The sequence below is a fragment of the Vogesella urethralis genome (assembly GCF_007644045.2).
GTDB lineage: Bacteria > Pseudomonadota > Gammaproteobacteria > Burkholderiales > Chromobacteriaceae > Vogesella > Vogesella urethralis.
The window spans coordinates 55,788-110,323 of the sequence record NZ_VMDW02000068.1 but is presented as its reverse complement, the minus strand read 5'-3'; the positions used below and the strand labels follow the sequence as shown (position 1 = coordinate 110,323).

The following is a 54,536-nucleotide window of genomic DNA, read 5'->3' as shown; positions in this document are numbered from 1 at the left end:
CTCAGCTCATGCTATCGCCACGCACCCGCGCCATGAAGGTGGCGACAGACTCGGAGACAAGCAACGCCACCAAGTCGAGCTTGGCTTGCCGTCAGGAGAGCGTCGATGCAAAGTCGCAATGGGATTGACTCACAAAGGTATGACCGAATTTGGCGTTGGTGATTGACTGCTGCACCCGCGAATTGCTGGGCTGGCATCTGTCACGCAGTGGCAAGTCCAAAACGGCCGAATCAGCGCTGGAGCATGGCTAATCAACCGCGTTGGCTGCTTGGTGCGTCTGCCGCAACGCTTCCTGCTGCGCAGCGACAACGGCTTGGTATTTACCAGCCGCAGCTACACCACGCGAGTGAAAAGCTACGGTTTGCAGCAGGAGTTCATCACGCCGTACACGCCGGAGCAGAACGGGATGGTGGAGCGGGTGATCCGCACCTTGAAAGAACAGTGTGCGCGCCAGCACCGCTTTGAAAGCCTGGCGCACGCTAACCGGGTGATTGCAGACTGGATTGGGTTCTACAACCACCTACGCCCGCATCAGGCTTTGGGGATGAAGACGCCGGCGATGGCGTATCAATTAGCAGCCTGACCTGTGCAGAAAGGGCTGGGTCATTACAGAACTCTACTAATGTTGCATTTCAGCATAGAGCTTCTCTACATCTAGGGAGGCACAGTGACTCAAAAACTCAGTCACAGCCAAGCGAACCCCCAAACGTACCCCCATAACGAGAAAACAAAACAGCAAGCAATTGATTTTTATGTAAAAACATAAAAAACTTGCTTCCCGCACTGGGACGCGAAAGACATCAGCAAGCTGCTGTAAGCCTCACCCGGCACCCGCAACAACAAAGCCCCGTACGCGAGTACGGGGCTTTTGCATGGCGGCCGCCGCAGGGCGCGTGCGGCCAACCCGGGTAATCAGTCCGCTGGCCGCGACTTCAGCTTTTTCATGAACGCGCCAAACTGCGGGCCCATTTCTTCAAACAGCGGATGATCGCGGTGGGTGAGCATCACTTCGCCGAACAGTTTCAGGCCCAGTGCGAAGCTGGCCGCGGTATCGGCATCGAAATCGCCACGCTGGCGAATGCGTTCGACGATGCCAAGCAGCTCGTCGTGGTTGCCGGTTTCAAATTGCAGGCTGGTCGGCGTGGCCGGCGGCGTGCCGTCCTTATCCGCCAGGTAATCCACGGTAATGCGGTAACGGTGCTGTTTCATCGCAAACTCCGGTAAACCGGCCTGTGCTTTGTCGCAGACGCCGGGCGCATGATCGAGAGAGGCCGTGCGGCAGCGCCGCAGGCCGTATGGCCGTGGCGACGCAGCGCATTGCGGCCAGAGCGGTATTATCCACAACGCTGGCTAGCAGCGGTATGCCCTGCCAGCGGCCAGGTTTACAGCCGGCTCAGTTGCCGTGTCTGGCTGGGCGTTTCGCCAAACTGGCGGCGGTAGTCGTAGCTGAAATGGCTGGGGCTGACAAAGCCCCACGCGGCGGCCAGGTCGTTGATGGGGGTGTCGTCAGCGGGCGTAGTACGCAAGGCCTGACGCACGTGGTGCAGGCGCAGCGCGCGCAGCCATTGCAAGGGGCTGGTGGCCACCACTTCCTGAAAACCGTTTTGCAGCGTGCGCCGGGTAACGTGCAGGCGGGCGCACAGCTCGTCCACCGTTGGCAGCGCATCGGCCGGGCTGGCCGCCAGCGCACAGGCCGCCTCCACCCAGGCCAGATGGCGCTGCTGGATACTGCTGCGGCACAGCCCGTCACTGCCTTGCGCCTGCAGCAGTGCCTGTATCAGCGCGGTAATGCTGGCCTGCGCCAGCCGCGACGGCGCGGCACTGGCGGCGGGGGTATCCAGGATGCTATCCAGCGTCTGACACAGCTGGGCGTAGGCGGTAGCGGGCAGCGTCAGCATGCCGCTGTGCCGCCAGCTTGCCGGCGCATGGCTGCCGGTGAGCAGCTGGGCGTGCAGGTCCAGCAAGGCCAGCGGCAGCACCATGCCGTAAATCAGGAAGCCCGGCGGGGTACGCAGCGTGAAGTCGCTACCACCGGGAGATAGCAACACGGTGTAGGCCGGTACGCTACGGCCACAGTAGCGTAACTGGCCACCGGCGCCCGGGCGCGGGATGCCGAACCACACGGCGTCCGGCCAGGCCTGGCAGTGCTGCCAGGTTTCACAAGACGAAAACTCGCGGAACAGCTGCAAACGCGGCAGGCACAGCTCGTCCAGCCGGCCCTGGTAGCGGCCGCAGGACAGCTGCGCGTAGTGCTGCTGCCAGCCGGTGATGAAGGCGGCGTGATCGGCCGCGTCTTCGGCCATGCGGGTGGTCAGCTGCATGCTGGCCATGCCGGTCAGTACGTGCATGGCGTCCTCCGTTCGTCAAAAACCACACGCCAAGCAAGCAAAAGCCACACCAGCGGCCTGGCATGACATTGGCTATCCAAAACCGGCAAATTCGCCAGCCTTGTGCACGCGTTGGCCGCCGGTTGCGCAAGCGGGGTGCGCCTTGCCGTGCCTGCCGGCGCGCAGCGCACCATCGCGGTGCGAAGTGTCGGCACGGCATTTGCTGCACTGCGGCAAATCATGGCCTGCGCCGCGCCGGTGCGGCTTGCAATTTCCGTTTTGCGATACCGGCCGCCGACGGCCGCTTCCTACCATGGTTGCCAGGGCCTGACAGCGGGTGCTGCAGGCGGGGAGCAAAACAAGCATGGAGCCATCACAATGAGTACAAGCAACCATGGCCTGGCACGCAAGCTGGGCGGCTGGCAGCTCTGGGGCATCGCCGTCGGGCTGGTGATCTCGGGCGAATACTTCGGCTGGAGTTATGGCTGGGCGCAGGCGGGCACGCTGGGCTTTCTGGTGACCACGCTATTCGTGGCACTGATGTATACCGCGTTCATTTTCAGCTTTACCGAACTCACCACCGCCATCCCGCACGCCGGCGGCCCGTTTGCGTACGCCCGGCGTGCCTTTGGCCCGGTGGGTGGCTTTGTGGCCGGTTTTGCCACGCTGTGCGAGTTCGTGTTTGCACCACCGGCCATTGCGCTGGCGATCGGGGCGTACCTGAATGTGCAGTTTCCGGCGCTGGACGCCAAGTGGATCGCCTGCGGCGCCTACCTGGTGTTCATGACACTGAACATCGTAGGGGTGAGCATTGCTGCCACCTTCGAGCTGTGCGTGACCTTGCTGGCCATCTTCGAGCTGCTGGTATTCATGGGCGTGGTGGCACCGGGCTTTGACTGGGCCAACTTCACCGCTCACGGCTGGGCCGGCAGCGACGTGTTCAGTGCCACCGCCATCGGCGGTATCTTTGCCGCCATCCCGTTTGCCATCTGGTTCTTCCTGGCTATCGAAGGTGCCGCCATGGCCGCCGAAGAAGCACGCGACCCGGTGCGCACCATCCCGCGCGCTTACATTGCCGGCATCCTGACACTGGTAGCGCTGGCGCTGGGGGTGATGGTGATGGCCGGCGGCGTGGGCGACTGGCGCACGCTGTCGAATATCAACGACCCGCTGCCGCAGGCAATGAAGGTAATCGTGGGCGGTGACAGCGGCTGGCTGCACATGCTGGTATGGCTGGGCCTGTTTGGTCTGATCGCCAGCTTCCACGGCATCATCATGGGCTACTCGCGCCAGATCTTTGCGCTGGCACGTGCCGGCTACCTGCCGCCGGCGCTGGCCGTGGTGCACCCGCGCTTCAAGACCCCGCACCGCGCCATCCTGGCCGGCGGCGTGATCGGTATCGCGGCCATCTTCAGCGACAGCTTCATCCAGATCGGCGGCCTGCCGCTCACCGCCAACATCGTCACGCTGTCGGTGTTCGGCGCCATCGTGATGTACATCGTGTCCATGCTGTCGCTGTTCAAGCTGCGCCGCAGCGAACCGGGCCTCGCCCGCCCCTACGCCGCGCCGCTGTTCCCGCTGCTGCCGGCACTGGCACTGGGCTGCGCGCTGGTATGCCTGGCCGCACTGGTGTACTACAACCAGCTGCTGACCGGCCTGTTCCTCGCCATCCTGGCCGCCGGCTTTGCCTACTACCTGGCCACCCACCGCCAGCGTGCCGCCGCCGCGCACGACGCGCTGCTGCACGGCGAGGCCGCCGGCGCCGACGTGAAACCGACCTTGGCTACCGAAGCATCCTGATACCCCGTGGAGGCAGGGCCGGCGGCGCCGGCCCTGAAGCAGCATGTACCAGATCACCATCGGCCCGCGCCGTTACCCGTTTGCCGATCTCAAAACCCTGCTCGCCCGCGCCTCGCCACTACGCTCCGGCGACTTGCTGGCCGGCGTGGCCGCTGCCAGCGCCGAAGAGCGCGTGGCGGCGCGCTACTGCCTGGCGGACGTACCGCTGCGCGACTTTCTGCAGCACGCCATCATCCCGTACGAGGAAGACGAGGTCACCCGGCTGATCATCGACAGCCACGACGCCGCCGCCTTTGCCACGGTGGCCCACCTCACCGTGGGCGGCTTTCGCGACTGGTTACTGTCGGATGCGGCCAACCCTGCCACCTTGGCCGCCCTGGCGCCCGGGCTCACCCCGGAAATGGTGGCCGCCGTCAGCAAGCTGATGCGCAATCAGGACCTGATCCTGGTGGCGCGCAAATGCCGCGTGGTGACCGCCTTCCGCAATACCCAGGGCCTGCCCGGCCACATGGGCGTGAGGCTGCAGCCCAACCATCCCACCGACGACGCGCGCGGCATTGCCGCCGCCATGCTGGACGGCCTGTTGTACGGCGCCGGCGACGCGGTGATCGGCATCAATCCGGCCACCGACAGCCCCCAGGCCATCCACACCATGCTGGCGATGATGGACGAGGTGCGCCTGCGTTACGCCATCCCCACGCAAAGCTGCGTGCTGACCCACGTCACCACCACGCTGGAACTGATAAACCGCGGCGCGCCGGTGGATTTGGTGTTCCAGTCGGTAGCCGGCACCGAACGCGCCAACAGCGGCTTCGGCATCAACCTGGCCGTACTGCAAGAAGCCCACGACGCCGCCCGCAGCCTGCAGCGCGGTACGGTGGGCGATAACGTGATGTACTTCGAAACCGGCCAGGGCAGCGCACTGTCGGCCGGCGCGCACTGGGGTGCAGACCAGCAAACCTGCGAGGCCCGCGCCTACGCGGTGGCACGCCACTTCAGCCCGCTACTGGTCAACACCGTGGTGGGCTTCATCGGGCCGGAGTACCTGTACGACGGCAAGCAGATCATCCGCGCCGGGCTGGAAGACCACTTCTGCGGCAAGCTGCTGGGGCTACCGATGGGCTGCGACATCTGCTACACCAACCACGCCGAAGCCGATCAGGACGATATGGATACCCTGCTGACGCTGCTGGGCACCGCCGGCATCCACTTCATCATCGGCGTGCCCGGCGCCGACGACATCATGCTGGGCTACCAGAGCACCTCGTTCCACGACGCGCTATACCTGCGCGAGCTGCTGGGGCTGAAACGGGCGCCGGAATTCGAAGACTGGCTGGAAACCATGGCCATCACCCGCGGTGGCCGTCTGCAGGCGCACGGGCAGCAACCACCACTGCTGGGCCTGATGGAGACCGTAGCATGAGCGTGATTCCTTTCCCCGGCCCGGCGGCCAACCCCGACACCATTACCGAAGACAGCTGGCAGGCGCTTGGCCAGCACACGGTGGCGCGCATCGCGCTGGGCCGTGCCGGCGCCAGCCTGCCCACCCGCGAAACGCTCCGCTTTGCGCTGGCCCACGCCCAGGCACGCGACGCAGTGCATACCCCGCTGGATGGCGATGCACTGGCCGCCACGCTGCAACAGGGCGGCCACGGCGTGCTGCAGGTGCAATCGGCGGCGGCCAACCGGGCGCAGTACCTGCAGCGCCCCGACCTCGGCCGCCGGCTGCACGCCGACAGCCGCGCGCAGCTGCTGGCACAGCAATCGGACGGCTGCGATGTGCTGTTCGTGGTGGGCGACGGCCTGTCGTCGCTGGCCACCGCCAGCCACGCCGCGCCGCTGCTGGCGGCCACGCTGCCTTATCTGGCCGAAGCCGGGCTCAGCGTCGGCCCGGTCGTCATCGCCAGCCAGGCCCGTGTGGCGCTGGCCGACGAAGCCGGCGAGTGCCTGCGCGCCCGGCTGGTGGTGATGCTGATCGGCGAACGCCCGGGCCTGAGCTCGCCGGACAGCCTGGGCGTGTACCTTACCAGCGCGCCCAAGGTTGGCCGCATGGACTCGGAACGCAACTGCATCTCCAATGTGCGCCCCGCCGGCCTGCCCTACCCGCTGGCCGCCTTCAAGCTGGCGTGGCTGATCCGCGCAGCCTTGCAACAGGGCAGCGGCGTGGCGCTGAAAGACGGCAGCGCCGCCGACCCCGGCTGGGCCGCGCTACTGTCCGCTACCCAAGCCAGCGCGCTGCCAGCCTGACATCTGCCCACCACCCACACACGGCACCGTATTCGTACACGGTGCCGTTTTGCTTGGCATATCAGCTGTTTACATTCCGCAACAGCACGGGGAAAGCCCCGATAGCCCTGCTAGCGGCAGATGCTGGTAAACTGCCGCGCTTCCGGTTACCCCTGACAGAGCAAACCATAAAGGACGACGCATCCGGCGCCGGAACGGGCAGCGTCACCGACAACACAGGATTCACCATGAACCTCTCCCGTCTGCCGCACTTGCTGGCCGGCGCCCTGCTGTTGCTGCCTGCGCTTGCGCAGGCCAGCATCAACGGCGGCGAGCTGGCCATTGCCTGGGCACTGCCGTTTGCCGGCATGCTGCTGTCCATCGCCTTGTTACCGCTGTTGGCGGCCAACCTCTGGCACCACCACTTTGGCAAGATTGCCGCCATGTGGTCGCTGTTGTTCATCGTGCCGTTCGCCGCCAGCCACGGCCTGGGCGCAACGGCCTACGAGATGGCCCACACCCTGGTGCTGGAATACGTGCCGTTCATCATCCTGCTGGTGTCGCTGTTTACCGTGGCCGGCGGCATCTACCTGCGCGGCAACCTGCACGGCTCGCCGCTGCTGAATACCGGTTTTCTGGGCGTGGGCACCTTGCTGGCCAGCTTTACCGGCACCACCGGCGCCGCCATGCTGCTGATCCGCCCGCTGCTGCGCGCCAACGACAACCGCCGCTACAAGACGCACGTGTTCGTGTTCTTCATCTTTCTGGTGGCCAATATCGGCGGCTCGCTGACGCCGCTGGGCGACCCGCCGCTGTTTCTGGGCTTCCTGAAAGGCGTGGGCTTTGGCTGGACCATGGTACACATGCTGGCCCCGATGGCGCTGGCCAGTGCCATCCTGCTGGCAGTGTTCTACCTGCTGGACCGCCATTACTACCACAAGGAAGAAGACCTGCCGCCGCTGCCGGACCCAACGCCGGACTCGCGCGTCAGCATCGAAGGCAAGGTGAACTTCGCGCTGCTGGGCGGCATTGTCGGCGCCGTGCTGCTGTCCGGCTTGTGGAAGCCCGGCATCAGCTGGCAGATTGCCGGCCTCGACATCACGCTGCAAAACGTGGTGCGCGACATCCTGCTGCTGCTGGTGACCGTGCTGTCGCTGAAGCTGACACCGGGCCGCTGCCGCCAGGCCAACGCCTTCAACTGGGGGCCGATGCTGGAAGTAGCCAAGCTGTTCGCCGCCATCTTCATCACCATGATTCCGGTGCTGGCCATGCTGAAAGCCGGCAAAGCCGGCGCCTTTGCCGAGCTGGTGGCGATGGTGAGCAAGCCGGACGGCACCCCGGTGGACGCGGCCTATTTCTGGCTGACCGGCGCCCTGTCCAGCTTCCTGGATAATGCCCCGACCTACCTGGTGTTCTTCAACCTGGCCGGTGGCGACGCCGCCCACCTGATGCACGACGGTGCCAGCACGCTAATGGCCATTTCGATGGGCGCCGTGTTCATGGGTGCCAACAGCTACATCGGTAACGCGCCGAACTTCATGGTGAAAGCCATTGTGGAAGAGCGCGGCGTGGCCATGCCCAGCTTCTTTGCCTACATCGGCTGGGCGTGCGCCTTCCTGATTCCTACCTTTGTGCTGCTGACCTTTGTGTTCTTCTAAGCCCGTGCGGCCAACCTGTCAGGTTGGCCGCATAGTTGGCCGCAACAAAAAAGCCCGCGATTGCGGGCTTTTTTTGCGGTGGTAGCCAGGGCAACTACACGCGGTAGCTGGTAGCCGTCATCACCTTGGCGGTGAGCTTCATCAGCCCCTTTACCGGCAGCGGCAGCGGTGCGGCGCCGAAGTCGTGCGCCATGTCGGCGTGCTTCAGCTCGTCGTCGCGCATCTGCGCCACGATGGCGCGGCTCTTGGCGTCCTGATCCGGCAGCTGCTGCAGGTGGCTGTCGAGGTGGGCGCCCACCTGCTTTTCGGTCTCCTCCAGAAAGCCCAGGTTCCACTTGTCCCCCAGCAGGCCGGCGGTCACCCCGATGGCCAGCGAGCCGGTATACCATACCGGGCCCAGCAGGCTGGGGCGGCCGCCCAGCTCGCGGATGCGCTGCTCGGTCCAGGCCAGGTGTTCAACCTCCTCGAAGGCGGCATGACGCAGCGCATCGCGCGCCGCCGGGTTACGCGCGGTCAACGCCTGGCCCTGGTACAGCGCCTGGGCGCACACCTCGCCACAGTGGTTGACGCGCATCAGGCCGATGGCGTGCTGCTTTTCGGCGGCAGACAGCTCGGCTTCGGCCACTTCCTTGTCCGGTCGCGGGCGGCTGCTGACGGCGGGCGCAAACAGCGTGCGCAGGCCACGGTCGAATTCGGTGATCAGTCTGTCTAGCATCATGCAAGCTTATGGCGGTCATCAATAGTGGCGATTATACCTTGCCGGCGCTGCTGGTATAATCCCGTGGTTTTTCCCATTGACCGTACCGACACAAGGATACCGAGCATGAATATCGACCTGATCAGCCCGGGCAAGGACATGCCCAACGACATCAACGTCGTGATCGAAATCTCCGCCAACAGCGCCCCGATCAAATACGAGTTCGACAAAGAAACCGGCGCCCTGTGCGTAGACCGCTTCATGGGTACCTCCATGTTCTACCCGGCCAACTACGGTTTCGTGCCGCAAACCATCGCTGGCGACGGCGACCCGGTTGACGTGCTGGTAGTCACCCCGTTCCCGCTGCCGCCGGGCGTGCTGATCCGCGTACGCGCACTGGGCCTGATCAAGATGGAAGACGACGGCGGCGTGGATGCCAAGCTGATCGCCGTACCGGTGGAAAAACTGTGTCCGATGTACAAGGACATCCAGAAACTGGAAGACCTGCCGCAACTGCTGCGCGACCAGATGGTGCACTTCTTCGAGCACTACAAGGATCTGGAAAAAGGCAAATGGGTCAAGATCCAGGGCTGGGGCACGCTGGAAGACGCCACCCGCGAACTGAACGAAGGCATCGAGCGCGCCAAGCAAGGCTAAGCCTGCTGCCGACGCAAAAAAAGCCGGGGTAACCCGGCTTTTTTATTGCCTGCGCCACGGTTGGCCGCATCAGGCGCCGCATTTGAACTGCGCCGCTTTCTGCGCCAGACGGGCACCGAACAGGCGGGAAGTTTCCAGGTCGGCCGCATCCGGCGTCACCTCTGCCGGTGCATTGTCGGTACGGGTCATCAGGCCTAGCGAGCTGCCGTAACGGTTGATATCGCTGCCGATGGTACCACCCGGCATCAGCCCGGTGCCCACCCAGATCATGCCGTGCTGGGCAGCAAACACCGACAGCTGTTGCAGCGTGTTCAGTTTGTCGCCGCTGGGGCTGTTGGACACGGTAAAGCCGCCGGCGATCTTGTCTTTCCAGCCCTGGCTGTACCACACCTTGGCGCTGGCATCCATGAAGGCCTTGAACTGGGCCGATACGCTGCCCATGTAGGTAGGGGCACCGAACACGATGGCGTCGCAAACGGCCAGCTCGTCGATACGGGCGGTGGCTTCTTCGGCGTTGAGCAGCAACACCTCGGCGTGCTCGCGCGCGCCGGCAGCCACAAACTCGGCTACTTTGGCGGTATGGCCGTAGCCGCTGTGGTACACCACGGCAAGTTTGGTAGTCATGACATTTTCCCTCTATGGTTAGAACGGGGGCATAGCATGGACTGCACGTGCCGGGCCCGGCTGACAGCAACGCTAATTCAGAAAATCTGCCCGAACCCGGGCCACAGGAAAGCGCATAATGCGTTTCAAAACCAGTGACTTGGGCTGCAACAGACGGTCAAACACAGTATATTGTCGTGACCAGTACGGATATAGCGTTACTTTTTGACTCTTTTTTTCAGATATTCTGAAGATGAAACTTTCTCTCGATGCCTTGATGGTGCTGGATGCCATCGACCGCCGTGGTAGCTTTGCCGCCGCAGCCGAAGAGCTGTACCGCGTCCCGTCGGCCATCACCTACAGCGTGCAAAAGCTGGAGCAAGACCTCAACGTGCAGCTGTTCGACCGCAGCGGGCACAAGGCCAGGCTAACCTCCACCGGCGAACTGCTGCTGAAGGAAGGCCGTTCGCTGCTGGATTCGGCCGCCATGATTGAAAGCCGCGTCAAGACGCACGCCACCGGCTGGGAAGGCGAGCTGCGCATTGCCATGTCCGACCTGCTGTTTTTCGACGACGTGCTGCAGTTACTGGAAGAGTTCAACCAGCTGGGCGCCGACACCGAACTGCGCATCAGCCGTGAAGTGTTTGGCGGCACCTGGGACGCGCTGGTCGATGGCCGTGCCGACCTGGCAATTGGTGCCACCGAAAACAGCCAGGGCGGGCACGCCTTCCAGACACGCAGTATGGGCAAAACCCGCTTTGTGTTCTGCGTGTCGCCCGACCACCCGCTGGCCAGCGCCGAAGAGCCCATCCCGCAGCACCTGATCCGCCGCTACCGCGTGGCAGTGGCCGCCGACACGTCACGCAGCCTGCCTCCACGCAGCGTTTCGATACAAGAAGGTCAAAGCCGTCTGACCGTCGCCACAGTAGAAGACAAAATCGCTGTTCAGCGTGCCGGACTTGGGGTAGGTTTTCTACCGCTATGCCGCATTCACGATGATGTTGCAGCCGGCCGCCTGGTCATCAAGGAAGTAGAAGAGAAGCGCACACCGGTCCAGCTGCACTACGCCTGGAAAGAAGCGCAGCCAGGCCAGGCGCTGAGTTGGTTCATCAAGCGGCTGCAGACCTTTGAATGGAAACTCAGCTAAATCGTCACCATGCCAGCTTGCCGTCCGGAACGCGATGCCCTGATTCATCGCCTGCAATCCAGTTACCCGGACATTGCCGCGGACGGCGATGATGACATCATCCTTTGGCAGGGCTGGCGCATTCATTGCGCCCCGCTGCCCAGCGCCCTAGCACCCGTCACCGATATTACCCGGCTGGAACTCTGCCAGCTGTGGCCCCACTCCCCGCTCAACCCCGGCCTGCTGTTGGCCGGTAGCCCTGCGACTGTCGCGGCCTGTGATCCGCTATGGCACAGCCTGACCGGGACGCCACAAACCTGGCTGTATTGCGGCCCGCTGGGGGCTGCCGGCTTCTGCAAGCGCGTGTTCGACAGCCTGTTCTATCTGGCTAGCCCGGCGCTGATACAACACACGCTGCAGCGCCACGGTGCCGCCCAGCAAGCCGACTGGGCCGCGCTGCTACAACAACATCAGCAGCTGGCGGAACGCCTGCAGGCATTGTGCTGGCAATACCTGCACCATCACGGGCTGACAACGCTACCGCAAGATGCCGGCGCGTTGCTGGCGCTGTTCCGTGTGCCACCGCAGCAACAAGACCATTACGCCCTCACGCTCGCCCAACTGCTGGCAACGGCCCTGACGCTGAGCGAGCCTGCCAGGCGACTGCTGGCGGAGTGGAACCCGCTTGCAGCCACCACGCCACCCGCGCGCTAACAAAAGAAAAAGCCCCTGCAAGCAGGGGCTTTTTAGCTTCAGCAGCGGGCAAGTGCCACGCTGCTGGTACATCAAGCAGCCGGAGCAGCCGGAGCTTTGCGAGCGCGGCTTACGGCAGCACTGGCGGCTTTGGCGGAAGTTTCTGCGGCTTCAACGCTGGCTTCGGCGAACTCGGAACCCACTTTCTTGGCGGTCTTCGAGGCATTTTCGAAAGCGGCGCTGCTGGTGCTCACCAGGTTTTTCAGGGCCTGAACAGCCGGCTCGGAACCCACCGGGGCGGTTTTAGCCAGACGGTCGATGGCTTCCAGTACTTGCTTGTTGGTTTCGGCAACTTGCTCTTCCACGAAGGAAGTCAGCTCGGTCTGGGTTACCAGCGTGGCATCGTACACTTCACGTGCGGTGCTCAGGGCTTTGTCCAGGCTGGGCTGGGCCAGACCGGCTTGGAATTCGGCGAACGCTTTCGGGTCCTTGATGCTGGACAGCTGCTTCAGGGTTTCCGCGTTGGACGCCAGCACTTTGCGGGCGATTTCCAGTTGCAGGTTGGTCAGACGCTCGGCGCTGGACAGGAAGATGGAGGACAGGCGTACGGCTTTGTCGAACTGTGCCTGACCGAAAGCGGAAAATTCTTGTGCATTGGTAAACATGGAGATGATCCTTTTCGAATGAGAGAACTCAGCAGCAAAACCGTGGTTAGTCCTGTTGCTGCATTGCAGCAATTCGGATTTTATATTGCACCGCAGCAATGTCAAGCAGATTTCGGTGCCATGCTGCGGTAAGCACCTATTTTTGCAACACCTTTTGCCGGATCTTGCCCGCCGAACATGACATGACGGTTAAATTTATGGCGATCCAGCGCGGTGCCCGCACCGGCCTGTCACGGAAAAACACCACACCCGCGCTTGCGTTTTGTCACCGTATGCCGCGAAAGCCGTATCCGCGCGTTGAAAGGCATACGCCAAAGCTTTACACTCCGGTGATAAATTTAATCTATCCGGTAGCGAAGCCATACAATGAGCCCTGCGGCCAACCTGTTTGAAATCAAATCCGCCAGCCTGGACTTGCTGGCCGTGCTGCTGCGCAGTGCAGACTGCGCACAGCTGGAAGCGGCGCTGGATGCACGCTTCGGCAACAAGATCGACGCCTCGCAGAGCGAGGCATTCCTGCTTGACCTGGACGCCATCGAACAACCGGCGCAACTGGATCTGGACCAGATCCGCGCCCTGTTCCTGGCCAAGGGCATCCGCATCATTGCGCTACGCCACCGCGACATGGCGGTGGCCGAACTGGCCCGCCAGTATGGCCTGGCCTACGTCAACGCCAGTGCCGCGCCACGCAGCGACCTGCCGGCAGTAGAAGCCAGCCCGGCACCGGCACCCGCCGCAGCGGTAGCGCCAGTCGCCGCCAGTACGCTGGTGATTGACCGCCCGGTACGCGCCGGCCAGCAGATCTACGCCAAGGGCGGTGATCTGGTGGTGCTGGCCACGGTCAACGTGGGTGCCGAGCTGATCGCCGACGGCAGCATCCATGTGTACGCACCGATGCGCGGCCGCGCGCTGGCCGGTGCCCGCGGCAATACCCAGGCGCGCATCTTCGTGAAAGCGATGGAGGCCGAGCTGGTATCGATTGCCGGTGTCTACCGCACCATCGAGCAAGCGCTGCCCGACAGCATCCAGGGCAAGCCTACTCAGATTTATCTAGAAAACGAGCGCCTCGTGATGACGGCGCTTGGCGAATAACACGAATCACGACGAAGCAAGGAAGACCATCGTGGCAAAAATCATTGTTGTTACCTCCGGCAAAGGCGGCGTAGGCAAGACCACCACCAGCGCCAGTTTCGCATCCGGCCTCGCCCTGCGCGGCCACAAGACCGCGGTGATCGACTTCGACGTTGGCCTGCGTAACCTCGACCTGATCATGGGCTGCGAACGCCGCGTGGTATACGACCTGATCAACGTGATCAACGGCGAAGCCACGCTGAACCAGACGCTGATCAAGGACAAGCACTGCGACAACCTGTACGTGATGCCGGCGTCGCAGACCCGCGACAAGGACTCGCTGAGCGAAGAAGGCGTAGAGAAAGTACTGAAGGACATGGCTGACATGGGCTTCGAGTACATCGTGTGCGACTCGCCGGCCGGTATCGAAAAAGGCGCGCTGCTGGCGCTGCTGTTTGCCGACGAAGCCATCGTGGTCACCAACCCGGAAGTGTCGTCGGTACGTGACTCCGACCGCATCCTGGGCATTCTGGCATCCAAGTCGCGCCGCGCCATCGAAGGCCGCGAGCCGGTAAAAGAGCACCTGCTGATCACCCGCTACTCGCCGTCGCGCGTAGACAAGGGCGAGATGCTGTCGGTAGACGACGTGAAGGAAATCCTGCGCGTCAACCTGATCGGCGTGATTCCGGAATCGCAAGCCATCCTGCAGGCGTCCAACTCCGGCACCCCGGCCATTCACCTGAAGGGCAGCGACGCCGCCGAAGCCTACGGTGACGTTGTGGGCCGTTTCCTGGGCGAAAACCGCCCGATGCGTTTCCTGGAAGCCGAAAAAGTAGGCTTCCTCAAGCGCCTGTTCGGAGGCTAAGCCATGTCCCTCATCGATATGATCTTCGGCAAACGCCAGAAAACGGCCTCCATTGCGCGCGAGCGCTTGCAGATCATTCTGGCGCACGAACGCAACGGCCGCAGCGCCCCCGACTACCTGCCCGCGCTGCAACGCGAGCTGATGGAAGTGATTTCCAAATACGTGTCGGTCAACCTGGACGACATCAAGGTACAGGTAGAGCGCCAGGACGATTTCGAGGTACTGGAAGTCAACATCGTCCTGCCGGAACACCAGCGCTGACATCATGACCCTGACCGAACTGCGTTACATCGTGGCCGTGGCGCGCGAGCGCCACTTTGGCCGCGCGGCTCAAAGCTGCTTTGTCAGCCAGCCCACGCTGTCCATCGCCATCAAGAAGCTGGAAGACGAGCTGGGCGTTACCCTGTTCGAGCGTGGCGGCCAGGAAGTGAGCGTCACCGAGATCGGCGAGCGCATCATCGAGCAGTCGCAGCGGGTGCTGGAAGAAGCCGAGACGGTCAAACGCCTGGCCGGCGAACACCAGAACGAGCTGGCCGGGCCGCTGAAGCTGGGGGTAATCTTCACCATCAGCCCCTACCTGCTGCCACGGCTCATCCCGGCCCTGCGCATTCTGGCGCCGGACATGCCGCTGATCCTGGAAGAAAACTACACCTCGCGGCTGGCAGAAATGCTGAAGCGCGGTGAAGTGGACGCCATCATCGTGGCCGACCCGTTCGACGAGCCCGGTACCGAAGCCTACCCGCTGTACGACGAGCCGTTTATGGTAGCCACGCCCAAGGGCCACCCGTGGGAAAAACGCGACTACCTGTTTGCGCAAGACCTGCGCGACGAGAGCGTGCTGCTGCTGTCGCAAGGCAACTGCTTCCGCGACCAGGTGCTGCAGGCGTGCAGCGAAGTGGCCAGCAAGCAATACCAGGGCAACAGCCTGGCGTCGATGGTGCAAGGCAGCTCGCTGAACACCATCCGCCACATGGTGGCCAGCGGCATGGGCGTCACTGTGCTGCCCGCCACCTCGGTATCGCCGGCGGACGAAGGCCTGCTGTCGGTCATTCCGTTCCATCCGCCGGTGCCGCAACGCCGCGTGATGCTGGTGACCCGCCGCCAGTTCTTCCGCAAGAAAGCCATCCAGACGCTGCAGCAGGCGGTGTTCCGCTCCGGCCTGCCCGACGTGTGCATGCTGGAAGACGAAGCCGCCCGCGTCTGAGTGCTTTGCCGTACGACGCAACAAGGCCGCCAGGCATGCCTGGCGGCCTTGTTCTTTTGCAAGACCAGGTTGGCCGCGGCCAACCCTGCCTGCCTTACTGCGCGGCGCGGATCACGCCGGCCAGGCGCTTGATGCCTTCCTCGATGCGCGCCGGCGAGGCGTGGCTGAAGTTCAGACGCAGGTGGCCGATGCCCTCTTCCGGCTTGGCGTAGAACGCCTCGCCCGGCATGAAAGCCACGTTGTTTTCTTCCAATGCCACTTTCAGCAGCGGGCGGGTGTCGCGCGGCTGCTTCAGCTTCAGCCAGAAGAACAGGCCACCCTGCGGCACCAGCCAGTCGGCCAGGTCGGCAAAGTGCGTTTCCAGCGCCTGCTGCATGGCGTCGCGGCCAACCTTGTAGCTTTGCTGCAGCTGCTGCAGATGGTCTACATAGTCGCCGCTGTTCAGCCACTGGGTATTGAACCACTGGCCCAGACGGTTGGTGTGCAGGTCGGCGGCCTGCTTCAGCTTCAGCAGGTAGGGCATCAGCTCCGGCGAGGCCACCAGGTAGCCCACGCGCAGGCCCGGTGCCAGCGTCTTGGAGAACGAACCGCAGTAAATCCACGGCGCGGTTTTCAGGTGCGTTACCAGCGGGCGCGGCGCTTCGCCGTCGTACGCCAGTGCGCGGTACGGGTCGTCCTCGATCACCGGCAAGTTGGCTGCGTCGATCACCTCGGCCAGGCCACGGCGGGTGGTCTCGCTGTAACAGGCGCCGGACGGGTTCTGGAACGACGGAATCAGGTAGGCCAGCTTGGCTTTGCTGCTGGCAATGGCGTCGGCCAGGCGCGCCGGTGGCAATTGGCCCTGCTCTTGCTGCACGGTGGTGATGTCGGCGCCGAACAGCTTGAACACCTGCAACGCGGCCAGGTAGGTGGGGCCTTCGGTAATCACCGGGGTATGCGGGTCGATGAACAGCTTGGCGGCCAGGTCCAGCGCCTGCTGGCTACCGGACAGCACCAGTACTTGCGATGCGTCCACATTCAGGCCGATACGCGCCAGCTCGGCCACGATGGCGGCGCGGAATTCCGGCTCGCCTTCGCTGGTGCCGTACTGGGCCAGTTGCGGCGGTACGCCGCTGAAATCCAGCTCGGGCAGACAGTCCGCCGCGGGCAGGCCACCGGCAAACGAAATCACCTCCGGGCGCTGTGCAGCAGCGAGGATCTCGCGGATCAGCGAGCCGGACAGGCGTTCGATGCGTTCTGAAAACATGTTACTCTCCTTGGCAGACACGTCTTTTATTAGTCAAATTGTTTGACCAAATTAACGCTTTGTGACGAGCACGTCAACATGAAATCCGCAGCCAACCACACATTGTTACGCGATGCGATGAAGGCGTTTTTCCATGCCTATCAGGCTTTTACCGACAAGCCGGACGAAATGCTGGCCAAACGGGGGCTGGCGCGGGTACACCACCGCATCCTGTTCTTCGTGGCGCTGCATCCGGGGCTGTCGGTGAAGGACCTGCTGGCCTGCCTGGGCGTCACCAAACAGGCCATCAACATCCCGCTGCGCCAGCTGGTGGAAATGGACCTGATCGAAGCCGGCACCGCCGAGCACGACAAGCGCGTCAAGGCGCTGCGCCTGACCGAAGAAGGCCGCAAGCTGGAAGAAGCGCTACACCGCGAGCAGGCGCGCCTGCTGCTGCAAGCGTTCGGCGAAGCCGGCCAGGACGCCACCGAAGGCTGGTTGAAGGTGAACCAGATGATGGCCCGCGCCCAAGCCTGAGCACCCAGCCCGCTGCGGCCAACCTTCCCCGGCCGCCGGCACGGCGCGCTGCCTGCTGTTGCATACAATAGACAGCCAAGCCAGTACCCAACCTTCACCACGACTTCCCGCGCACCACCAGGTGCACACCCGTCGCTGGCCACTTACCAACGAGTCGCCCCCACCAGGCAGCAGCCTTTACTCGCCGATACGCTGGTAACGCACCGCCAGAATCTCGATCTCTTCTTCGCCGTCCGGGCCACGGAAATACACGGTATCCCCTTCACGCGCTTTCAGCAGCACGCGGGCGATCGGCGAAATCCAGCTGATGTGGCCGCGCGACAGGTCGATCTCGTCCACGCCGACAATGCTCAGCGTCTGCTCGCTGCCGTTGCCGCGCAGGATGTCTACCGTGGCGGCAAAAAACACCTGGTCGCAGGCTTCGCGCCGCTCCGGGTCCACCACTTCGGCGATTTCCAGCCGCTTGGTCAGAAAGCGGATGCGGCGGTCGATTTCGCGCAGCCGGCGCTTGCCGTACAGGTAATCGCCGTTTTCCGAACGGTCGCCATTGCTGGCCGCCCAGTTCACTACCTGGGTCATGTGCGGGCGCTCGTGCTTCACCAGCTGGTTCAGTTCCTGACGCAGCCGCTCCCAGCCAGCGGGTGTGATGTAGTTCTTGGTGGCGGCCGGTAGCCGCTGCTCGGCGGGCAGATCGTCGTCGCCGTCTTCGTCCTGCTCTCGGGTAAATGCCTTGCTCATCTTGCTCTCGTCACGGATACCGTCACCCGGGCGGCCGCCATCGCGGGGGCCGCCCGACTGACACACTGACAAAACAAACCCTGTCTGCATGGCAGACAGGGTTGCGGATAACAGCGGCTGTCAGCGGGTGACAGCACAGCCCGGCTTAGCCGTTCTTGCCCGGCTTGGCCTGGCCGGTCACGGTCAGACCGGCCCACTTCATCACGGCCGCTACTTCAGCTTCGTTCAGCTCGTAGTACTGGCCGCGCTTCAGGCGCGGGGGCAGACCGATATTACCAAAACGCACGCGGATCAGGCGGCTGACGGTCAGGCCGAAGTGCTCGAACATGCGGCGCACTTCGCGGTTACGGCCTTCGCGGATCACCACGTTGTACCAGCGGTTGGCGCCCTCTTCGGCACCGCCCTTTTCGCTGACGCGCTGGAACACCGCCGGGCCGTCTTCCAGCTCCACGCCCTTGGTCATTTCCTGCATCTGCTCGCGGGTCAGCTCGCCCAGCACGCGCACCGAGTACTCGCGGTCGAACTCGAAGCTGGGGTGCATCATGCGGTTGGCCAGCTCGCCGCTAGTGGTAATCAGCAGCAGGCCGGAGGTGTTCACGTCCAGACGGCCGATGGCCACCCAACGGCTGGATTTGGCTTGCGGCAGGCGGTCGAACACGGTGACGCGGCCTTCCGGGTCGTCACGGGTCACGATCTCGCCTTCCTGCTTGTGGTACATGATCACGCGCGGCAGGCGGTCGGCCCACTTCAGCTTGATCGGGTTGCCCTTGGCGGTCACGCGGTCGTGCGGGCCCACCTTGTCACCCAGCGCGGCTTTCTTGCCGTTGATGGTGATGAAGCCGGCCTCGATCCATTCTTCCATTTCGCGACGCGAACCCACACCCGACGCGGCCAACGCTTTTTGCAGGCGGATCGGCTCGATCTTGCTGTAATCCAGGCGGGTTTCGCGCAGGCGGGCGGCGCGGTCGACGATTTCCTGTTTCGGTGCGCGCAGCGCCAGTTTCTTGGCACGCTGTACTTTCGGTGCCGGGCCTTCGCGGCGCGCCTTGCCGAATTCCGGCTGCGGCGCGTCGGTAGCCGGCATGGCGGCGTTCTTGTTGCCGTAGCGGCGTTCGTGCTGCAGGGCGGCCTCGCTGCCAGGGGCGGCGCGGCGGGTATCGTAGTTCACCGGGGCGCGACGGCCTTCCGAGTTGATCGGGGCGGCGTCGCGGCGGGCAGCCGGTGCCGGCTTGCCTTGCGGCGCAGCCGGGGCGTTACGCGGGGTCAGAAAGCTGCCGCCGGTTTTGCCACGGCCACTGGGCTTGCGGCCACCGCCGCTACGGCCCATATCGGGCTGACGGGGTTGGCCGCTTTCCTGGCCGCGTACGCGGGCTACCGGTTGGCGGGAGGTATTGCGTTGTCCTTTAGACATGGTGTTTCCTGTTCTACGGTGCGGAAGGCAGCTGCATGCGCAGGCTGAATACTGCCTTCCCGGCATGGCCTTGCCCGGCGGGGCCGGTGTGGGCGATGCGCTTACTGGGGCGCCTCATCAGCGAGGGGCTCTTCGTCCGGTGTGGCCGGCTCGCCCACCACCAGGGTGGACAGCTCGGCCAGCGGCGGCAGGTCACGCAGGGTATGGAACCCGAGGTCATCGAGAAACTTGTGCGTGGTGGCGTACAGCCCCGGACGTCCGGGCACATCCTTGTGCCCGATCACTTCGATCCAGCCCCGCTCCAGCAGGGTCTGCATCACACTGGTGGACACCGATACCCCGCGGATGGCTTCGATATCGCCACGGGTAACCGGCTGTTTATAGGCGATGATGGCCAGCGTTTCCATCACCGCGCGCGAGTAGCGCGGCGGCTTTTCCGGCGCCAGACGCGCCAGGTAAGGGGTGAACTCGGCGCGAGCGCGAAAGCGCCAGCCGGAAGCCAGCTTCACCAGCTCCACCCCCCTGCCTTTCCAGTTCTGCTGGATCTCGTCCAGGATGTCGTTGATCAGTGCCGCTTTCACGTCTTCGGTAAACAGCTTTTTCAGCTGGTTCACGGTCAGCGGTTCCTGCGCGGTCAATAGCGCGGTTTCCAGCACGATCTTCAGGTAATTGAGGTCGGTAATGGTCGACATGACAGCCACAAAACGGGCACAACAGAACGGAAGGCGCGGATTTTACACGATTTTTCCGCCGCATGTGCCGCTTTGACGCCCCGCCGCCCGTGCGGCCAACCGTGGCCAGCCGCCATCGCCGCATGCCGCCGTTAGCAGCGCCGCGCCGGCAGGTGATAAAAACGCAGCCACGGCTCGCCCGGTCCCTGCGCGGTGGCGGTCAGCAACACGCCGCCGGCGCGGCTGATCACGCGTTGCGAGGCGGCGTTATCGTCGTCGCAGGTCATCAGCCAGCCGCCGTCCAGCTGCGGCGCACCGTGGCGCTGCACGTGCGCCAGCAGGCCACCGGCCACGCCCCGCCCGCGCGCCGCCGGGTGCACCTCGTAACCGATATGACCACTGTGATCGAGGATGAACGGCGTGCAGCCGTGACGCAGGCGGATAGCGCCCAGTATGACGCCGTGCGCGTCCAGCGCAAACCAGGTCTGGGTAGGCAGCTGGCCTGGTGGCAGCTGGCGGCCGGCGGCGCGGTCCAGCACGCGCTGGTAAAACACCGCCGCGCTGTCATCGCTATCGCGGTAATGGCTGCAACCGGCAGCGCGGCATTGCTGGAAATAATCGGTATAGGCGTGGCTGTGCAGCACGCTGGCAGCTTCGATACGCATGACGGACATCCGCTGGGCATTTATCGATATCGTAGCCGCACCCCGCCAGCAGCGACAAGTCAGCCCCGCGGCGCCAGCATGATCACCAACATGCCGGCCAGACACAGCGCCACCCCGGCCGCGTCCCATAAGGTTGGCCGCACACCGTCCACCGCCCACAGCCACAACAACGCCACGCTGACGTACACCCCGCCGTAGGCAGCGTAAATACGGCCGGACGCGTCCGGGTGCAGCGTCAGCAACCAGGCAAACAGCGTCAGGCTGGCCGCCGCCGGCAGCAATACCCACACCGACGCCCCCTGCTTCAGCCACAGCCATGGCAAATAGCAACCGATGATTTCGGCCAGGGCAGTCACGACAAACAGGGCAAAGGTACGCATGGGGCTTGTGTTCCGGTGGTGCAGGAGGTGGCGGGAAATGGCAGCGCCCTGTGGCGGCAGCGGGGTGGATGATGCCACGACCAAGAGGGTGTTCGCGAGCTGCGGTACCACGGCAAGGTTGACTGCACGGCGGTTTGCCCGCATGGCATTTGACGATATCATCAAACGGATAGCCAGGCGTAGATGCCGTCTTGCATGAAGGAAACCGAATGGCACCCTGCCCCACACATCAAGTCATTCCCCTGACGCATGGCCGGGCAAGAACCGCCGCCATCGCATACCTCGAGGCGCTTACGACAGACTTCAGCTTACCGGTAAGCCCTTGTTCTTTCGCTTCACTGCAAGTCGTCAGCATCAACGGACAGCCGCTTCCGGATGGCAGCTTTACTAACGGCAACGGGTCTTCAGCAAATGCCGGCACCGCCATGCTCGCCGATTATCTGCAGGCACGGCACGTCACCGAGCTACTGGTTCGGGAACCTTATCTGGACTTTGGCGAAGCCCACTTGCCCGTCCATCTGATACACGGTGAGATCTACTACCTGCATTCGGGCGTGCCACTTCTGAAGCAAACGCTGATCGCAGCCGTAGCCGAAAACTGCGTTCCCTGGCTTTTCTTTGCACTGGCGTACTTACGCAGCGGCAATACCCTGATGATCGTGGGTGCCTATGATGGTGAAGGCTTTCTGATTTTTGAAAAAGATGCTGATAGCAAGCAGGATTGACAAAGCGCAGCGCCCCCACCGGCATGGCAGCTTGGGTTGAGCACAGCGAAAGCCTGCGCTTGCCGAGCCGAATAGGGTCTCATCCTGCGCGGAATATATTACGAATCGCGGTAAACGTTGGGCTTCATTTCATACAGCACAACCCACGACACTGCTTTTAACACAATTGAAAAATGAAGCCTCTAACATATACGATTGGCGCATCAATTATTATTCTTATCATATTTATTGCAATCAACACCATTACTGACCCGATATTGACTTCAATTATTGATTTAATCGAAAAACAGCTGCACACACCCCTTCATATCAATACTGAAGAGGGCTTCATATTCAATCTCATTCGCTGCAGCATTACATCCACCAGTGGCGTTTATCTGGGATTAAAAGCTGCATATGCATGCTTTGGCAAGCACGCCATATCGGATATCATTGCAGTGGAAATTTTAATGGCGACACTAGCGTGGATCGTATTTTGCATCATCATTTTCGCACTAGCCCATCACCTAAATACGCTTGCATTTCTCGGCATAATGACTGGCTATACCATACCACCGTTACTGATTAGCTATATTCTTTGGGCAAAAGGCTGGACGCTACTGCATCGCAAGTAGCGTCAGGGGTAATGAAAATCTCACCCACAAGAAGTGGACTCTTACGCCGACCTGTACTTTATCTGGATTCTGAATTTTATTCAGCACAGTCTATACAAGCACTGCAAGTAGCAAGTGGGGTGGGCAAAGCGCAGCGTGCCTACCGGCATGACTGTTTGGCTTGAGCGCAGCGAAGCCCAATATTGACCGCGCTGAATAGGGTCTCATCCTGCACAGGATGTATTGCGAATTGAGGTAACCGCTGGGCTTCATTTCATTCAGCAGTAAACTACGGTACTAAAACGGCAACCCCACAACGCCACGCCCATACATCATACGAAGTAAATCATGAGAAAATATATAGAATGTGCGACACATGAAATTGAAGAGCAATCATTCGAACTAACAAAGCAATATCTGAGAGCAAATTCAATACAAAAAGAAAAAAATCAATATGCCATTGAGCGGATTTCGGAGCAAACCAAAGCCATCACGATTTACTTCAAGCCATACAGAGAAAAATACTTTCTCGGCATCTGCATCGACAAGAAAGCAATAGAAGTTACTTGGATTTTCATTGAAAACAGTAACGAATGCCATTTAACAGCAAGCTCTGACTGCCTTAGCCTGGAGGAGCTCTCTTGTTACTTGCCCTTTAAATACAGCAAAGGTTGGTCAAAAGGTGAGATCAGCAACAATGGCAAATCACGCCATGCATTTAGCCGCATTTTCTTTGAGATACTACCTTCGCACTGCTACGACACCGAAGAAGCATTAAGCCTGTTATTGGATCAGTTGGCCAGACACAAAGAACAAGTCGATAAACTATCCAAAGTCTCAAATCTATGCATTAGCATCTGCAAACATCAATACCTGTCCGCCAACGCCGGACTCCACCTCAACACCGACCTGATCAGGCGATTAAGCGAATTCAATTTGGCCGTAGACATAGATACCTACATTGTTGGCCAGCCAATCATATCGTAGGCAACACATAGGGTAAGCAAAGCGCAGCGTACCCACCATTCGGCACGATATTGGTGGGCACGACCTTCGGCCTTAGCCCACCCTACGATAATGACCCTACCCAACGATCAGCACGGTAGTTTGGGTTCCGCGCAGCGAAGCCCGACATTGACTGCGCAACAATCGCCTCCCCGGATGCGGCTACGCCTTGTCCGGGCAACCACGGGTTCTACACCAGCGCCAGGCGCACGTAGATGGGTTGGTATGGTTCGTCCTGGCTGACCTTGATCATGCCCTCTTTCACCAGTTCCAGCACGGCGATGAAGTTCACTACCAGGTGGGCGACGCCTTTGTGGATATCGAACAGCTCTTCAAACGCCACGTAGTCGCGGCCGTCCAGGTAGCGCAGGATCCAGCTCATCTGCTCGCGTACCGATAGCTCGTCTTTTTCCACCTTGTGATGGCGGTTGTGCTTGGCACGCGACAGGATGGACAGCCAGGCTTGGCGCAGGTCCAGCGCTTGCACTTCTGGCAGGCGCTGCTCGGCCGATTGTTCGATCAGCACCGCTAGCCAGGCAAAGTCGCGGTCGGCCTGCGGCAGCTTGTCCAGTTCCAGCGCGGCCAGCTTCATTTGTTCGTATTCCAGCAGGCGGCGTACCAGCTCGGCGCGCGGGTCGTCCGGCTCGCCGTCTTCGTCCAGCTGCGGGCGCGGCAGCAGCAGCCGCGACTTGATTTCGATCAGCAGCGCCGCCATCAGCAGGTATTCGGCAGCCAGCTCCAGCCGGCCATCGCGCATGGCGTCGATATAGGCCATGTACTGCGCGGTAACGTCGGCCATCGGGATGTTCAGCACGTCCAGGTTCTGCTTGCGGATCAGGTACAGCAGCAGGTCGAGCGGACCTTCGAAGCTTTCCAGGATCAGCTGCAGCGCATCGGGCGGGATGAACAGGTCTTGCGGTACCTCCAGCACCGGCTGGCCGAACACGTGCGCAATAGGCGTGGCGGGGGGCAGGTCGGGCGGGGTGAGCTGGAAGTCGGTGTCGGTCATGGTGTCTCGTGTCTGCCGCAGTCGGGCCGGCGGGCAGGCGGGGTGCATTTATGGAACAGGCGCGGCGCGAAAACCCCCGCGCCATACTGGGCCGGTCGCCATTGTACGCCACCTTGCCCATGACTCCGCTACGCCTGTTCTTGCCGCTACTGGCCCTGTTGCTGGCAGCCTGCGGCCAACCTTCTACCGCCACCGACCAAGCCGGCCAGACATCGGCGCCGCCGCGTGCCCTGCCCGCCTACGGCCGCTTTGTGGCGGTATACCAGCATGCACAGTCAGCCGCGCTGGCGCCGCTGGCACGCGAGGCCAAAACCGCGCGCTGGCTGGACGAGGCGGTAAGCGACCTCAACCACCAGTACCGGCTGCCACGCGATGTCGATATCAACACCGCCGAGTGCGGCGACAGCAACGCCTTTTCCGACCCGGCCAGCCACAGCATTACCTTGTGCTACGAACTGATAGCCGAGCTGCAGCAGCAGGCCGCCACCACCGACTGGCCGGCCAGCGAGCGCGACGACTACGTTAGCGGCGTGCTGAGCTTCGTGCTGCTGCACGAGCTGGGCCACGCACTGATTCATGAGCTGGCGCTACCGATTACCGGGCGCGAGGAGGACGTGGCCGACCAGCTGGCGGTGGCGTCGCTGCTAGGCGATGCGGACGCCGTGAGCGAGCACGAGTTTGCTACCAGCGTGGCGCAGATCGGCCACGTGGCCAGCTGGTTCCAGCTGAATGCGGCCGGCGAATACGAGATGGAGGCGCTAGCCGACACCCATGCGCTGGACGAGCAACGCTTTTACAACGTGATGTGCTGGCTGTACGGGGCGCGGCCCGCGGCATTTGCCGATATGGTGAAGGATGGCGAGCTGCCGGCCGAACGGGCCGAGGGCTGCGCCGACGAGTACCGCCAGATCCTCAACAGCTGGGATACGCTGCTGGCGCCGCACCGGCTGAAGTCCGCCCGTTAGCGGTGTGCCACATGCGACAAGGCCGCTGCCGGCATGTGCCGGCAGCGGCCTTGTGACGTTAACCGGGTTGGCCGCATTGATGCTGCGGCCAACCCCTGACTACTGCCTAGTAACCCAGGCCCATCGCCTGGCGCACGTCGTTCATGGTAGCGCGCGCCACTTGCTCGGCTTTCGCATTGCCTTCGGCCAGAATCTCCTGCACCAGCTTGGGGTTGCTCAGGTATTTCTCGGCGCGCTCGAACATCGGCTGCTGCTCGCGCACCACGGCGTCGATCACCGGCTGCTTGCAGTCCAGACAGCCGATGCCGGCGCTGGTACAGCCGGCTTTCACCCATTCCTTGGTGGTGCCGTCGCTGTACACCTCGTGCAGCTGCCATACCGGGCACTTGGCCGGGTTGCCGGCGTCGGTGCGGCGCACGCGTGCCGGGTCGGTGGGCATGCCGCGGATTTTCTTGGTTACCGCCTCCGGCGCTTCGCGCATGGTGATGGTGTTACCGTAGGACTTGGACATCTTCTGCCCGTCCAGGCCCGGCATTTTGGAGGCGGCAGTCAGCTTGGCCTCGCACTCCGGCAGGATGATCTTGCCCTTGTTTTCCAGCCAGCCCATCAGGCGCTCGCGGTCGGCGCCGCCCAGGTTCTGGCTTTGTGCCAGGATTTCGCGTGCTTTTTCCAGCGACTCGGCGTTGCCGTCCTGCAAGTAGGCGGTGCGCAGCTGCTCGAACTGCTTGCCGGCCTTGCCGATTTTCTTCACCGCCGCCTTGGCCAGCTCTTCAAAGTTGGGTTCGCGGCCGAACATGTGGTTGAAGCGGCGTGCCACTTCGCGGGTCAGTTCGATGTGCGGCACCTGGTCTTCGCCCACCGGCACCAAGCCGGCCTTGTACACCAGGATGTCGGCGGCCTGCAGCAGCGGGTAGCCGAGGAAGCCGTAGGTGGTGAGGTCCTTGTGGCTCAGCTTGTCCATCTGGTCTTTGTAGGTGGGCACGCGCTCCAGCCAGCCCAGCGGTGTCACCATCGACAGCGCCAGGTGCAGCTCGGCGTGCTGCGGCACCTTGGACTGCACGAAGATGGTGGACTTTTCCGGGTCCACGCCGGAAGCCAGCCAGTCGATGACCATCTCGTTGATGGACTTGCCGATGATGGACACATCGTCAAAGTTGGTGGTCAGCGCGTGCCAGTCGGCCACCATGAAGAAGCATTCGTGGCTGTGCTGCAGTTCCACCCAGTTCTTGATCACGCCGTGGTAGTGGCCCAGGTGCAGGCTGCCGGTGGGGCGCATGCCGGAAAGGATACGGTTGGCAAACATGTATGGCTTCCAGAAAAGGTCAGGCTCTTACCAGCAGGTAGAGCAGGTTGTATACGAGATCGATAAACGGGCGCAGGATGGGCGATAGCAAGCCGGTAACGACCAGCGCCAGCAGAATCCACATGCCGTAGGGTTCGATACGGGAAAACCGGTAAGCCAGGCCAGGTGGCAGCAGGCTTTCCACGATGCGGCCGCCGTCCAGCGGCAGCAGCGGCATCAGGTTCAGCACCATCAGCACCACGTTGATGCCGATACCGGCCTGGCTCATCAGTGCCAGCGGCTCGCTGTAGCCGTTGTCCATCACCACCGCCAGCTTGAACAGCAGCACCCACATCACCGCCATGGCAAAGTTGGCCAGCGGGCCAGCGGCCGCTACCCAACGCATGCCGGCGCGTACATTGCGCAGGTTGCCAAAGCGTACCGGCACCGGCTTGGCCCAGCCAAACAGGAAGCCGCCCACTGCCACACACAGCAGCGGCAGCAGGATGGTGCCCACCGGGTCGATGTGGCGCAGCGGGTTCAGCGACACGCGGCCCAAGTTGTAGGCGGTATTGTCGCCCCAGTACTTGGCAACGTAAGCATGTGCGGCTTCGTGCAGGGTAATGGCAAACAGTACCGGCAGCGCGTACACCGATATTTTCTGGATCAGATTGAGTTCTTCCAAGATGCGTTCCTAGCAGGTTACAGGCCGACGCGAGCCGGGTCGCCTTTGCCGGCGCGCACCAGCGACACGCCGTCGGTCATGTCGATAACGGTGGTGGGCTCGGTGCCGCACCAGCCACCATCGATCACCAGATCGACCAGATGTTCCAGCCGCTCGCGGATCTCGTACGGGTCGGTCAGCGGCGCGTCGTCGCCCGGCAGCTGCAGCGTACAGGACAAAATCGGCTCGCCCAGCTCTTCCAGCAGCGCCAGCGCCACCGCGTGGTCGGGCACGCGCAGGCCGATGGTGGCGCGTTTGGGGTGCAGCGTCCGCTTGGGCACCTCGCGGCTGGCTTCCAGAATGAAGGTAAAGCTGCCCGGCGTGGCCGCCTTCAGCAGGCGGAACTGCGCGTTGTCCACGCGAGCATAGCTGGCCAGCGACGACAGGTCGGCGCACACCAGCGTCAGGTGGTGCTTGAGGTCGATCTGGCGGATGGCCAGCAGGCGTTCCATCGCTTTCTTGTCGCCTAGGTGGCAGCCCAGCGCGTAACAGGAGTCGGTGGGGTACACCACCACACCGCCGTCGCGGATGATCTTGGCCGCTTCACGGATCAGGCGCGCTTGCGGGTTTTCCGGGTGAATCACAAAGAACTGGGACATGGCATTAGCTCGCTAGGTTGGCCGCGGGGTTGGCCGCAGGCTGCAGCACGCGGTGCGCCAGCGCCTGCCAGACGGGCTGGCAGATCGGCGGCAGCGGCTGGGTACTGCCCACGTCGCGGCCGCCCTCACCTGGCGCATGAAAGTCGCTGCCGGCGCTGGCGTACAGGCCGTGGCGCTGGGCGTGCAGCGAAAACTTGATCATGTCGTCCAGGCTGTGGCTGCCGCTGGCAATTTCGATGGCTTCGCCGCCGGCGGCTTTGAAGTCCAGGATCAGGCGCTCGATCAGCGTGCGCCCCATATCGTAACGGCCGGGGTGGGCGATTACGGCCATGCCGCCGGCGGCGCGTATCCACGCTACCGCGTCTTCCAGGCTAGCCCACTCGTGCGGCACGTAGCCCGGCTTGCCGGCGGTAAGGAATTTGCGGAACACGGTTTTCACATCTTTGACTTCACCGCTTTGCACCAGGTAACGGGCAAAGTGGGTGCGGCCCACCATATCGGGGTTGCCGGCAAAGCGCATGGCGCCGTCAAAAGCGCCGTGAATGCCGGCCTTTTCCAGCGACGCCGACATCTGGCGCGCGCGCTCGACGCGGCCGTCGCGGATGGACTGCAAGCCGGCTTGCAGCACCGGGTTCGCCGCATCGATACCCAGGCCAACGATGTGCACGGTATGGCGCTGCTGCCAGCTAACCGAAATTTCCACCCCGTTCAGGAACGGCACGCCGCATTCCGCTGCGGTGGCCGCCGCTTCGGCCAGGCCGGCGGTGCAGTCGTGGTCGGTCAGCGCCAGCAAGGTGGCGCCGCGCTCGGCAGCACGGCGAATCACCTCGGCCGGGGCCAGGCCACCGTCGGAGGCAGTGGAATGAAAATGCAGGTCAATCGGCGTCATGCTTGGCCCTCGCCGCTGGTGCGCGCCTGGCGTGCCGCTTCACGCTGTTGCCAGGCCGCCAGTTTCTGGCGGTACTCGGCCAGTGCCGCGTCGTACAGGTCCCACACGCAGGGCTGGCAGCCGCTGTGACAGCAGGCGTAATCGTCCGGCGTTTCCGGGGCTTCCGGCTGCGGGTCGAATTCGTCGTCGAAGTCGGCCGCGCCGTGCTCGGGCAGCGTACTCACTGCGCGGCCACCACCTTGATGGTGAAGCCGTCACCCGACACCACCTGACCCACACGGATCTTGTTGGTCTTGCGCAGCTCCACCTGGCCGTCCACCAGCACATTGCCCTCGGCAATGAAGTGCTTGGCCATGCCGCCGGTGTCGCACACGCCGCAGGTTTTCAACAGGTCACACAGCGGGATGTAGTCGCTGTCCAGTTCGTAGATTTCGTTCATCGCCATCTTTCGGTTTTGCACACCGGCTTTTGACAGCCCTGTGCGCGGCCTGTGGACAAACGCCACAAGCTTTTGTTTTACAGTTATTTTTTACGACTGATTATTTTTTAATCAGCACGCTTTTGTCTTTCCACACCCCGGCTGGACAGGCTTGTGCACCGGCTGTGGACAACCGCAGCAAGTGACTGATCTGCAAGCCAAAGGCGGCTGCTGCCTAAAAAACAGGCAACGTCAATCCTGCGTCGCACAGCGCCTGCCACGCGGCGGCCAACCTAGCGTCGCCGTGGCCGCTGACCAGCCGGTAATCCACAGAGGCATCGTCCAGCGCCTGCCGGTACAGGCCCAGCAGCCAGTCGCGCGCCTCGGGGTGGCTGCGCAACGGGTCTGGCTGCCACGGCAGGTCGGCAGCAGCCAAGAGCGTCAGCGTGTAATCCTGCGGCCGGTTCAGCGCCAGCAACGCCGGCTCGGCCTGCCCGAAGGCCACCTCGGCCCAGATGCGGCAGGTCAGCACCGTGGTATCGCACAGCAGGATGTCGGCACCGGCGGCGAGGGCGGCCTGCTCGGCGGCCAGCTGGCCGCGGGCAATCGCCAGGATGTGTTGCGGCGTCGGCTGGTAGGGCCGGTGGGCGTAGTAGTCGCGGGCGTACTCGGCCACCACGGCAACGCGCTGGCCCTGCTGCTGCCAGCGCTGCGCCAGCGCGGCGGCCAACGTGCTTTTGCCGCAGGATTCCGGCCCCACGATGGCGATGCGCCAAGGGATGCGTTTATCGATCATGGGCTTTGCATTATACGCGCCAAGCGCGCTGCCCTGTTACTTGCCTGCCCTGCGGCGCAGGTTGCTACCTGTGGTTGCAGAAAAAATGCCCACACGCGACGGTAACAAGCATGTGAACCGGCTGTGGATAAAGCATGCAAGACACTGAATTGGCAGAAAATTATCGATGCTGATTAAATTTTAAGCAAGACACAGCAGCAGCCGGCACAGCCTGCGGCCAACCCTACGCACTAACGTGCCAAGCCACACCAGACAGCAAAACGCCCACACCCTGTGGGAGCAAGGGTGTGGGCGGGCTGTGGAAAATCAAGGCAAGTGCCTGATCGTACAGGGGCATTTTACTGCTGATTATTTTTTAATCAGCCGCTGCCATTTATGCACGCCCCGGCTGGAAAGCATTGTGGGCGGGCTGTGGACAACATGGCTAAGCCCCTGTTTTGGCGATGCTTTACACCGTCTGATTATTTTTTAATCAATGCACGCTCAGTTCGCCGCGCAGGTCGCGCGCGACCGCAGCACGCACGGCAGCCACATCCAGCCCCTGCGCCAGCAGGTACAGCAGCTTGGCGTTGGCCGCTTCCGGCGTCATGTCGGCACCCGCCACGGCGCCGGCCTGCGCCAGCGGCTGGCTGGCGGCGTAGGCGCCCACTTCCACCGCGCCGTGCACGCACTGGGTAAGGTTGACCACCACGCAACCGCGCGCACTGGCCTGGCGCACGCCGTCCAGCAAGGCGGCGTCTGCCGGCGCATTGCCGTTACCGTAACTCAGCAGGATGGCCGCCTGCGGGGTATCTGCGGCCAACCATTGGCCGAACTCGGCCGCCATGCTGCCCGGCAGCAGCAGGCCGCTGCGGATGCGCGCCGGCTGCGGCGCGACGGCGCGGAAGGCACCACTGCCACGACGCCATTGCGCCTTGTCCCACGCGGCCTGAATGCCGAAGCGTGCCAGCGGCGCGGCGTTGGGGCTGTCAAAGCCGGCAAAGCTGGCCGCGTCCACCTTGCGCGCACGGCAGCCGCGCAGCAGCAGGCGGTTGAAGGCAATGGCCACTTCGTGCAGGTCCGGCTGGCAGGCCGCTTCGATGGCGTCGGCCAGGTTGCCCCAGCCGTCGCTGCGCGGGTGGCCCAGCGGCAGCTGCGAACCGGTCACGATCACCGGCTTGGCCAGGTTTTCCAGCGCAAACGCCAGCACGCTGGCGGTATAGGCCATGGTGTCGGTGCCGTGGATCACCACAAAGCCATCGTAACGGTCGTACGCTGCCGCCAGGTCGGCCACCAGCTTTTGCCAGTCGGCCAGCGTGATGGCGGAAGAGTCGATCAGCTGCGGGTATTCCACCACGTCCCAGCTGACGCCATCGCGCGCCAGCCGCTGCAGTTGGGCCGGCAAATAACCGGGCAACGGGGCCAGGCCGGCCGGCGTCGGCGCCATGCCGATGGTGCCGCCGGTATAGAGGATTAACAGTTTGCTCATGTGCGCAGGCTTTCTAGTCTTGTTTGTTACCCGCTTGCGGGTACCGGGCCAGCCCGGCACGCGCAAACGTGCATCCTTATCATCGATGCTGTGCGGAACATAGCACGAGCCGGACTACACGGCAGCCCCGTGCTTGCTTGGTGACAATGAACTGCCATTTTGTGGCTGGGTCATGGGCAACAGCAGCCGAGTAAAGCCCCGAAAGCGGCAGACCACGCCACGCGCCACCCACCAGGACAGGCCCGGGCTGACGCCAGGGCGCGATCGTGATATGTTACAGATTGTATCCCGTATACAAACCGCCAGCCGGCTGCCCGCCGCTGGCGGTTCTGGCTTTATGGAGCCAGTGCGTTCTGCCACACGCCCGCCGTGTGCTGCGGCCAACCTCCGCAGCGCACGCTGCCGGCCGACGGCCAGCCTACCCGGCTGCTGCAGGCCCTTGCCCTGGCTACCCGCTACGGCAAGCCCGGCAACGAACGCGATGACCGCATGGCCTGCTTACCGGCACGCTGTGCGCCCGCGCGGGGTGGTTACCGCCAGCCCGGTTCGTTTCCGTTTTAGAAGTGAAAATCTGTATGTCTCGATCGCAATGGGGCTCGCGCCTCGGTTTTATTCTTGCAGCGGCGGGTTCCGCCATCGGCCTGGGGGCCATCTGGAAGTTTCCTTACGTCGCCGCCACCAATGGTGGGGGCGCATTCCTGCTGATTTACCTGTTGATCTGCCTCAGCGTCGGCCTGGCACTGATGCTGGGCGAAATGGCGCTAGGCCGCGCCGCCGGCAGCAACGCCGTGGGTACCTTCCGCCAGCTGGGCGGCAAGCCGTGGCCCATCGTCGGCCTGGTGGGGGTGCTGGTCTGCTTCCTGATCTACTCGTTCTATAGCGTGGTCGGCGGCTGGACCATCGCCTACATCGGCAAGTCGCTTACCGGCAGTATCCTCACCAGCGACGCCAAAGTACTGGGCGACACCTTCAATGCCTTCATTACCGACCCGCTGCAGCCCTTGGTCTTTCACGGCCTGTTTGCCGGCCTGACGCTGGCGGTGGTGCTGGGCGGCGTGCAGAAGGGCATCGAAAACCTGTCCAAATTCCTGATGCCGGCGCTGTTCGTGCTGATGCTGGTGCTGATCGTACGCGGCCTGACGCTGCCGGGCGCGGTGGACGGCCTGCTGTACTTCCTGACCCCCGACCTGTCCAAGGTGACCGGTACCATGCTGGTGGATGCGATGGGGCTGGCGTTTTTCTCGCTGTCGCTGGGCATGGGCATCATGATTACCTACGGCTCCTACGTTGGCCGCGACACGCCGCTGCTGGGTTCGTCGCTGTGGGTGATTGCGCTGACCGTGCTCACCTGCTTCCTGGCCGGCCTGATGGTGCTGCCGGCGGTATTCGCCTTCGGTTTCGACCCGTCTGCCGGCCCCGGCCTCACCTTCATTACCATGCCGGCGGTGTTTGCGCAGATGGCCGGCGGCCAACTGTTTGCCGTGCTGTTCTTCTGCCTGCTGCTGGTGGCGGCGCTGACGTCCTCGGTGTCCTTGCTAGAGGTGGTGGTGAGTGCCGTCATGGAAGAGCTGAAGATGCCGCGCCGCAAAGCGGCCTGGCTGGTGACGCTGGCGGTGTTCCTGCTGGGCATTCCGGCGTCGCTGTCGCTGGGCATCTGGCGCGAATACACCCTGTTCGGCAAAGGCTTCTTCGACCTGCTGGACTACCTCACCTCCAACCTGCTGATGCCGCTGGGCGAGGTGCTGCTGGCGCTGTTCGTCGGCTGGAAGGTCTGGCCCAGCGTGGCCGCCGAGCTGAGCCGCCACGGCAAAACGCCGGCATGGCTGGGCGTGATGCGCGGCTTCTGCCGCTACCTGGCCCCGGTGCTGATCCTGGGCATCCTGGTACATAACCTGTAAGCCAGTACCCGCTACCGCACCACTCTGCCACCCCGCCTGCCCCGCACGCGGGGTGGCGCTTTTGCGGGGGACCACAGGCTTGCCTATGACGGGCGGCATGCGTATACTCGCGCTTCACCTTTTGTGCGGGTGTAGCTCAATGGTAGAGCAGAAGCTTCCCAAGCTTACGACGAGGGTTCGATTCCCTTCACCCGCTCCATCCCGCCCTGTTCAATCACGCCGCAGAACCAATGCCCATGAAATGGAACTCTGGCCGGCTCTGGCTCAAAACCGCTGTCTATAGCCTGTTGTCGCTTGGCTGCCTGCTGGTGATCGGGCTGACCCTGTTTTTCCTGCGCTTTGACAGTCAGAGCGTACGCAGCAACCTGCAAAAATCCCTGGCCGACACCGGCCGCACCGTCACCATCAACGGACGCATTGCGCCGATGCTGTTCCCCTCCCCCGGCTTGTCGCTGGGCGAGCTGACCATCAGCGAACCGGGGCAGCCAGCCACCTTTGCCCGTATCGGCAAAGTCGAAGCCCGCCTGGCCTGGATGCCGCTCTTGTTTGGCGAACTGGACATCACCCACCTGGCGCTGCACGACACGCAACTGAACGTGGTGCGCGCCACCGACGGCACACTCAACTTTGCCGACCTGCTGCGCCGGCGCAAGACCAGCAAGTTCAAACTTGACCTCGATACCCTCACCCTGCGCGGCACCACCCTCACGGTGGCCGACCGCGTCAACGGCCGCATCAGCCGGCTGGAAGAAGGCAGCCTGGACGTGGAGGGGCTGAAGTCGGACGCCCGGCTGTCGTTCGGTGGCCGTCTGGTCAGCGATAACCGCATGCTGAGCCTGGCGGTGAAGGCGCCGTTTACGCGCCAGGACGACCAGGTGAACATCGACCAGCTGGACGCCCTGGCCATCGGCAGTACCGACAAGCTGGGCGAGGTGCGCATGCGCGCCGAAGGCCGCCTGAAGCTGAACTTCGGCAACCTGCTGGCCAGCGGCGAAGACCTGAAAGTCACACTGGACACCTCGATGCCGAAGGGGCACGCCGAAGCGCGCCTGCCGCAAGTGAGCGCCAGCCTGACCGAGCTGACCACCCCGGCTGCCACCGTTTCCGGCACCGTGGACTACGCCCGTACCCAGTACCGTTTCTCCAGCCAGCTGGCCGAGATCCGCCTCAATCGCGACGGCGCCTTTGCCGACCAGATGCTGGGTAATTTTTCCTGGAGCGTCGGCGGCCATTCGCTCAGCATGAACCTGCGCGCACCGCTAAGCCTGGCCGCCTACCACCAGCTGCGCCTGGAACCACTGACGCTGACCACCCACCTGAAAACCCCGGCCCTGCCGCGCGGCCAACTGCAGGCCTCGCTGCAAGGTGCGCTGGATGGCGACCTGACCGACAGCCGCCTCAATCTGCGCGTGGCCGGCCAGCTGGATGGCGCCTCGCTGGCCGCCACCGCCACCCAGTACGGTTTCATGCAGCCACGCCATGAAGCCACTCTGACGGTCGGCAAGCTCGACCTGAACCGCTACCTGCCGGAAAACCAGGCCGAGAAAGCGGTGGCGCTGTTCCAGAACGGCACGCCGTTCCGCCTGGACTGGATGGACTTCCTCAACCTGGACGGCAAACTGTCGGTAGGCGAACTGGCGGTGGGCCGCTTCCGCGTCAAAGGCGTGACTGCCGATATCAAGGCGCGCCCGGAAAGCATTCAGTTGGACCAGCTGGGTGCCGAAATCTACGACGGCAAGCTGCAAGGCAGCATCAAGCTGCTGCGTGACAAGGAGCCGCGCGTCGAGGTGTCGCAGCAACTGGTCGGCATGCAGATCAAGCCACTGCTGCTGGACCTGTTCGACTTCAACCGGGTGGAAGGCGCCGGCAACGGCTGGGTACAACTGAGCGCACATGGCAACTCGCTGGCCGCACTGCGCAATACGCTGAGCGGCAAGGTGGCAGTGCGGCTGGAAAAAGGCGCACTGACCGGTATCGACCTGGTATCGGCACTGCGCGACCTGCCGGGCGAACTGAAAGACTGGAACAACAACACCGTGGTGGCCAAGGCCGACCAGAAAACCACCTTCTCGGCACTGTCGGCCGCCTTCGAGCTGGATAACGGCATTGCCCGCAACCAGGACCTGAAACTGGCGTCCTCGCTGGTGAACGTTACCGGCAGCGGCAAGTTCGACCTGACGCAGAGCATTGTGGACTTCAACCTGAACGCCCGTGGCAACCCGCAGGCGTTCAGCAAGCTGGGCGGCATCGACGTGCCGCTGAAGATCACCGGCCAGATCAACAAGCCCACCTACTCGCTGGATTTCAATGCGATGGTGAAAGGCAAGAAGACCGAAACCGAGAAGCAGCAGGCGCTGAAGAAAGAGCTGACCAAACAGATCACCACCATCCTGCCCGGCAGCAAGTAAGCGTTGCCGCCGCCAAGGCCCGACCCGCGAAATGCCGGTCGGGCTTTTTCATGGCCGCAGGGTTGGCCGCAGGGTTGGCCGCAGGGTTGGCCGCAGGGTTGGCCGCAGGGTTGGCCGCAGGGTTGGCCGCAGGCTGCGCTGCGGCCAACCCTGCACGCTAGCCTTGCAGCAGCAGGGTTTCGGCCTGCAGCAGCTGCTCCGGCCGTGCCAGCAGCACCAGCACGTCGCCCTCGTGCAACTCGAAATCGGGCGTCAGCTCGGTGTAGCGCGTGTAACCGCGGCGGACGGCTTTTACCTCCACGCCGCCGTCGGCCAGACGCAAGGCACCGATCGGCGAGCCGATAGCGTGCGCGCCGCTCACCAGCTGCACGCTGTGCAGGCGCGACATCTGGCTGTCGTCGATACCGTCTACTTCGTCGCTGGCGCCGCGGAAGAAGCCCTTGAACAGGTTGTAGCGCTCTTCGCGCACGCTGCGGATACGGCGCAGCACGCGGCCCAGCGGCACGCCCAGCACCACCAGCGCGTGGGAGGCCAGCATCAGGCTGCCCTCCATCACCTCGGATACCACTTCGTCGGCGCCGGCGTGGCGCAGCTGTTCGATATCGCTGTCGTCGATGGTGCGCACGATTACCGGCAGGTCGCTGCGCAGCTGGCGCACCACGTCGATGATGCGCTCGGAAGCGTGGGTGTCGGCAAAAGTGATCACCACCGCCTTGGCGCGCATGGCGCCGGCGGCCATCAGTACCTCGCGTTTGGCGGCGTCGCCGAATACCACCGGGTCACCAGCCTCGCCGGCCTCGCGCACGCGCTCGGGGTCGAGGTCGAGCGCAAAGAAAGCGATGTCTTCGCTATCCAGCAAACGCGCCAGATACTGGCCGCTACGGCCGTAACCGCAGATGATGACGTGCTCGCTCTTGCTCATGGTCTGCACCAGGATCTGGTGCAGATCCACCGCCTGCAGCGCCCAGTCCTGCTTGATCAGGCGCTTGGCAATACGGTCGGCGTACTGGATCAGGAACGGCGCCACCAGCATCGACACCAGGATGCCGGCGATGGCCGCCTGCTCCAGCGCCGGAGGCAGCAGCTGCAAACTGCCGGACAGCGACAGCAGCACAAAGCCGAACTCGCCGCCCTGCGCCAGCGCCAGCGCGGCCTTCAGCGCGTCGTTGGCACGGTGCCCCAGCGCACGCGCCAGCGCAAACACCACCAGCAGCTTGACCGGCAGCAGCAACAACAGCATCAGCAGCACCGCGCCGGACTGCTGGAACAGCACGCCCACGTCCAGCCGCATGCCGACGGTAATGAAGAAGAAGCCCAGCAGGATGTCGCGGAACGGCTTGATGTCCTCTTCCACCTGAAAGCGGTATTCGGTTTCCGAGATCAGCATGCCGGCCACAAAGGCCCCCAGCGCCAGCGACAGCCCGGCCTGCTGCGTAATGAACGCCACGCCCAGCGTAATCAGCAGCACGTTGATCATGAACAGCTCGCTGGAGCGCTGCCGCGCCACCAGGTGGAACCACGGCCGCACCAGGCGCTGGCCGAACACCAGCAGCAGGCTGAGCACCAGCACCACCTTCACCGCCGCCAGGCCCAGGTCCACCGCCAGGTGGCTGGAGTTGGCCGCAAAGGCCGGCAGCAGGATCAGCAGCGGCACCACGGCAATATCCTGGAACAGCAAGGTGCCCATCGCCATCTGGCCGTGCGGCTGCGCCAGCTCCAGCCGCTCGGCCAGCAGTTTGCTGACGATGGCGGTAGACGACATGGTCAGCGCGGCGCCGATGGCAAAACCGGTCAGCAAGCTGCCGGTGAGCCAGCCAATGGCGGCCATGATCAGCAGCAGCGTCACCACCACCTGTGCCAGGCCCACCCCGAACACCAGGTGCTTCATGGCCTTGAGTTTGGCCAGCGAGAACTCCAGGCCAATGGAGAACATCATGAACACGATGCCGATTTCGCCCATGAACTCGGTTTCCGGGCCTTCCGGGATCAGGTGCATGACGCCGGGGCCGGCCAGAAAACCGACAACCAGATAGCCCAGCATGGGCGGCACACGCAAACTGCGGCAGGCGGTGACCGACAGCACGGCCACCAGCAGAACGACAACAATGGGAAACAGGGAATGCATCGGGGGGAACGTCTCCTCGCGACAAAAACGCCCGGCAAGCAAAACTTGCACCCGCCGGATAAGGTCGAACGATTATAAGCTGATATACTGGAACACTATGGATATTGAGCAAAAACAACAGCGACTGGCGCTGGCGCGCGAAGTCCTGAACATCGAAGCAGACGCCCTGCGCAGCATGGCACAGCGTCTGGAAGACAGCTTTCTGGCCGCTGTCGAGCTGGTGCTGGCGTGTACCGGCCGCATCATCGTCACCGGCATCGGCAAGTCGGGTCACATCGGCTGCAAGATTGCCGCCACGCTGGCCAGCACCGGCACGCCGTCGTTCTTCATGCACCCGGCCGAAGCCGCCCACGGCGACCTGGGCATGGTCACCACCAGCGATGTGATCCTGGCGCTGTCCAACTCCGGCGAAAGTGACGAAGTCATCGCGCTGCTGCCGGCGTTGAAGCGCAAAGGCATTCCGATCATCGCCATGACCGGCCGCCCGCAATCCACGCTGGCGCGCGAAGCCAGCGTGCACCTGGACGCAGCGGTCGACAAGGAAGCCTGTACGCTGGGCCTGGCGCCGACCACCAGCACCACCGCCGCACTGGCACTGGGCGACGCACTGGCGGTTACCCTGCTGGACGCCCGCCAGTTCCGCCCCGAAGACTTCGCGCTGTCGCACCCGGGCGGCAGCCTGGGCCGCCGCCTGCTGGTGCACATCCGCGACGTGATGCACAGCGGTGACGCCTTGCCGGTGGTGCCGCTGGGCACCTCGCTGAAAGACGCACTGCTGGAAATGACGCGCAAAGGGCTGGGCATGACCGCCGTACTGGCCGCAGATGGCACGCTGGCCGGCATCTTCACCGACGGCGACCTGCGTCGCACACTGGACCGCAGCCTGGACCTGGCCGGCCTGACCATCGACGACGTGATGCACCCGCAACCACGAACCATTGCAGCCAACCTGCTGGCCACCGAGGCCGCCAAGGAAATGGAGCTGCGCAAGATCAACGGCTTGCTGGTGGTGGACGAACACGGCCGCCTGATCGGCGCCCTCAATATGCACGACCTGCTGAAAGCAGGCGTGGTGTAAGGATAGTCATGCAGAAAATCAGCGAACTGGCGAAGCGTACCCGCCTGTTGATTCTGGACGTGGACGGCGTACTGACCGACGGCCGCATTTTCATTACTGCCAGCGGCGAAGAGTTCAAGGCTTTCAATACGCTGGACGGGCACGGCCTCAAGATGCTGCAAGCCACCGGCGTGCAGCTGGCCATCATCACCGGCCGCGCCGCCCCCAGCGTGGCGCACCGCGCCCGCGGCTTGGGCATCGACCACTACTACGAGGGCGTGCACGACAAGCGCACGGCGTTTGCCGAGCTGCTGGCCAAAACCGGTATTGCCGCCGAAGACTGCGCCTACATCGGTGACGACGTGATCGACCTGCCGGTAATGAGCCGCGTCGGTCTGGCCGTAGCCGTACCCGACGCCCCCAGCTTCGTGCGCCAGCACGCCCACTTTGTCACTGGCAACCGCGGTGGCCGCGGCGCCGTGCGCGAACTGTGTGAACTGATCATGCAGGCGCAAGGCAGCTACGACCGCGTGATGGCAAGTTACCTGGCATGAACCGCACCGCCCGACTCTTTCCCATCGGCCTGATGCTGGGCATGGGGCTGCTGGCGTTCTGGCTGAATGTGCTGACGCAATGGCGCGCACCGGAACAGCGCCCGAAAAACCCGAACGAACCGGAGTACACGGTCGAGCAGCTGACCGCCACCCGCTTCGACGAACGCGGCGAGCTGCAGCAGCGCCTGGTCACCCGCAAGATGTGGAAACTGCCCGAGCAGGAGCAGGTGTATCTGCAGCAGATGGACGTCAAGCAATATCGCGCCGGCACGCTGGACTACCAGCTGAAGTCCGATCGCGGCGTGTACAACCACACCAGCGGCGATGGCCAGTTCGATGGCAACGTCAACCTGGTACGGCAAGCCACCGCCGAACAGCGCGCCGTGTACCTGCAAACGTCCACCCTGCAGCTGAACACCCAAAGCGGCATCCTGCGTAACCAGGCACCGGTCGCCATTGATGACGGCCAATCCCGCATCCGGGCCACAGGCTTTTACTACAATCACCCAGCCGGCCAGCTGAAGCTGCTGTCCGACGTAAGGATTTTCTATGCGCCCTAGACTGCTGCTCGCGCTATTGCTGAGCGCGGCCACCTCCGCTGCCCTGGCCGAAAAAGCCGACAGCAGCAAACCGATCGAAGTCAACGCCGACAGTGCCGCGCTGGACCAGAAACAGGGTATCAACGTGTTTGAAGGCAATGTCGTGGTGGTGCAGGGCACATTGAACCTGCGCGCCGACAAAACCGTCGCCACCCGCGACCCCAGCGGTCGCCAGAAGCTGGTGGCCACCGGCAACCCGGTGCAGTTCCGCCAGAAACTGGATGGCCAGACCGAATACGTGGATGGCCGCGCAGCGCGTGTCGATTATGACTCCGCCAGCAATACCGTGATCCTGACCGGCAAGGCCGTGGTGACCCGAGGCAAGGACATGGTGTCCGGCGAGCAGATCACCTACAACACCGTGACCGAGGTGTACCAGGTGAAAGGCCAGGGCGCCAGCAGCACTGCGCCCAAAGGCCGCGTCACCGTCATTCTGCAACCGCAGGAGAAACCATGACCCAAAGCCGGCTGAGCATCCAGCACCTGAAGAAAACGTTCAAGAAACGTACCGTGGTGCGCGACGTCTCGATGGACATCGCCAGCGGCGAGGTCATCGGCCTGCTGGGCCCCAACGGGGCCGGCAAGACCACCAGCTTCTACATGGTGGTGGGCCTGATCGCCGCCGAGGCAGGCGAGATCCTGCTCAATGGCGAAGTCATCACCCACCTGCCCATCCACAAGCGTGCGCGTCTGGGCTTGGGCTACCTGCCGCAGGAAGCGTCGATCTTCCGCAAGATGACGGTAGAAGAAAACATCCAGGCGGTTCTGGAAGTGGCCGGCCTGTCCGGCGAAGCGCTGGACAAGGAACTGCAGCTGCTGCTGGACGACCTCAATATCGGCCACTTGCGCGAAACCAACGCCATGGCGCTGTCCGGCGGCGAACGCCGCCGCGTGGAAATCGCCCGCGTGCTGGCCACCAAGCCGCGCTTCATCCTGCTGGACGAACCGTTTGCCGGTGTCGACCCGATTGCCGTGATCGACATCCAGAAGATCATTTCCTTCCTGAAAGAGCGCGGCATCGGGGTACTGATTACCGACCACAACGTGCGTGAAACACTGCGCATCTGCGATCGAGCCTACATCATCTCCGAAGGCCGGGTTCTGGCGTCCGGCCTGCCAGATGAACTGGTCAACAACGAACAGGTTCGCCAGGTATACCTGGGCGAGCATTTCCACCTGTAAGCGAAATGAAGCAAACCCTCCAGCTCAAAGTCAGCCAGCAACTGACGCTCACCCCGCAACTACAGCAATCGATCAAGCTGCTGCAGATGTCCACGCTGGAGCTATCCAGCGAACTGGAACGCTACCTGCTGGAAAACCCGCTACTGGAACGTAATGACGGTAGCGACAGCAGCGACAGCCCGGCTGGCGAAGCCGAAGCCCCGGTAGCGGAAAGCAGCAACGACACTGCAGAAGACCGTAGCCAGGACAGCATGGAGCTGTCCGACTGGGGCAGCGGCAGTGGCGGTGGCAGCCACGATGGCGACGACGAGTTCGACCCCATCCTGAACGCGCCCTGCCGCCCCACCCTGCGTGAGCACCTGACCGCGCAAATGGGTGAAACGCAGCTGGGCCGGCGCGACAGCGCGCTGATGGCGCTGCTGATCGACGAGCTGGATGAAGACGGCTACCTGGTGACACCACTGGAAGACATCGCTGCGGAACTGCCGTTGGAGCTGGATGTCGAGGTAGAAGAGCTGGAAACGCTGCGCAAGCTGATGATGCAGTTCGAGCCCGCTGGCATCGGCAGCCGCCATCTGGGCGAGTTCCTGTTGTTGCAGCTGGCAGCACTGCCCGCCAGCACGCTGTCGCTGCCGCTGGCGCGCACGCTGGTGGCCGAACACCTGACGCTGCTGGGCAACCGCGACTATGCCAAACTGAAGAAACTGCTGGGCCTGGGCGAAGCCGAACTGCGTGCTGCCCACGCCCTGATTGCCACCTTGCGCCCGCGGCCAACCAGCGGTTTTGACCAGGGCGAGACACATTATGTGGCGCCGGACATCCATGTGGTACGGCGCGGCGGACGCTGGGTTGCCCAGCTAAACCGGGCATCGGTGCCAAAACTTCAGGTAAATCAGCTGTATGCGAACATGCTGCAGCAAAAGGATAGCAGTCACAACCTTTCAGGGCAGTTGCAGGAGGCCAGATGGCTGGTAAAAAACATCCAGCAACGGTTTGACACCATCCTGAAAGTGTCGGAATCTATAGTCGAAAGGCAGCAAGCGTTCTTTGAACACGGTGAAGTGGCCATGCGCCCGCTGATCCTGCGCGACATCGCAGACGAGCTGGGATTGCATGAATCCACCATTTCCAGGGTGACGACGCAGAAGTACCTGCTGTGCAGCCGCGGGCTGTTCGAGCTGAAATACTTCTTCGGCAACGCACTGGAAACGGACAGTGGCGGAGAGTGCTCTGCCACCGCCATCAAGGCGCTGATCCGCCAGATCATCGATGCCGAAGACAGCAAGAAACCGCTGTCGGACAGCGCCATCGCCGACAAGCTCACGGCGCAAGGCATACAGGTTGCCAGACGCACTGTCGCCAAGTATCGTGAAGCTATGCAGATTCCGCCAGTTAGCCTTCGCAAGGCCCTATAGCAGTGCCAAAAACACCGGTGCGGCCAGCCCGACCGCACCGCTAACAGAAGGAGTCAGGGTATGAACCTCAAAATTACCGGTCTGCACCTCGAAGTTACCCCATCCATCCGTGAATACATCGAGAGCAAACTCGAACGCATCACCCGCCATGTCGACAACGTGATTGGCGTGACGGTGACGCTGTCGGTAGATAAACTGGTACAGAAAGCGGAGGTCAATGTGCATCTGGCAGGCAAAGACATTCACGTCGAATCGGAAGAAGCCGATATGTATGCCGCCATCGATACGCTGATGGACAAACTGGACCGTCAGGTTCTGAAGTTCAAGGAAAAACAGACGGAGCATCGTGCTAGCGCGCAGCAAGCCGGCGCCGCCCTGTAAAACGACGCAGTAGCCACAACGGGAGCCTAGGCTCCCGTTTTGCATTTGTGCGGCATGGCAAGGAATTTCACCTGCCAGCCAGGGTCTGAACGGTTTGTCCGGCATGCAATGCGACATGCCCATCACAATCCCGCGCCCCATGTTGACGCGCCCTATTGCAAACAGCCGACTCGGCGTAGAATGGCGGACGGTTTTTTCCGGCAAATGTAAATCATGAGCTTGATCGGCAAGATTCTCCCCCAGCAAAACGTGCTGGCAGACATGGATGTATCCAGCAAGAAGCGCCTGTTCGAACAGGTAGGCCTGCTGGTGGAAAACAGTCACGGTATCGCACGCAGCGAGATCTTTGACAGCCTGTTTGCCCGCGAAAAGCTGGGCTCCACCGGCCTGGGCCAGGGCGTCGCCATCCCGCATGGCCGCGTCAAGGGGCTGAAAGAGGCTACCGGCGTGTTCATCCGCCTGGCCAACCCCATCCCGTTCGACGCACCGGACGGCAAGCCGGTGAACCTGCTGTTCGTGCTGCTGGTGCCGGAACAGGCGACCGACCTGCACCTGCAGGTACTGTCCGAGCTGGCCCAGCTGTTTTCCAGCCGCAGCTTGCGCGAAAAAATGGCTAGCTGCGATACCGACACCCTGTACGCCTTGCTGACCGGAAACCCCGCCCATGCCTAATATCAGCGTCCGCCGGCTGTACCAGGACAACAAGCACAAGCTCAGCCTGAGCTGGGTCGCCAGCCGTGCCGGGTCGGACAACCTCATTTCCAACGAGGAACAGCGCCCGACACAGGCACTGGTCGGCCACCTGAACTTCATCCACCCCAACCGGGTGCAGGTGCTGGGTCTGGCCGAGTCCGAATACCTGAACAAACTGGAACAAGCTGCCGCCCGTACCGCGCTGGACCAGCTGTTCCACAAGAACATGGCGGTGGTCATTGTGGCCAACGGCCAGCCGGTGCCGCGCCTGCTGCAGGATTACTGCCAGACCCACAACGTGCCGCTGATGAGTACGCCGCTGGAAAGCCCGTACCTGATGGACGTGTTGCGCATCTACCTGGCGCGCGCGCTGGCGGTATCCACCGTGATGCACGGTGTGTTCCTCGACGTGCTGGAAATCGGCGTGCTGATCATGGGCGATTCGGCCATGGGTAAAAGCGAGCTGGCGCTGGAGCTGATCTCGCGTGGCCACGGTCTGGTCGCCGATGACGCGGTGGAACTGTACCGCATTGGCCCGGAAACGCTGGAGGGCCGCTGCCCGCCACTGCTGCGTGACTTCCTGGAAGTACGTGGCCTGGGCATCCTGAACATCCGCACCATCTTTGGTGAAACCGCCGTACGGCCGAAGAAGGTACTGAAGCTGATCATTCACCTGATCAAAGCCAACGACCAAGCCATGCAGGCGCTGGACCGACTGAACATCCAGTCCGAGACGCAAGACATCCTGGGCGTCACCGTGCGCAAGGTCATCCTGCCGGTAGCGGCCGGCCGCAACCTGGCCGTACTGGTGGAAGCCGCGGTGCGCAACTACATCCTGCAACTGCGCGGCATCGACAGCACGCGCGAGTTCATCGATCGCCACACCAACCTGTTACGGGACCAGGAACATGCAGCTGATTCTGATTAGTGGCTTGTCCGGCTCAGGCAAATCCGTCGCGCTACGGGTGCTGGAAGACAGCGGTTACTACTGTGTCGACAACCTGCCGCCCAGCATGCTGGCCGATGCCATCGCGCTGTACCACGAGCACGGTCATAGCCAGATCGCCATCAGCGTCGACACCCGTTCGGCGCCCACGCTGGCCGCGCTGCCTGGCGCCATCAAGGCACTGCGCGCACTGGACGTTGACGTCCGCCTGCTGTACCTGGAAGCCAGCAGCGAAGTGCTGGTCAAGCGCTTCTCCGAGACCCGCCGCCGCCACCCGCTATCCAATAGCAGCCTGACGGTAGAAGAATGCATCCGCCTGGAACGCGAGATGCTGGAGCACGTCGGCGAGCTGGGCCATCGCATCGACACCAGCCACCTGTCGGCCAATGCCCTGCGCGGTTACGTCAAGCTGCTGGCGGGTGCCGACGGTAGCCGCATGACCGTGGTGTTCGAGTCGTTCGGCTTCAAGCACGGCATTCCGCTGGATGCCGACTTCGTGTTCGACGTGCGTTGCCTGCCCAACCCGTACTACGAAGAGGCACTGCGCCCGCTCACCGGGCGCGACCAGGCCATTTGCGATTTCTTTGCCGGCGAACCGGAAGTACAGCAAATGGAAGACGATATCCGCACCTTTCTGGCCACCTGGCTGCCGCGCTTCAAGCAGGACAACCGCAGCTACGTCACCATCGCCATCGGCTGCACCGGTGGCCAGCACCGCTCGGTCTACCTGACCGAACGCCTGGCGGCCAGCTTCCCCGACGAACAGGTGCTGATCCGTCACCGCCAACTGGGCGGTCGCCAGGGCGACCATTGATGCGCCTGGCGGGCATACGGGTCGGCGACCTGTTGCTACTCGGCGCGTTGGCCGCAAGCTGCTTCGGCAGCTTTTACTTTTTATGGCTACGCCCCGGCATCGCCAGCCACGTGCTGCTGTTCCAGAACGGCCAGCAGGTGCTGCGCTGGCCGTTGCGGCTGGAACGTACCGTCACGCTGCAAGGCCCGCTGGGGCAAACCATTGTCGAGATCCGCGCGGGCCGCGCCCGTATTGCGTCCGACCCCAGCCCGCGCCAGTACTGCGTACAGCAAGGCTGGCTGCAGCGCCCCGGCAGCACCGCGCTGTGCCTGCCCAACCGTACCGCCATCACACTGGAAGGAGACAGCGGCCATGACTCGCTGGCCTTCTAGCCTCCGTGTCAGTGCACAAGACCATACGCTGGCCAGGTTGGCCGCGCTGGGCATCGTCATTGCCCTGCTGGAAAGCGCCATTCCGTCACCACTACCCGGTGTCAAACCCGGCCTGGCCAATCTGGTCACGCTGATCGCGCTGCAGCAGCTGGGCTGGCGTGCCGCCTGCTGGGTCAGTTTGCTGCGCATTATCGGTAGCGGCCTGCTGCTGGGTAGCCTGTTCAGCCCCGGCTTCTGGCTCAGCCTTAGCGGCGGCTTGGCCAGTCTGCTGAGTCTGGCCCTGGCCAGCCGCCTGCCGGCGCGCTTTTTCGGCGTACTCAGCCATAGCCTGCTGGCCGCCATGGGTCATCTTGCGGGACAATTGCTGCTAGCCAGGCTGTGGCTGATGCCGCACGATGGCGTGTGGCTGCTGCTACCGCCACTGATGCTGTCCAGCCTGCTGGGCGGCGTCGCCACCGGTCTGCTTACCCTCAACCTGTTGCAAAGGCTTGCCTCATGCCCACACCCCACACCGTCACCGTTGCCCTGACCGGCGCCTCTGGCCTGCCGTACGGCCTGCGCCTGATCGAATGCCTGCTCGCCGCCGGCGTCCGCGTCTGGGTGCTGTACTCGCAAGCGGCTCAGGTGGTGGCGCAGCAGGAGATGAACCTCACCCTGCCGTCCCGCCCGGCGGCCTTTGAGCAGTGGCTGAACGAGCAGTACCACCCCGCCGACGGCCTGCTGCGCGTATACGGCCGCGAAGAATGGTTTGCGCCGCCGGCCTCCGGCTCCAACCCGGCCGACGCCATGGTGGTGTGCCCGTGCTCGATGGGCACGCTGGCCGCCATCGCCGCCGGCAGCAGCGACAACCTGATCGAGCGCGCCGCCGACGTCAGCATCAAGGAGCAGCGCAAGCTGGTGCTGGTGCCCCGCGAGGCACCGCTATCGGCCATCCACCTGGAAAACATGCTGAAGCTGGCCCGGTTGGGCGTCTGCATCCTGCCCCCCAGCCCCGGCTTCTATACCCACCCGCAAAGCGTACAGGACATGGTGGACTTTGTCGTGGCACGCATCCTGGACCAAGTCGGCGTGGCGCACAGCCTGCTGCCACGCTGGGGAGAACAACGCGCATGAACCACCCTGCCCTGAGCGACTTGCTCGATCTACGCGGCCTGCGCCAGCTGGAGCTGGCAGCCGAACACGCCGGCTTGGCGCTGATGCCGCGCGCCGCCGCGGCCATTGCCGACTGCTGCCGCCAGCACATCCCGCCCGGCAGCACGCTACTGGTGGCCGCTGGGCCGGGCAACAACGGCGGCGACGCCCTGCTGGCGGCCAGCCTGCTACAACAAGCCGGCTACGCGGTTGACGTACTGCTGCCGCAAGCGCCGACCAGCCCGGCGACCCAGGCTGCACTAGTCGCGTGGCAAGCGCGCGGCGGCAGCGTGCGGCCAACCCTGGGCGACGCCCGGCCCGACTGGCTGCTGGACGGCCTGTTCGGCGTTGGCTTGTCGCGCCCGCTACAAGGCGCCTGGCTGCGGCTGATCCGCCAGCTGGACGACCTGCCGTGCCGCCGGCTGGCCATCGACGTGCCCAGCGGGCTGGACGCCTACACCGGCCAGCCGCAGGGCGCCGCCGTACGTGCCGATTTGACGCTGACGCTGCTGGGGGCCAAGCCCGGCCTGTTTACCGGCCAGGGCCGCGACTACAGCGGCAAAGTGCTGATCGATAGCCTGGATTGCCCGCCGGGCCTGTATCCGCCACCGGCAGGCCGGCTAACCGTTCCGTCGGTGCGCCCGCTGCTGCGCCGTCACGCCAGCCACAAGGGCAGCTACGGCACCGTCAGCATTGTCGGCAGCGCCAACGGCATGGGCGGGGCCGCCATCCTTGCCGGCCGTGCCGCGCTGGCGCTGGGCGCCGGCAAGGTATTCGTGCATGCCCAGTCCCCGCTGCCGCTGGACCCGCAAGCGCCGGAGCTGATGCTGCGCAGCTGGCAAGACAGCCTGCACATCCCGGCCAGCCATGTGTTACTGCTGGGCCCGGGCCTGGGCCTGAGCGATGATGCCCACGCGCTGATGGCCAAACTGATCCTGCACGACAACACGCTGATCCTGGACGCCGACGCCCTCAACCTGCTGGCTGCCGACCAGTTGCTGCAGGAAAAGCTGCGCCAGCGCCGCTACCCTACGCTGCTGACGCCACACCCCACCGAAGCTGCGCGCTTGCTGGACAGCGATACCGACACCATCCAGCAAGACAGGTTGGCCGCATGGCAGCAGCTGTGCCTGCGCTATGCCGGCAATGTGCTGCTCAAAGGCAGCGGCACGCTGATCGGCAACGCCAGCCAGCCTTACCGCCTGCTGACACGCGGCAGCCCGGCGCTGGCGGTAGCCGGCCAAGGCGACTTGCTGGGCGGTTCCATTGCCGCCTTGCTGGCACAAGGCCTGTCGCTGCTGGACGCCGCCCATCTGGCGGCCGAGCTGCACGCCAGCGCCGGCGAGCACTACGAACTGGCGCAGGGTGGCCCGATCGGCCTGAGCGCCAGCACCACCCTGCAACTGATGACCCAAGAACTGAACCTGCGCCTGAAACAGGCCGGAGCCCCTGCATTTTGACTTCGCAACACAAAGCCTACGCCTGCGGCTTGTCCGCCGTGCTGGCCTGGTCCACCGTGGCCAGTGCCTTCAAACTCAGCCTGGCCCATCTCAGCCCGGCGCAGCTGGTACTGTACGCCAGCGCTTTTTCCCTGCTGTCGCTGCTGGCCATCCTGGGCTGGCAACGCCGCCTGGGCGAGCTGGTACCGGCGCTGCGCCAGCACTGGCGCCGCAGCGCGATCCTGGGCGCGGTCAACCCGTTTGCCTACTACCTGATCCTGTTCCAGGCCTACGCGCTGCTACCGGCACAGGAAGCGCAGGCCATCAACTACACCTGGGCGCTGACCATGACGCTGCTGGCGGTGCCGGTACTGAAACAGAAGCTGAAGCTGCAGGACAGCCTGGCCGCCCTGGTGTGCTACAGCGGGGTGCTGACCATCGCCACCCGCGGCGCGCCGCTGGCGCTGGAGTTCAGTAATCTGGCCGGCGTCGGCTTTGCCTTGCTGTCTACGCTGCTGTGGGCCGGCTACTGGCTGTTCAACGCCAAGGACGAGCGCGAGCCGGTGCTGGGGCTGACGCTGAACTTCCTGCTGTCGCTGCCGATGATCGTGCTGTGGTGCGCGTTAACAGGCGAGTTGCGCCCGGTAGCGTGGCAGGGCATCGCTGGCGCCGCCTACGTCGGTGCGCTGGAAATGGGCTTTACCTTCGTGCTGTGGTTGGCCGCGATGAAGCTCACCAGCAGCACGGCACGCATTGCCAACCTGATCTTCCTGTCGCCGATCCTGTCGCTGATGCTGATCAGCACGCTGCTGGGCGAGCCCATCCTGCCCAGCACCCTCGCCGGCCTGGGCCTGATCCTGGGTGGGCTGGTGCTGCAAAAGCTGCCGCTGCCGTTCCTGCGGCCGGCACAAGCGCATTAGCACGCGCCAGCAGCATGAAAAAAGCCAGGCACCCGGCCTGGCTTTTTTGCGTCTGGCAGCAACGATCACGCCTGCGGCTTGATCTCGCGCAGACCAGGCGGCAAGGCGAAGGTGATGTGCTCTTCCACCCCGTCCAGCTCGCTCACCGTTTCGGCGCCAAAGGCCTTGATCTGCTCGATCACCGCCTGCACCAGTACCTCTGGCGCACTGGCGCCGGCAGTCACGCCAACGCGTTGCTTGCCGCTAAACCACTCGGCCTGCAGCAGGCTGGCGTTATCCACCATATAGGCGTCCACCCCCTTCAGCGCGGCCACTTCGCGCAGGCGGTTGGAGTTGGAGCTATTGGGCGAGCCCACCACCACCACGATGTCGCACGCATCGGCCAGCACTTTTACCGCGTCCTGGCGGTTTTGCGTGGCGTAGCAGATATCGTCCTTCTTCGGGCTGTGGATAGCCGGGAAACGCGCCTTCAGCGCCTCGATGATGTCACGGGTTTCGTCTACCGACAGCGTGGTCTGGCTAACGTACGCCAGCATCGCCGGGTTCTGCACCTGCAGCGTGGCTACGTCGGCCACCGACTCTACCAGGTACATGCGGTCGCCGACCTGGCCCATGGTGCCTTCCACTTCGGGGTGACCCTTGTGGCCGATCATCAGAATCTCCATGCCGGCCTGGTGCATGCGTTTCACCTCGACATGCACCTTGGTCACCAGCGGACAGGTGGCGTCGTACACGGTGAGGCCCAGCGCCTCGGCCTCTTGCCGCACCGACAATGGCACACCGTGCGCGGAGTAAATCAAGGTACTACCTGCCGGCACGTCCTTCATCTCTTCGATGAAGATGGCGCCTTTTTCGCGCAGGTTATCCACCACAAAACGGTTATGCACCACCTCGTGACGCACGTAGATCGGCGCGCCGTATTTTTCCAGCGCACGCTCGACGATGGCGATGGCACGGTCCACCCCGGCGCAGAAGCCGCGCGGGTTGGCCAGCATGATGGTCTTCGTCATCGGAAATCCTTTGCATGAATGAGGCCGCACGCTGGCGGCCTGTGTACCACAGGGTTGGCCGCACGCGGCCAACCTGCCCGTTTAACTGCGCGGCTGGCGGAAGCTGTCCAGCACCATCAGCGCGGCACCGACGCAGATGAAGCTGTCGGCAATATTGAACGCCGGGTAGTACCAGCTTTGCTGCCAGTGCACCTGGATGAAATCGATGACATGGCCGTGGATCAGCCGGTCGATCACATTGCCCAGCGCGCCGCCGATGATGAAGGCGGCAGCCCAGTTCATCAGCGTGCTGAACTTGCGCTGTACGATCTGCCAGCCCAGCCAGCCCGATACCGCAAACGCCAAGCCGGTGAAAAAGAACTTCTGCCAGCCGCCGGCATCCGCCAGAAAGCTGAACGCCGCCCCTGGGTTGTACAACAGGGTGAAGTTCAGCACGGCCGGAATCACTTCGCGCTGTTCGCCGTACTGGTAGCTGCCGTTGAAGTACACCTTGGTCAGCTGGTCCAGCACGATGATGGCTACCGCCAGCACGAACCACTTAGCCACGCTGGCTTGCTGTTCAGCAGCCGGGGTAGCCACCCCGGCCATCTTGCCTTGCTCAAGCATGCAGGCGCGCCTCGCCGCTACCGTCGATGTTGTCGACGCAGCGGCCACACACGTGGCCGTGGCCGGCGTGGGTGCCGACGTCGGCACGGTAGTGCCAGCAGCGGTCACACTTCTCGTGCGCCGACGGGGTCACGGAGATGGCAGTGGCGTCGCCTTCGCTAACGCCGACGCGGGACACCATCAGCACGAACTTCAGGTCGTCGCCCAAGCTGGCCAGATGCTGGAACAGCTCGCCGGCGGCGGTCACATCCAGCTCGGCCTGCAGCGAAGAGCCCAGCTGATCGGCGCTACGCAGCGCTTCGATTTCCTTGTTCACCTGGGCGCGGAACTCGCGGATGGCCTGCCATTTGGCCACCAGCGCAGCTTCGGCACCGGCAGTGGGGTTCGGGAACTCGTGCCATACATGGAACAGCGGCGTTTCTTCTTCGCTGCCCAGCAGCACTTCCCACGCCTCGTCGGCGGTGAAGCACAGGATCGGCGACAGCAGCAACAGCAGGCTGCGGGTAATGTGGTACAGCGCGGTCTGCGCGCTGCGACGGGCGGCGCTGTCGGCTTGGGTGGTGTACAGGCGATCCTTCAGGATGTCGAGGTAGAACGCCCCCAGATCTTCCGAGCAGTAGGTGACGATTTCCTGCACCGCGTGGTGGAAAGCGTAGCGCGGGTACAGTTCGCCGGTGATTTTCTCCTGCATTTCCTTGGCCATCATCAGCGCGTAGCGATCGATCTCGCTCAGGCGCTCGTACGGCACGGCGTGTTCCATCGGGTCGAAATCCGACAGGTTCGCCAGCAGGAAGCGCAGCGTGTTGCGCAGGCGGCGGTAGCTTTCGGTCACGCGCTTCAGGATCTCGTCGGAGATCGCCAGCTCGCCGGAGTAATCGGTCGACGCTACCCACAGGCGCAGGATGTCGGCGCCCAGGCTGTCGTTCACCTTCTGCGGTGCCACCACGTTGCCCTTGGACTTCGACATCTTCAGGCCCTTGCCGTCCACCACGAAGCCGTGGGTCAGCAGCTGCTGGTACGGTGCGCGGCCGATGGTGGCGCAACCGGTAAGCAGCGAGGACTGGAACCAGCCGCGGTGCTGGTCGGAGCCTTCCAGGTACAGGTCGGCCGGCCATGCCAGCTCGGCGCGCTGCTTGAGCACGGCAAAGTGAGTGGAGCCGGAGTCAAACCACACGTCCAGCGTGTCGGTGAGCTTGCGGTAGTTGGCCGCGTCGTCGCCCAGCAGCTCGGCGGCGTCCAGGCTGAACCAGGCTTCGATGCCCTGCTTCTCGATGCGCAGCGCCACTTGTTCCAGCAGCTCGGCCGAACGCGGGTGCAGCTCGCCGCTTTCCTTGTGGATGAAGAAGGTCATCGGCACGCCCCAGTTACGCTGGCGCGACACGCACCAGTCCGGGCGGTTGCCGATCATGGCTTCCAGGCGGGCGCGGCCCCAGGCCGGGAAGAACTCGGTGCTGTCTACCGCCTGCTTGGCACGCTGGCGCAGTACCTGGCCGTCGTTGCCGGCTTTGTCCATGCCGATGAACCACTGCGGCGTGGCGCGGAAGATGATCGGGGTTTTGTGACGCCAGCAGTGCGGGTAGCTGTGCAGCAGCTTGTCCACGTGCACCAGCGCGCTACGCTCGGTCAGCGTCTCGATGACTTTGGGGTTGGCTTCCCAGATGGTGAGGCCGGCAAACAGCTCGGTGCCGGTCTTGTAGCGACCGTTGTCGGCTACCGGGTTGTCTACCGGAATACCGTAAGCCTGGCCGACCTGGAAATCTTCCAGACCGTAGGCCGGGGCGGTATGCACCAGGCCGGTACCGGCGTCGGTGGTAACGTGATCGCCGCAGATCACCGGTACTTCGCGGGCGTAGAACGGGTGCGCAAAGCGGATCAGCTCCAGCTGCTGGCCACTGGTTTCGCCCAGCACGGTCCAGCTATCCACGCCGTAGCGCTTCATGGTGGCTTCCACTAGGTCTTTGGCCAGGATCAGCTTGCCCTTGGCGCTGTCCACCAGCTGGTAGGCCAGCTTGGCGCTAACCGAAATCGCCTGGTTGGCCGGCAGCGTCCACGGCGTGGTGGTCCAGATTACCGCCATGGCGCCGTCAACGTTGGCCGCACCAAAGGCTGACGCCAGCTTGTCGGCATCGACCACGCGGAAGCCCACGTCGATGGCCGGCGAGGTCTTGTCTTCGTATTCCACTTCGGCTTCGGCCAGCGCGGAGCCACACTCGATGCACCAGTGCACCGGCTTTTCGCCCTTGATCAGGTAACCGTTCTCGAAGATTTTGCCCAGGGTGCGCACGATGTCGGCTTCAGTCTTGAAGTCCATCGTCAGGTACGGGTTGTCCCAGTCGCCCAGCACGCCCAGACGGATGAAGTCTTTCTTCTGGCGGGCGATCTGCTCGTGCGCGTACTCGCGGCACAGCTCGCGGAATTTGGCCGCCGGAATGTCCTTGCCATGCAGCTTTTCCACCATCAGTTCGATAGGCAGACCGTGGCAGTCCCAGCCCGGTACGTACGGGGCATCGAAACCGGACAGCGTCTTGGAGCGGACAATGATGTCCTTCAGCACCTTGTTCACCGCGTGACCGATGTGGATATCACCGTTGGCGTACGGCGGGCCGTCGTGCAGGATGAATTTGGGGCGGCCGGCGGCCAACTTGCGCAGCTTCTGGTAACGCTGCTGCTCGGCCCAGCGCTTCAGCCAGGCGGGTTCGCGTTTGGCCAGGTCACCGCGCATGGGAAACGGGGTGTCCAGCAGGTTGACGGTTTTACGGTAGTCGATGCTCATGCCTGATCTCGTTGCAAACTGGTCAAATAGGTTCTGGCGCTGGCAGCGTCGCGTTCAATCTGCGCTACCAGCTCGTTCAGATCATCATAGCGCGCTTCATCGCGCAGCTTTTTCAGGAAGTGCACCGAGATCCGCTGGCCGTAAAGGTCGCCATGGAAATCGAACAGGTGCACTTCCAGCTTGTAATTCTGGGTATCGGTCACGGTCGGGTTGCGGCCAAGACTGGCGACGCCACCCAGGCGCCCGTGCGGGGTGTCCACTTCGACCACGAAGATGCCTTCCAGTGCCGGCCGGCGATGCGGCAGATGCACATTGGCGGTGGGAAAGCCGATGGTACGGCCCAGCTTCTGCCCGTGCATCACCTTGCCACTGATCTGGTAAGGCCGCCCCAGCAAACGGGTGGCGCTGTCTAGGTCACCTGCGGCCAACCTGTCGCGCACCAGCGTGCTGGAAGCACGCTCGCCAGCCACCAGTACCGATGGCATGGCCTCGGTCACAAAGCCGGCATGCTGCTGCAGCAGG

Annotated in this window: 59 protein-coding genes and 1 tRNA gene (1 of these 60 only partly in view); 35 read left to right on the top strand and 25 right to left on the bottom strand. The window is 63.4% G+C overall.

The annotated features are described in order from the left end of the window. The first annotated feature begins 271 nt into the window (after positions 1-271). A complete protein-coding gene (locus FLQ03_RS06630) occupies positions 272-583 on the top strand; it encodes an integrase core domain-containing protein (protein WP_206210880.1) in 312 nt (103 codons plus the stop codon). Between the two features lie 329 nt (positions 584-912). On the opposite strand, the gene FLQ03_RS06625 is transcribed toward FLQ03_RS06630, so the two are convergent. Continuing rightward, a complete protein-coding gene (locus FLQ03_RS06625) occupies positions 913-1,209 on the bottom strand; it encodes a DUF3861 domain-containing protein (RefSeq protein WP_144372583.1) in 297 nt (98 codons plus the stop codon). A 173-nt stretch (positions 1,210-1,382) separates the two neighbouring features. Then, positions 1,383-2,348: a helix-turn-helix domain-containing protein gene (locus FLQ03_RS06620; RefSeq protein WP_144372582.1), complete on the bottom strand. Its 966-nt coding sequence runs from the start codon at positions 2,346-2,348 to the stop codon at positions 1,383-1,385. A 357-nt stretch (positions 2,349-2,705) separates the two neighbouring features. Here FLQ03_RS06620 and eat point away from each other — a divergent pair, with 357 nt between their 5' ends. The 4 genes from eat (at position 2,706) to FLQ03_RS06600 (ending at position 8,011) form a co-directional block, all read left to right on the top strand. Further along, positions 2,706-4,127, top strand: a complete 1,422-nt coding sequence (eat, locus tag FLQ03_RS06615; protein ID WP_144372581.1) for an ethanolamine permease — start codon at positions 2,706-2,708, stop codon at positions 4,125-4,127. Between the two features lie 43 nt (positions 4,128-4,170). After that, entirely contained in the window at positions 4,171-5,550 is a 1,380-nt protein-coding gene (locus FLQ03_RS06610; RefSeq protein ID WP_144372580.1) for an ethanolamine ammonia-lyase subunit EutB, read from the top strand. Beyond that, complete coding sequence (eutC, locus tag FLQ03_RS06605; protein WP_144372579.1) at positions 5,547-6,374, top strand: ethanolamine ammonia-lyase subunit EutC; 828 nt, start codon at positions 5,547-5,549, stop codon at positions 6,372-6,374. Before FLQ03_RS06610 ends, eutC begins: the two co-directional genes overlap by 4 nt. 227 nt (positions 6,375-6,601) lie before the next feature. Continuing rightward, positions 6,602-8,011, top strand: coding sequence for a sodium:proton antiporter (locus tag FLQ03_RS06600; protein ID WP_144372578.1), 1,410 nt, complete (start codon positions 6,602-6,604; stop codon positions 8,009-8,011). 94 nt (positions 8,012-8,105) lie between these two features. Here FLQ03_RS06600 and coq7 read toward each other — a convergent pair whose 3' ends face one another. Beyond that, on the bottom strand, positions 8,106-8,726 hold the full coding sequence (coq7, locus tag FLQ03_RS06595; protein ID WP_144372592.1) for a 2-polyprenyl-3-methyl-6-methoxy-1,4-benzoquinone monooxygenase: 621 nt from the start codon (positions 8,724-8,726) through the stop codon (positions 8,106-8,108). A gap of 108 nt (positions 8,727-8,834) precedes the next feature. Between coq7 and ppa the strand changes: the two genes are divergently transcribed. Further along, entirely contained in the window at positions 8,835-9,365 is a 531-nt protein-coding gene (gene ppa / locus FLQ03_RS06590) for an inorganic diphosphatase (RefSeq protein WP_144372577.1), read from the top strand. Positions 9,366-9,434: 69 nt separating this feature from the next. Here ppa and FLQ03_RS06585 read toward each other — a convergent pair whose 3' ends face one another. Continuing rightward, entirely contained in the window at positions 9,435-9,989 is a 555-nt protein-coding gene (locus tag FLQ03_RS06585; protein ID WP_144372576.1) for a flavodoxin family protein, read from the bottom strand. 232 nt (positions 9,990-10,221) lie between these two features. Here FLQ03_RS06585 and FLQ03_RS06580 point away from each other — a divergent pair, with 232 nt between their 5' ends. Together FLQ03_RS06580 and FLQ03_RS06575 are read left to right on the top strand one after the other, a co-directional pair. Further along, entirely contained in the window at positions 10,222-11,115 is an 894-nt protein-coding gene (locus FLQ03_RS06580; protein WP_170252326.1) for a LysR family transcriptional regulator, read from the top strand. A gap of 9 nt (positions 11,116-11,124) precedes the next feature. Continuing rightward, the gene (locus FLQ03_RS06575; protein WP_144372575.1) at positions 11,125-11,808 is read left to right on the top strand and encodes a hypothetical protein; all 684 of its coding nucleotides are present in this window, start codon (positions 11,125-11,127) and stop codon (positions 11,806-11,808) included. Positions 11,809-11,879: 71 nt separating this feature from the next. On the opposite strand, the gene FLQ03_RS06570 is transcribed toward FLQ03_RS06575, so the two are convergent. Then, the gene (locus FLQ03_RS06570) at positions 11,880-12,452 is read right to left on the bottom strand and encodes a phasin family protein (protein ID WP_144372574.1); all 573 of its coding nucleotides are present in this window, start codon (positions 12,450-12,452) and stop codon (positions 11,880-11,882) included. 366 nt (positions 12,453-12,818) lie between these two features. On the opposite strand from FLQ03_RS06570, the gene minC reads away from it, so the two are divergent. The 4 genes from minC to FLQ03_RS06550 are packed head-to-tail and all read left to right on the top strand — an operon-like array spanning position 12,819 to position 15,592. After that, positions 12,819-13,544, top strand: a complete 726-nt coding sequence (minC, locus tag FLQ03_RS06565; RefSeq protein ID WP_144372573.1) for a septum site-determining protein MinC — start codon at positions 12,819-12,821, stop codon at positions 13,542-13,544. Between the two features lie 31 nt (positions 13,545-13,575). Next, positions 13,576-14,388, top strand: coding sequence for a septum site-determining protein MinD (gene minD, locus FLQ03_RS06560; RefSeq protein WP_144372572.1), 813 nt, complete (start codon positions 13,576-13,578; stop codon positions 14,386-14,388). 3 nt (positions 14,389-14,391) lie between these two features. After that, complete coding sequence (gene minE, locus FLQ03_RS06555) at positions 14,392-14,649, top strand: cell division topological specificity factor MinE (RefSeq protein ID WP_017510129.1); 258 nt, start codon at positions 14,392-14,394, stop codon at positions 14,647-14,649. A gap of 4 nt (positions 14,650-14,653) precedes the next feature. Further along, positions 14,654-15,592: a LysR substrate-binding domain-containing protein gene (locus FLQ03_RS06550; RefSeq protein ID WP_144372571.1), complete on the top strand. Its 939-nt coding sequence runs from the start codon at positions 14,654-14,656 to the stop codon at positions 15,590-15,592. Between the two features lie 94 nt (positions 15,593-15,686). Here the strand turns inward: FLQ03_RS06550 and FLQ03_RS06545 are convergent, their stop codons facing one another. After that, positions 15,687-16,838: an aminotransferase-like domain-containing protein gene (locus tag FLQ03_RS06545; protein ID WP_144372570.1), complete on the bottom strand. Its 1,152-nt coding sequence runs from the start codon at positions 16,836-16,838 to the stop codon at positions 15,687-15,689. A 78-nt stretch (positions 16,839-16,916) separates the two neighbouring features. Here FLQ03_RS06545 and FLQ03_RS06540 point away from each other — a divergent pair, with 78 nt between their 5' ends. Then, positions 16,917-17,354, top strand: a complete 438-nt coding sequence (locus tag FLQ03_RS06540; RefSeq protein WP_144372569.1) for a MarR family winged helix-turn-helix transcriptional regulator — start codon at positions 16,917-16,919, stop codon at positions 17,352-17,354. A gap of 177 nt (positions 17,355-17,531) precedes the next feature. Here FLQ03_RS06540 and greB read toward each other — a convergent pair whose 3' ends face one another. From greB to FLQ03_RS06515, 5 genes are all read right to left on the bottom strand, one after another. Further along, positions 17,532-18,092, bottom strand: a complete 561-nt coding sequence (greB, locus tag FLQ03_RS06535; RefSeq protein ID WP_144372568.1) for a transcription elongation factor GreB — start codon at positions 18,090-18,092, stop codon at positions 17,532-17,534. Between the two features lie 145 nt (positions 18,093-18,237). Beyond that, positions 18,238-19,503: a 23S rRNA pseudouridine(2605) synthase RluB gene (rluB, locus tag FLQ03_RS06530; RefSeq protein ID WP_144372567.1), complete on the bottom strand. Its 1,266-nt coding sequence runs from the start codon at positions 19,501-19,503 to the stop codon at positions 18,238-18,240. 101 nt (positions 19,504-19,604) lie between these two features. Next, a complete protein-coding gene (gene scpB, locus FLQ03_RS06525) occupies positions 19,605-20,195 on the bottom strand; it encodes an SMC-Scp complex subunit ScpB (protein ID WP_144372566.1) in 591 nt (196 codons plus the stop codon). Between the two features lie 131 nt (positions 20,196-20,326). Beyond that, positions 20,327-20,839, bottom strand: a complete 513-nt coding sequence (locus FLQ03_RS06520; RefSeq protein WP_144372565.1) for a GNAT family N-acetyltransferase — start codon at positions 20,837-20,839, stop codon at positions 20,327-20,329. Positions 20,840-20,898: 59 nt separating this feature from the next. After that, entirely contained in the window at positions 20,899-21,219 is a 321-nt protein-coding gene (locus FLQ03_RS06515) for a YnfA family protein (RefSeq protein WP_144372564.1), read from the bottom strand. Positions 21,220-21,428: 209 nt separating this feature from the next. On the opposite strand from FLQ03_RS06515, the gene FLQ03_RS06510 reads away from it, so the two are divergent. The 3 genes from FLQ03_RS06510 to FLQ03_RS06500 all read left to right on the top strand — a co-directional run bounded on the left by FLQ03_RS06510 (position 21,429) and on the right by FLQ03_RS06500 (position 23,524). Beyond that, entirely contained in the window at positions 21,429-21,944 is a 516-nt protein-coding gene (locus FLQ03_RS06510) for a hypothetical protein (RefSeq protein WP_144372563.1), read from the top strand. Between the two features lie 173 nt (positions 21,945-22,117). Then, complete coding sequence (locus FLQ03_RS06505) at positions 22,118-22,558, top strand: hypothetical protein (RefSeq protein WP_144372562.1); 441 nt, start codon at positions 22,118-22,120, stop codon at positions 22,556-22,558. A 327-nt stretch (positions 22,559-22,885) separates the two neighbouring features. Then, positions 22,886-23,524: a DUF4279 domain-containing protein gene (locus FLQ03_RS06500; RefSeq protein ID WP_144372561.1), complete on the top strand. Its 639-nt coding sequence runs from the start codon at positions 22,886-22,888 to the stop codon at positions 23,522-23,524. Between the two features lie 208 nt (positions 23,525-23,732). On the opposite strand, the gene FLQ03_RS06495 is transcribed toward FLQ03_RS06500, so the two are convergent. After that, positions 23,733-24,551: a segregation and condensation protein A gene (locus FLQ03_RS06495; protein WP_144372560.1), complete on the bottom strand. Its 819-nt coding sequence runs from the start codon at positions 24,549-24,551 to the stop codon at positions 23,733-23,735. A gap of 119 nt (positions 24,552-24,670) precedes the next feature. Between FLQ03_RS06495 and FLQ03_RS06490 the strand changes: the two genes are divergently transcribed. Further along, a complete protein-coding gene (locus tag FLQ03_RS06490) occupies positions 24,671-25,516 on the top strand; it encodes a DUF4344 domain-containing metallopeptidase (RefSeq protein ID WP_170252325.1) in 846 nt (281 codons plus the stop codon). Between the two features lie 106 nt (positions 25,517-25,622). Here FLQ03_RS06490 and FLQ03_RS06485 read toward each other — a convergent pair whose 3' ends face one another. The 8 genes from FLQ03_RS06485 to FLQ03_RS06450 all read right to left on the bottom strand — a co-directional run bounded on the left by FLQ03_RS06485 (position 25,623) and on the right by FLQ03_RS06450 (position 31,692). Continuing rightward, the gene (locus tag FLQ03_RS06485; RefSeq protein WP_144372558.1) at positions 25,623-26,819 is read right to left on the bottom strand and encodes a tryptophan--tRNA ligase; all 1,197 of its coding nucleotides are present in this window, start codon (positions 26,817-26,819) and stop codon (positions 25,623-25,625) included. Positions 26,820-26,838: 19 nt separating this feature from the next. Beyond that, a complete protein-coding gene (locus FLQ03_RS06480; protein ID WP_144372557.1) occupies positions 26,839-27,483 on the bottom strand; it encodes a site-2 protease family protein in 645 nt (214 codons plus the stop codon). Positions 27,484-27,500: 17 nt separating this feature from the next. Beyond that, positions 27,501-28,121 (bottom strand): L-threonylcarbamoyladenylate synthase, encoded by a 621-nt coding sequence (locus FLQ03_RS06475; protein WP_144372556.1) that lies wholly within the window; start codon positions 28,119-28,121, stop codon positions 27,501-27,503. Between the two features lie 4 nt (positions 28,122-28,125). Beyond that, on the bottom strand, positions 28,126-29,010 hold the full coding sequence (locus FLQ03_RS06470; RefSeq protein ID WP_144372555.1) for a 3',5'-nucleoside bisphosphate phosphatase: 885 nt from the start codon (positions 29,008-29,010) through the stop codon (positions 28,126-28,128). Beyond that, positions 29,007-29,234 (bottom strand): oxidoreductase-like domain-containing protein, encoded by a 228-nt coding sequence (locus FLQ03_RS06465; protein WP_240802214.1) that lies wholly within the window; start codon positions 29,232-29,234, stop codon positions 29,007-29,009. Before FLQ03_RS06465 ends, FLQ03_RS06470 begins: the two co-directional genes overlap by 4 nt. After that, complete coding sequence (locus FLQ03_RS06460) at positions 29,231-29,449, bottom strand: RNA-binding S4 domain-containing protein (RefSeq protein ID WP_144372554.1); 219 nt, start codon at positions 29,447-29,449, stop codon at positions 29,231-29,233. The genes FLQ03_RS06465 and FLQ03_RS06460 overlap by 4 nt, the downstream gene beginning before the upstream one ends. Positions 29,450-29,663: 214 nt before the next feature. Further along, the gene (locus FLQ03_RS06455; protein ID WP_144372553.1) at positions 29,664-30,224 is read right to left on the bottom strand and encodes an AAA family ATPase; all 561 of its coding nucleotides are present in this window, start codon (positions 30,222-30,224) and stop codon (positions 29,664-29,666) included. 472 nt (positions 30,225-30,696) lie between these two features. After that, the gene (locus FLQ03_RS06450) at positions 30,697-31,692 is read right to left on the bottom strand and encodes an asparaginase (protein WP_144372552.1); all 996 of its coding nucleotides are present in this window, start codon (positions 31,690-31,692) and stop codon (positions 30,697-30,699) included. 575 nt (positions 31,693-32,267) lie between these two features. On the opposite strand from FLQ03_RS06450, the gene FLQ03_RS06445 reads away from it, so the two are divergent. The 3 genes from FLQ03_RS06445 to FLQ03_RS06435 all read left to right on the top strand — a co-directional run bounded on the left by FLQ03_RS06445 (position 32,268) and on the right by FLQ03_RS06435 (position 35,998). Continuing rightward, positions 32,268-33,590 carry a sodium-dependent transporter gene (locus FLQ03_RS06445; RefSeq protein ID WP_144372551.1) on the top strand — a complete coding sequence of 441 codons (1,323 nt, stop codon included), beginning with the start codon at positions 32,268-32,270 and terminating at the stop codon, positions 33,588-33,590. A 125-nt stretch (positions 33,591-33,715) separates the two neighbouring features. Next, positions 33,716-33,789, top strand: a tRNA-Gly gene (locus FLQ03_RS06440). A gap of 37 nt (positions 33,790-33,826) precedes the next feature. Next, a complete protein-coding gene (locus FLQ03_RS06435; protein WP_144372550.1) occupies positions 33,827-35,998 on the top strand; it encodes an AsmA family protein in 2,172 nt (723 codons plus the stop codon). Positions 35,999-36,155: 157 nt separating this feature from the next. Here FLQ03_RS06435 and FLQ03_RS06430 read toward each other — a convergent pair whose 3' ends face one another. Next, positions 36,156-38,123, bottom strand: coding sequence for a monovalent cation:proton antiporter family protein (locus FLQ03_RS06430; RefSeq protein ID WP_144372549.1), 1,968 nt, complete (start codon positions 38,121-38,123; stop codon positions 36,156-36,158). Positions 38,124-38,226: 103 nt separating this feature from the next. Here FLQ03_RS06430 and FLQ03_RS06425 point away from each other — a divergent pair, with 103 nt between their 5' ends. The 15 genes from FLQ03_RS06425 to FLQ03_RS06355 all read left to right on the top strand — a co-directional run bounded on the left by FLQ03_RS06425 (position 38,227) and on the right by FLQ03_RS06355 (position 49,625). Continuing rightward, a complete protein-coding gene (locus FLQ03_RS06425; protein WP_420855650.1) occupies positions 38,227-39,201 on the top strand; it encodes a KpsF/GutQ family sugar-phosphate isomerase in 975 nt (324 codons plus the stop codon). 8 nt (positions 39,202-39,209) lie between these two features. Further along, complete coding sequence (gene kdsC / locus FLQ03_RS06420) at positions 39,210-39,734, top strand: 3-deoxy-manno-octulosonate-8-phosphatase KdsC (protein ID WP_144372547.1); 525 nt, start codon at positions 39,210-39,212, stop codon at positions 39,732-39,734. Further along, positions 39,731-40,294 carry an LPS export ABC transporter periplasmic protein LptC gene (gene lptC / locus FLQ03_RS06415; protein WP_144372546.1) on the top strand — a complete coding sequence of 188 codons (564 nt, stop codon included), beginning with the start codon at positions 39,731-39,733 and terminating at the stop codon, positions 40,292-40,294. Before kdsC ends, lptC begins: the two co-directional genes overlap by 4 nt. Then, on the top strand, positions 40,284-40,790 hold the full coding sequence (lptA, locus tag FLQ03_RS06410) for a lipopolysaccharide transport periplasmic protein LptA (RefSeq protein ID WP_144372545.1): 507 nt from the start codon (positions 40,284-40,286) through the stop codon (positions 40,788-40,790). Before lptC ends, lptA begins: the two co-directional genes overlap by 11 nt. Next, positions 40,787-41,515 carry an LPS export ABC transporter ATP-binding protein gene (gene lptB, locus FLQ03_RS06405; protein WP_144372544.1) on the top strand — a complete coding sequence of 243 codons (729 nt, stop codon included), beginning with the start codon at positions 40,787-40,789 and terminating at the stop codon, positions 41,513-41,515. Before lptA ends, lptB begins: the two co-directional genes overlap by 4 nt. Before the next feature lie 5 nt (positions 41,516-41,520). Next, on the top strand, positions 41,521-42,930 hold the full coding sequence (locus FLQ03_RS06400) for an RNA polymerase factor sigma-54 (protein WP_144372543.1): 1,410 nt from the start codon (positions 41,521-41,523) through the stop codon (positions 42,928-42,930). A gap of 60 nt (positions 42,931-42,990) precedes the next feature. Then, positions 42,991-43,311, top strand: coding sequence for a ribosome hibernation-promoting factor, HPF/YfiA family (hpf, locus tag FLQ03_RS06395; RefSeq protein WP_144372542.1), 321 nt, complete (start codon positions 42,991-42,993; stop codon positions 43,309-43,311). Positions 43,312-43,524: 213 nt separating this feature from the next. Beyond that, the gene (ptsN, locus tag FLQ03_RS06390) at positions 43,525-43,983 is read left to right on the top strand and encodes a PTS IIA-like nitrogen regulatory protein PtsN (RefSeq protein ID WP_144372541.1); all 459 of its coding nucleotides are present in this window, start codon (positions 43,525-43,527) and stop codon (positions 43,981-43,983) included. Further along, the gene (gene hprK / locus FLQ03_RS06385; RefSeq protein WP_144372540.1) at positions 43,976-44,932 is read left to right on the top strand and encodes an HPr(Ser) kinase/phosphatase; all 957 of its coding nucleotides are present in this window, start codon (positions 43,976-43,978) and stop codon (positions 44,930-44,932) included. Before ptsN ends, hprK begins: the two co-directional genes overlap by 8 nt. Further along, positions 44,913-45,764, top strand: coding sequence for an RNase adapter RapZ (gene rapZ, locus FLQ03_RS06380; RefSeq protein ID WP_144372539.1), 852 nt, complete (start codon positions 44,913-44,915; stop codon positions 45,762-45,764). The genes hprK and rapZ overlap by 20 nt, the downstream gene beginning before the upstream one ends. Further along, positions 45,764-46,135: a NusG domain II-containing protein gene (locus FLQ03_RS06375; RefSeq protein ID WP_206210879.1), complete on the top strand. Its 372-nt coding sequence runs from the start codon at positions 45,764-45,766 to the stop codon at positions 46,133-46,135. The genes rapZ and FLQ03_RS06375 overlap by 1 nt, the downstream gene beginning before the upstream one ends. Further along, on the top strand, positions 46,116-46,664 hold the full coding sequence (locus FLQ03_RS06370; protein WP_144372537.1) for a Gx transporter family protein: 549 nt from the start codon (positions 46,116-46,118) through the stop codon (positions 46,662-46,664). The genes FLQ03_RS06375 and FLQ03_RS06370 overlap by 20 nt, the downstream gene beginning before the upstream one ends. Further along, the gene (locus FLQ03_RS06365) at positions 46,631-47,248 is read left to right on the top strand and encodes a flavin prenyltransferase UbiX (protein WP_144372536.1); all 618 of its coding nucleotides are present in this window, start codon (positions 46,631-46,633) and stop codon (positions 47,246-47,248) included. Before FLQ03_RS06370 ends, FLQ03_RS06365 begins: the two co-directional genes overlap by 34 nt. Then, positions 47,245-48,726: an NAD(P)H-hydrate dehydratase gene (locus FLQ03_RS06360; RefSeq protein ID WP_144372535.1), complete on the top strand. Its 1,482-nt coding sequence runs from the start codon at positions 47,245-47,247 to the stop codon at positions 48,724-48,726. The genes FLQ03_RS06365 and FLQ03_RS06360 overlap by 4 nt, the downstream gene beginning before the upstream one ends. After that, a complete protein-coding gene (locus FLQ03_RS06355; RefSeq protein ID WP_144372534.1) occupies positions 48,723-49,625 on the top strand; it encodes a DMT family transporter in 903 nt (300 codons plus the stop codon). Before FLQ03_RS06360 ends, FLQ03_RS06355 begins: the two co-directional genes overlap by 4 nt. Before the next feature lie 65 nt (positions 49,626-49,690). Here FLQ03_RS06355 and ispH read toward each other — a convergent pair whose 3' ends face one another. The 4 genes from ispH to FLQ03_RS06335 all read right to left on the bottom strand — a co-directional run. Next, a complete protein-coding gene (ispH, locus tag FLQ03_RS06350; protein ID WP_144372533.1) occupies positions 49,691-50,635 on the bottom strand; it encodes a 4-hydroxy-3-methylbut-2-enyl diphosphate reductase in 945 nt (314 codons plus the stop codon). 81 nt (positions 50,636-50,716) lie between these two features. After that, on the bottom strand, positions 50,717-51,223 hold the full coding sequence (gene lspA / locus FLQ03_RS06345) for a signal peptidase II (RefSeq protein WP_144372589.1): 507 nt from the start codon (positions 51,221-51,223) through the stop codon (positions 50,717-50,719). Positions 51,224-51,233: 10 nt separating this feature from the next. Continuing rightward, on the bottom strand, positions 51,234-54,014 hold the full coding sequence (gene ileS, locus FLQ03_RS06340) for an isoleucine--tRNA ligase (protein ID WP_144372532.1): 2,781 nt from the start codon (positions 54,012-54,014) through the stop codon (positions 51,234-51,236). Next, positions 54,011-54,536, bottom strand: the 3' portion of a protein-coding gene (locus FLQ03_RS06335; RefSeq protein ID WP_144372531.1) for a bifunctional riboflavin kinase/FAD synthetase. Its footprint extends 410 nt past the window's final position; the window shows 526 of its 936 coding nt (coding positions 411-936); the start codon falls outside the window, past its right edge — the gene reads right to left on this strand; its stop codon occupies positions 54,011-54,013. Before FLQ03_RS06335 ends, ileS begins: the two co-directional genes overlap by 4 nt.

Excerpts from the sequence above, each read along its gene's own strand:
- FLQ03_RS06625 (WP_144372583.1), bottom strand. The coding sequence starts at position 1,209 with ATGAAACAGCACCGTTACCGCATTACCGTGGATTACCTGGCGGATAAG.
- FLQ03_RS06620 (WP_144372582.1), bottom strand. The coding sequence starts at position 2,348 with ATGCACGTACTGACCGGCATGGCCAGCATGCAGCTGACCACCCGCATG.
- eat (WP_144372581.1), top strand. The coding sequence starts at position 2,706 with ATGAGTACAAGCAACCATGGCCTGGCACGCAAGCTGGGCGGCTGGCAG.
- FLQ03_RS06610 (WP_144372580.1), top strand. The coding sequence starts at position 4,171 with ATGTACCAGATCACCATCGGCCCGCGCCGTTACCCGTTTGCCGATCTC.
- eutC (WP_144372579.1), top strand. The coding sequence starts at position 5,547 with ATGAGCGTGATTCCTTTCCCCGGCCCGGCGGCCAACCCCGACACCATT.
- FLQ03_RS06600 (WP_144372578.1), top strand. The coding sequence starts at position 6,602 with ATGAACCTCTCCCGTCTGCCGCACTTGCTGGCCGGCGCCCTGCTGTTG.
- coq7 (WP_144372592.1), bottom strand. The coding sequence starts at position 8,726 with ATGCTAGACAGACTGATCACCGAATTCGACCGTGGCCTGCGCACGCTG.
- ppa (WP_144372577.1), top strand. The coding sequence starts at position 8,835 with ATGAATATCGACCTGATCAGCCCGGGCAAGGACATGCCCAACGACATC.
- FLQ03_RS06585 (WP_144372576.1), bottom strand. The coding sequence starts at position 9,989 with ATGACTACCAAACTTGCCGTGGTGTACCACAGCGGCTACGGCCATACC.
- FLQ03_RS06580 (WP_170252326.1), top strand. The coding sequence starts at position 10,222 with ATGAAACTTTCTCTCGATGCCTTGATGGTGCTGGATGCCATCGACCGC.
- FLQ03_RS06575 (WP_144372575.1), top strand. The coding sequence starts at position 11,125 with ATGCCAGCTTGCCGTCCGGAACGCGATGCCCTGATTCATCGCCTGCAA.
- FLQ03_RS06570 (WP_144372574.1), bottom strand. The coding sequence starts at position 12,452 with ATGTTTACCAATGCACAAGAATTTTCCGCTTTCGGTCAGGCACAGTTC.
- minC (WP_144372573.1), top strand. The coding sequence starts at position 12,819 with ATGAGCCCTGCGGCCAACCTGTTTGAAATCAAATCCGCCAGCCTGGAC.
- minE (WP_017510129.1), top strand. The coding sequence starts at position 14,392 with ATGTCCCTCATCGATATGATCTTCGGCAAACGCCAGAAAACGGCCTCC.
- FLQ03_RS06550 (WP_144372571.1), top strand. The coding sequence starts at position 14,654 with ATGACCCTGACCGAACTGCGTTACATCGTGGCCGTGGCGCGCGAGCGC.
- FLQ03_RS06545 (WP_144372570.1), bottom strand. The coding sequence starts at position 16,838 with ATGTTTTCAGAACGCATCGAACGCCTGTCCGGCTCGCTGATCCGCGAG.
- FLQ03_RS06540 (WP_144372569.1), top strand. The coding sequence starts at position 16,917 with ATGAAATCCGCAGCCAACCACACATTGTTACGCGATGCGATGAAGGCG.
- greB (WP_144372568.1), bottom strand. The coding sequence starts at position 18,092 with ATGAGCAAGGCATTTACCCGAGAGCAGGACGAAGACGGCGACGACGAT.
- rluB (WP_144372567.1), bottom strand. The coding sequence starts at position 19,503 with ATGTCTAAAGGACAACGCAATACCTCCCGCCAACCGGTAGCCCGCGTA.
- scpB (WP_144372566.1), bottom strand. The coding sequence starts at position 20,195 with ATGTCGACCATTACCGACCTCAATTACCTGAAGATCGTGCTGGAAACC.
- FLQ03_RS06520 (WP_144372565.1), bottom strand. The coding sequence starts at position 20,839 with ATGCGTATCGAAGCTGCCAGCGTGCTGCACAGCCACGCCTATACCGAT.
- FLQ03_RS06515 (WP_144372564.1), bottom strand. The coding sequence starts at position 21,219 with ATGCGTACCTTTGCCCTGTTTGTCGTGACTGCCCTGGCCGAAATCATC.
- FLQ03_RS06510 (WP_144372563.1), top strand. The coding sequence starts at position 21,429 with ATGGCACCCTGCCCCACACATCAAGTCATTCCCCTGACGCATGGCCGG.
- FLQ03_RS06505 (WP_144372562.1), top strand. The coding sequence starts at position 22,118 with ATGAAGCCTCTAACATATACGATTGGCGCATCAATTATTATTCTTATC.
- FLQ03_RS06500 (WP_144372561.1), top strand. The coding sequence starts at position 22,886 with ATGAGAAAATATATAGAATGTGCGACACATGAAATTGAAGAGCAATCA.
- FLQ03_RS06495 (WP_144372560.1), bottom strand. The coding sequence starts at position 24,551 with ATGACCGACACCGACTTCCAGCTCACCCCGCCCGACCTGCCCCCCGCC.
- FLQ03_RS06490 (WP_170252325.1), top strand. The coding sequence starts at position 24,671 with ATGACTCCGCTACGCCTGTTCTTGCCGCTACTGGCCCTGTTGCTGGCA.
- FLQ03_RS06485 (WP_144372558.1), bottom strand. The coding sequence starts at position 26,819 with ATGTTTGCCAACCGTATCCTTTCCGGCATGCGCCCCACCGGCAGCCTG.
- FLQ03_RS06475 (WP_144372556.1), bottom strand. The coding sequence starts at position 28,121 with ATGTCCCAGTTCTTTGTGATTCACCCGGAAAACCCGCAAGCGCGCCTG.
- FLQ03_RS06470 (WP_144372555.1), bottom strand. The coding sequence starts at position 29,010 with ATGACGCCGATTGACCTGCATTTTCATTCCACTGCCTCCGACGGTGGC.
- FLQ03_RS06460 (WP_144372554.1), bottom strand. The coding sequence starts at position 29,449 with ATGAACGAAATCTACGAACTGGACAGCGACTACATCCCGCTGTGTGAC.
- FLQ03_RS06455 (WP_144372553.1), bottom strand. The coding sequence starts at position 30,224 with ATGATCGATAAACGCATCCCTTGGCGCATCGCCATCGTGGGGCCGGAA.
- FLQ03_RS06450 (WP_144372552.1), bottom strand. The coding sequence starts at position 31,692 with ATGAGCAAACTGTTAATCCTCTATACCGGCGGCACCATCGGCATGGCG.
- FLQ03_RS06445 (WP_144372551.1), top strand. The coding sequence starts at position 32,268 with ATGTCTCGATCGCAATGGGGCTCGCGCCTCGGTTTTATTCTTGCAGCG.
- FLQ03_RS06435 (WP_144372550.1), top strand. The coding sequence starts at position 33,827 with ATGAAATGGAACTCTGGCCGGCTCTGGCTCAAAACCGCTGTCTATAGC.
- FLQ03_RS06430 (WP_144372549.1), bottom strand. The coding sequence starts at position 38,123 with ATGCATTCCCTGTTTCCCATTGTTGTCGTTCTGCTGGTGGCCGTGCTG.
- kdsC (WP_144372547.1), top strand. The coding sequence starts at position 39,210 with ATGCAGAAAATCAGCGAACTGGCGAAGCGTACCCGCCTGTTGATTCTG.
- lptC (WP_144372546.1), top strand. The coding sequence starts at position 39,731 with ATGAACCGCACCGCCCGACTCTTTCCCATCGGCCTGATGCTGGGCATG.
- lptA (WP_144372545.1), top strand. The coding sequence starts at position 40,284 with ATGCGCCCTAGACTGCTGCTCGCGCTATTGCTGAGCGCGGCCACCTCC.
- lptB (WP_144372544.1), top strand. The coding sequence starts at position 40,787 with ATGACCCAAAGCCGGCTGAGCATCCAGCACCTGAAGAAAACGTTCAAG.
- FLQ03_RS06400 (WP_144372543.1), top strand. The coding sequence starts at position 41,521 with ATGAAGCAAACCCTCCAGCTCAAAGTCAGCCAGCAACTGACGCTCACC.
- hpf (WP_144372542.1), top strand. The coding sequence starts at position 42,991 with ATGAACCTCAAAATTACCGGTCTGCACCTCGAAGTTACCCCATCCATC.
- ptsN (WP_144372541.1), top strand. The coding sequence starts at position 43,525 with ATGAGCTTGATCGGCAAGATTCTCCCCCAGCAAAACGTGCTGGCAGAC.
- hprK (WP_144372540.1), top strand. The coding sequence starts at position 43,976 with ATGCCTAATATCAGCGTCCGCCGGCTGTACCAGGACAACAAGCACAAG.
- rapZ (WP_144372539.1), top strand. The coding sequence starts at position 44,913 with ATGCAGCTGATTCTGATTAGTGGCTTGTCCGGCTCAGGCAAATCCGTC.
- FLQ03_RS06375 (WP_206210879.1), top strand. The coding sequence starts at position 45,764 with ATGCGCCTGGCGGGCATACGGGTCGGCGACCTGTTGCTACTCGGCGCG.
- FLQ03_RS06370 (WP_144372537.1), top strand. The coding sequence starts at position 46,116 with ATGACTCGCTGGCCTTCTAGCCTCCGTGTCAGTGCACAAGACCATACG.
- FLQ03_RS06365 (WP_144372536.1), top strand. The coding sequence starts at position 46,631 with ATGCCCACACCCCACACCGTCACCGTTGCCCTGACCGGCGCCTCTGGC.
- FLQ03_RS06360 (WP_144372535.1), top strand. The coding sequence starts at position 47,245 with ATGAACCACCCTGCCCTGAGCGACTTGCTCGATCTACGCGGCCTGCGC.
- ispH (WP_144372533.1), bottom strand. The coding sequence starts at position 50,635 with ATGACGAAGACCATCATGCTGGCCAACCCGCGCGGCTTCTGCGCCGGG.
- lspA (WP_144372589.1), bottom strand. The coding sequence starts at position 51,223 with ATGGCCGGGGTGGCTACCCCGGCTGCTGAACAGCAAGCCAGCGTGGCT.
- ileS (WP_144372532.1), bottom strand. The coding sequence starts at position 54,014 with ATGAGCATCGACTACCGTAAAACCGTCAACCTGCTGGACACCCCGTTT.